This is a genomic window from Acidobacteriota bacterium (assembly GCA_016715115.1).
Classification (GTDB): Bacteria; Acidobacteriota; Blastocatellia; order Pyrinomonadales; family Pyrinomonadaceae; genus JAFDVJ01.
Window position 1 is genome coordinate 1,441,791 of the sequence record JADKBM010000016.1, and the last position, 57,671, is coordinate 1,499,461.

At 55.2% G+C, this 57,671-nt stretch carries 47 protein-coding genes and 1 tRNA gene (2 of these 48 cut by a window edge); 20 read left to right on the plus strand and 28 right to left on the minus strand.

The genetic code is table 11. From position 1 onward, the window contains the following. The 6 genes from IPN69_24155 to IPN69_24180 all read left to right on the plus strand — a co-directional run. A protein-coding gene (locus tag IPN69_24155) for a hypothetical protein (GenBank protein MBK8813803.1) crosses the window boundary here: on the plus strand, nt 1-425 show its end. It extends 4,183 nt beyond the left edge of the window; only the last 425 of its 4,608 coding nucleotides appear in the window; the start codon falls outside the window, past its left edge; the stop codon is at nt 423-425. A 225-nt stretch (nt 426-650) separates the two neighbouring features. Then, the gene (locus tag IPN69_24160; protein ID MBK8813804.1) at nt 651-5,819 is read left to right on the plus strand and encodes a hypothetical protein; all 5,169 of its coding nucleotides are present in this window, start codon (nt 651-653) and stop codon (nt 5,817-5,819) included. A gap of 151 nt (nt 5,820-5,970) precedes the next feature. After that, entirely contained in the window at nt 5,971-7,095 is a 1,125-nt protein-coding gene (locus tag IPN69_24165) for a tetratricopeptide repeat protein (GenBank protein ID MBK8813805.1), read from the plus strand. A 62-nt stretch (nt 7,096-7,157) separates the two neighbouring features. Then, nucleotides 7,158-7,427 (plus strand): hypothetical protein, encoded by a 270-nt coding sequence (locus IPN69_24170; GenBank protein ID MBK8813806.1) that lies wholly within the window; start codon nt 7,158-7,160, stop codon nt 7,425-7,427. Then, nucleotides 7,424-7,945 carry a 5-(carboxyamino)imidazole ribonucleotide mutase gene (gene purE / locus IPN69_24175; protein ID MBK8813807.1) on the plus strand — a complete coding sequence of 174 codons (522 nt, stop codon included), beginning with the start codon at nt 7,424-7,426 and terminating at the stop codon, nt 7,943-7,945. The genes IPN69_24170 and purE overlap by 4 nt, the downstream gene beginning before the upstream one ends. Before the next feature lie 32 nt (nt 7,946-7,977). Then, nucleotides 7,978-8,676: a DNA alkylation repair protein gene (locus tag IPN69_24180; GenBank protein ID MBK8813808.1), complete on the plus strand. Its 699-nt coding sequence runs from the start codon at nt 7,978-7,980 to the stop codon at nt 8,674-8,676. A 102-nt stretch (nt 8,677-8,778) separates the two neighbouring features. Here the strand turns inward: IPN69_24180 and IPN69_24185 are convergent, their stop codons facing one another. Next, nucleotides 8,779-10,602, minus strand: a complete 1,824-nt coding sequence (locus IPN69_24185; GenBank protein MBK8813809.1) for an SLC13 family permease — start codon at nt 10,600-10,602, stop codon at nt 8,779-8,781. 393 nt (nt 10,603-10,995) lie between these two features. Between IPN69_24185 and IPN69_24190 the strand changes: the two genes are divergently transcribed. Next, on the plus strand, nt 10,996-11,688 hold the full coding sequence (locus IPN69_24190; GenBank protein MBK8813810.1) for a TIGR04283 family arsenosugar biosynthesis glycosyltransferase: 693 nt from the start codon (nt 10,996-10,998) through the stop codon (nt 11,686-11,688). Nucleotides 11,689-11,704: 16 nt separating this feature from the next. After that, complete coding sequence (gene crcB, locus IPN69_24195; GenBank protein ID MBK8813811.1) at nt 11,705-12,079, plus strand: fluoride efflux transporter CrcB; 375 nt, start codon at nt 11,705-11,707, stop codon at nt 12,077-12,079. Between the two features lie 7 nt (nt 12,080-12,086). On the opposite strand, the gene IPN69_24200 is transcribed toward crcB, so the two are convergent. The 3 genes from IPN69_24200 to IPN69_24210 all read right to left on the minus strand — a co-directional run bounded on the left by IPN69_24200 (nt 12,087) and on the right by IPN69_24210 (nt 18,081). Next, nucleotides 12,087-15,221: a hypothetical protein gene (locus tag IPN69_24200; protein ID MBK8813812.1), complete on the minus strand. Its 3,135-nt coding sequence runs from the start codon at nt 15,219-15,221 to the stop codon at nt 12,087-12,089. A 131-nt stretch (nt 15,222-15,352) separates the two neighbouring features. Continuing rightward, entirely contained in the window at nt 15,353-16,675 is a 1,323-nt protein-coding gene (locus IPN69_24205; protein ID MBK8813813.1) for a 5-(carboxyamino)imidazole ribonucleotide synthase, read from the minus strand. Then, complete coding sequence (locus tag IPN69_24210; GenBank protein ID MBK8813814.1) at nt 16,642-18,081, minus strand: FAD-dependent oxidoreductase; 1,440 nt, start codon at nt 18,079-18,081, stop codon at nt 16,642-16,644. Before IPN69_24210 ends, IPN69_24205 begins: the two co-directional genes overlap by 34 nt. Nucleotides 18,082-18,318: 237 nt before the next feature. On the opposite strand from IPN69_24210, the gene IPN69_24215 reads away from it, so the two are divergent. Continuing rightward, complete coding sequence (locus IPN69_24215) at nt 18,319-18,993, plus strand: YceI family protein (protein ID MBK8813815.1); 675 nt, start codon at nt 18,319-18,321, stop codon at nt 18,991-18,993. Nucleotides 18,994-19,761: 768 nt separating this feature from the next. Here IPN69_24215 and IPN69_24220 read toward each other — a convergent pair. Genes IPN69_24220 through IPN69_24235 form a run of 4 tightly spaced genes read right to left on the minus strand, consistent with a single transcriptional unit; the run spans nt 19,762 to nt 27,708 of the window. Then, on the minus strand, nt 19,762-21,732 hold the full coding sequence (locus IPN69_24220) for a DUF3857 domain-containing protein (GenBank protein MBK8813816.1): 1,971 nt from the start codon (nt 21,730-21,732) through the stop codon (nt 19,762-19,764). A gap of 22 nt (nt 21,733-21,754) precedes the next feature. After that, on the minus strand, nt 21,755-23,749 hold the full coding sequence (locus IPN69_24225; protein ID MBK8813817.1) for a DUF3857 and transglutaminase domain-containing protein: 1,995 nt from the start codon (nt 23,747-23,749) through the stop codon (nt 21,755-21,757). A 4-nt stretch (nt 23,750-23,753) separates the two neighbouring features. Then, a complete protein-coding gene (locus tag IPN69_24230) occupies nt 23,754-25,691 on the minus strand; it encodes a DUF3857 and transglutaminase domain-containing protein (protein ID MBK8813818.1) in 1,938 nt (645 codons plus the stop codon). Between the two features lie 10 nt (nt 25,692-25,701). Continuing rightward, nucleotides 25,702-27,708, minus strand: a complete 2,007-nt coding sequence (locus tag IPN69_24235; GenBank protein MBK8813819.1) for a DUF3857 and transglutaminase domain-containing protein — start codon at nt 27,706-27,708, stop codon at nt 25,702-25,704. Between the two features lie 206 nt (nt 27,709-27,914). Here IPN69_24235 and IPN69_24240 point away from each other — a divergent pair, with 206 nt between their 5' ends. Continuing rightward, nucleotides 27,915-28,991 (plus strand): class I fructose-bisphosphate aldolase, encoded by a 1,077-nt coding sequence (locus tag IPN69_24240; protein ID MBK8813820.1) that lies wholly within the window; start codon nt 27,915-27,917, stop codon nt 28,989-28,991. Between the two features lie 339 nt (nt 28,992-29,330). Here the strand turns inward: IPN69_24240 and IPN69_24245 are convergent, their stop codons facing one another. The 4 genes from IPN69_24245 to IPN69_24260 all read right to left on the minus strand — a co-directional run bounded on the left by IPN69_24245 (nt 29,331) and on the right by IPN69_24260 (nt 32,266). Continuing rightward, on the minus strand, nt 29,331-30,233 hold the full coding sequence (locus IPN69_24245) for an MBL fold metallo-hydrolase (GenBank protein ID MBK8813821.1): 903 nt from the start codon (nt 30,231-30,233) through the stop codon (nt 29,331-29,333). Between the two features lie 100 nt (nt 30,234-30,333). Next, on the minus strand, nt 30,334-31,005 hold the full coding sequence (locus IPN69_24250; protein MBK8813822.1) for an MBL fold metallo-hydrolase: 672 nt from the start codon (nt 31,003-31,005) through the stop codon (nt 30,334-30,336). Further along, complete coding sequence (locus IPN69_24255) at nt 31,002-31,289, minus strand: hypothetical protein (GenBank protein MBK8813823.1); 288 nt, start codon at nt 31,287-31,289, stop codon at nt 31,002-31,004. Before IPN69_24255 ends, IPN69_24250 begins: the two co-directional genes overlap by 4 nt. A gap of 524 nt (nt 31,290-31,813) precedes the next feature. Beyond that, a complete protein-coding gene (locus tag IPN69_24260; protein ID MBK8813824.1) occupies nt 31,814-32,266 on the minus strand; it encodes a GNAT family N-acetyltransferase in 453 nt (150 codons plus the stop codon). A 224-nt stretch (nt 32,267-32,490) separates the two neighbouring features. On the opposite strand from IPN69_24260, the gene IPN69_24265 reads away from it, so the two are divergent. Next, nucleotides 32,491-32,679: a hypothetical protein gene (locus tag IPN69_24265; GenBank protein ID MBK8813825.1), complete on the plus strand. Its 189-nt coding sequence runs from the start codon at nt 32,491-32,493 to the stop codon at nt 32,677-32,679. A 156-nt stretch (nt 32,680-32,835) separates the two neighbouring features. On the opposite strand, the gene IPN69_24270 is transcribed toward IPN69_24265, so the two are convergent. The 7 genes from IPN69_24270 to IPN69_24300 all read right to left on the minus strand — a co-directional run bounded on the left by IPN69_24270 (nt 32,836) and on the right by IPN69_24300 (nt 38,841). Further along, nucleotides 32,836-33,711, minus strand: coding sequence for a serine hydrolase (locus IPN69_24270; protein ID MBK8813826.1), 876 nt, complete (start codon nt 33,709-33,711; stop codon nt 32,836-32,838). Then, entirely contained in the window at nt 33,704-35,029 is a 1,326-nt protein-coding gene (locus IPN69_24275) for an APC family permease (protein MBK8813827.1), read from the minus strand. The genes IPN69_24270 and IPN69_24275 overlap by 8 nt, the downstream gene beginning before the upstream one ends. A 272-nt stretch (nt 35,030-35,301) precedes the next feature. Next, a complete protein-coding gene (locus tag IPN69_24280) occupies nt 35,302-35,796 on the minus strand; it encodes a nuclear transport factor 2 family protein (GenBank protein ID MBK8813828.1) in 495 nt (164 codons plus the stop codon). Nucleotides 35,797-36,240: 444 nt separating this feature from the next. After that, nucleotides 36,241-37,734, minus strand: coding sequence for a glutamate--tRNA ligase (locus IPN69_24285; protein MBK8813829.1), 1,494 nt, complete (start codon nt 37,732-37,734; stop codon nt 36,241-36,243). A gap of 6 nt (nt 37,735-37,740) precedes the next feature. Further along, on the minus strand, nt 37,741-38,076 hold the full coding sequence (locus IPN69_24290) for an MmcQ/YjbR family DNA-binding protein (protein ID MBK8813830.1): 336 nt from the start codon (nt 38,074-38,076) through the stop codon (nt 37,741-37,743). Next, nucleotides 38,073-38,699 (minus strand): hypothetical protein, encoded by a 627-nt coding sequence (locus IPN69_24295; GenBank protein MBK8813831.1) that lies wholly within the window; start codon nt 38,697-38,699, stop codon nt 38,073-38,075. The genes IPN69_24290 and IPN69_24295 overlap by 4 nt, the downstream gene beginning before the upstream one ends. 51 nt (nt 38,700-38,750) lie before the next feature. Next, nucleotides 38,751-38,841 (minus strand) — tRNA-Ser (locus IPN69_24300). 230 nt (nt 38,842-39,071) lie between these two features. On the opposite strand from IPN69_24300, the gene IPN69_24305 reads away from it, so the two are divergent. The 3 genes from IPN69_24305 to IPN69_24315 all read left to right on the plus strand — a co-directional run bounded on the left by IPN69_24305 (nt 39,072) and on the right by IPN69_24315 (nt 45,078). Further along, nucleotides 39,072-40,805 (plus strand): TonB-dependent receptor, encoded by a 1,734-nt coding sequence (locus IPN69_24305; GenBank protein ID MBK8813832.1) that lies wholly within the window; start codon nt 39,072-39,074, stop codon nt 40,803-40,805. A gap of 237 nt (nt 40,806-41,042) precedes the next feature. Beyond that, complete coding sequence (locus tag IPN69_24310; GenBank protein MBK8813833.1) at nt 41,043-44,006, plus strand: PAS domain S-box protein; 2,964 nt, start codon at nt 41,043-41,045, stop codon at nt 44,004-44,006. 244 nt (nt 44,007-44,250) lie between these two features. Then, the gene (locus tag IPN69_24315; protein ID MBK8813834.1) at nt 44,251-45,078 is read left to right on the plus strand and encodes an aminotransferase class IV; all 828 of its coding nucleotides are present in this window, start codon (nt 44,251-44,253) and stop codon (nt 45,076-45,078) included. A gap of 29 nt (nt 45,079-45,107) precedes the next feature. Here IPN69_24315 and IPN69_24320 read toward each other — a convergent pair whose 3' ends face one another. The 6 genes from IPN69_24320 to IPN69_24345 form a co-directional block, all read right to left on the minus strand. Then, entirely contained in the window at nt 45,108-45,938 is an 831-nt protein-coding gene (locus IPN69_24320) for an MBL fold metallo-hydrolase (GenBank protein ID MBK8813835.1), read from the minus strand. Between the two features lie 95 nt (nt 45,939-46,033). After that, nucleotides 46,034-46,813 (minus strand): SDR family oxidoreductase, encoded by a 780-nt coding sequence (locus IPN69_24325; protein MBK8813836.1) that lies wholly within the window; start codon nt 46,811-46,813, stop codon nt 46,034-46,036. A 141-nt stretch (nt 46,814-46,954) separates the two neighbouring features. Beyond that, nucleotides 46,955-47,485 carry a hypothetical protein gene (locus IPN69_24330; protein ID MBK8813837.1) on the minus strand — a complete coding sequence of 177 codons (531 nt, stop codon included), beginning with the start codon at nt 47,483-47,485 and terminating at the stop codon, nt 46,955-46,957. After that, on the minus strand, nt 47,475-47,996 hold the full coding sequence (locus IPN69_24335; GenBank protein ID MBK8813838.1) for a GNAT family N-acetyltransferase: 522 nt from the start codon (nt 47,994-47,996) through the stop codon (nt 47,475-47,477). Before IPN69_24335 ends, IPN69_24330 begins: the two co-directional genes overlap by 11 nt. After that, nucleotides 47,983-48,540, minus strand: a complete 558-nt coding sequence (locus tag IPN69_24340) for a GNAT family N-acetyltransferase (protein MBK8813839.1) — start codon at nt 48,538-48,540, stop codon at nt 47,983-47,985. The genes IPN69_24335 and IPN69_24340 overlap by 14 nt, the downstream gene beginning before the upstream one ends. Before the next feature lie 14 nt (nt 48,541-48,554). Continuing rightward, entirely contained in the window at nt 48,555-49,604 is a 1,050-nt protein-coding gene (locus IPN69_24345) for a TonB family protein (GenBank protein ID MBK8813840.1), read from the minus strand. A gap of 175 nt (nt 49,605-49,779) precedes the next feature. On the opposite strand from IPN69_24345, the gene IPN69_24350 reads away from it, so the two are divergent. The 6 genes from IPN69_24350 to IPN69_24375 all read left to right on the plus strand — a co-directional run bounded on the left by IPN69_24350 (nt 49,780) and on the right by IPN69_24375 (nt 55,720). After that, nucleotides 49,780-50,430, plus strand: a complete 651-nt coding sequence (locus IPN69_24350) for a hypothetical protein (GenBank protein MBK8813841.1) — start codon at nt 49,780-49,782, stop codon at nt 50,428-50,430. A 9-nt stretch (nt 50,431-50,439) separates the two neighbouring features. After that, a complete protein-coding gene (locus IPN69_24355; GenBank protein MBK8813842.1) occupies nt 50,440-51,375 on the plus strand; it encodes a PD40 domain-containing protein in 936 nt (311 codons plus the stop codon). Between the two features lie 26 nt (nt 51,376-51,401). After that, on the plus strand, nt 51,402-52,976 hold the full coding sequence (locus IPN69_24360) for a hypothetical protein (GenBank protein ID MBK8813843.1): 1,575 nt from the start codon (nt 51,402-51,404) through the stop codon (nt 52,974-52,976). After that, a complete protein-coding gene (locus IPN69_24365; GenBank protein ID MBK8813844.1) occupies nt 52,973-53,953 on the plus strand; it encodes a hypothetical protein in 981 nt (326 codons plus the stop codon). Before IPN69_24360 ends, IPN69_24365 begins: the two co-directional genes overlap by 4 nt. Nucleotides 53,954-54,092: 139 nt before the next feature. Continuing rightward, a complete protein-coding gene (locus IPN69_24370) occupies nt 54,093-54,647 on the plus strand; it encodes a sigma-70 family RNA polymerase sigma factor (protein ID MBK8813845.1) in 555 nt (184 codons plus the stop codon). Then, a complete protein-coding gene (locus tag IPN69_24375) occupies nt 54,644-55,720 on the plus strand; it encodes a FecR domain-containing protein (GenBank protein ID MBK8813846.1) in 1,077 nt (358 codons plus the stop codon). The genes IPN69_24370 and IPN69_24375 overlap by 4 nt, the downstream gene beginning before the upstream one ends. 40 nt (nt 55,721-55,760) lie before the next feature. Here IPN69_24375 and IPN69_24380 read toward each other — a convergent pair whose 3' ends face one another. The 3 genes in view from IPN69_24380 to IPN69_24390 are tightly spaced (at most 13 nt apart) and all read right to left on the minus strand, a layout consistent with a single transcriptional unit that may run on beyond the window. Next, entirely contained in the window at nt 55,761-57,002 is a 1,242-nt protein-coding gene (locus tag IPN69_24380; protein MBK8813847.1) for a DUF1015 domain-containing protein, read from the minus strand. A 4-nt stretch (nt 57,003-57,006) separates the two neighbouring features. Continuing rightward, nucleotides 57,007-57,510 carry a nuclear transport factor 2 family protein gene (locus IPN69_24385; GenBank protein MBK8813848.1) on the minus strand — a complete coding sequence of 168 codons (504 nt, stop codon included), beginning with the start codon at nt 57,508-57,510 and terminating at the stop codon, nt 57,007-57,009. A 13-nt stretch (nt 57,511-57,523) separates the two neighbouring features. Further along, a protein-coding gene (locus IPN69_24390; GenBank protein ID MBK8813849.1) for a hypothetical protein crosses the window boundary here: on the minus strand, nt 57,524-57,671 show its 3' portion. Its footprint extends 311 nt past the window's final position; the window shows 148 of its 459 coding nt (coding positions 312-459); its start codon lies off the right edge, out of view — the gene reads right to left on this strand; it ends in the stop codon at nt 57,524-57,526.

Genomic DNA, 57,671 nt, shown 5'->3' on the forward strand with positions numbered 1-57,671 from the left:
CGGTCCCGGCCGACTACGACGGCGACGGCCGGATCGACATCGCCATCTACCGTCCGTCGAACGGCCAGTGGTGGCTCAATCGGACGACCGAAGGGCTTGTCGTCCACACGTTCGGCAATGACGCCGACTACAACGTCCCCGGTGATTTTACCGGCGACGGCAAGGCGGACGTCGCCATCTTCAGGCCGTCCGACAACAACTGGTACGTCCTCAGAAGCGAGGACTACACTTACTATTCCTTCCCGTTCGGCGCGGCCGGCGATATCCCGGCGGCCGGCGACTTTGACGGCGACGCCGTCTTCGACGCCGCCGTCTTCCGGCCGTCCGACGGCAAATGGTACCTGAAACGCTCGACGGCAGGAATCACCGTCATCCCGTTCGGAGCGCCGGGCGACATCCCGGTCCCGGGCGCGTTCATCAGGTGATGTGCACCGCCTTCAGGCGGCTTGCGGGACGAGGCTTCGGCCACGTCCCGCCTTTTTTGTTTGGAGTTCCGCCTGAAGGCGGCCGAACGATGGGAACTTTTCCCCAACGATTTGGGAAAAAGTTCCAGCGTTGATCGCCTTTCCGATCCCGAACCGCAATGTCAGGTGATCGATGGTTTGGTTCAACAGTTGCAACGAACCTCGATAGCGGAGGTGTACATCGCCATGTTGAATCAAACAATCTGGTCCCGATCGCGCTTGATCGGGCTCGCGATCCTGATAACGATCGCCACGACAATCTTGCTTATCTACGCCGCGGGTTCGAATGCCGCGGTTTTTTCGTTCGCGGGACAAACGAACGGGTTCTCGGAGCTTGCACAAGCCAATACCGCGAAACCATTCAGCTTGCCGGCCCCTGATCCATCGCCGACCTGTGTTCCAATCCCGAACGGGCCGATCTCCTGGTGGGCCGCGGAAAACAACGCCGGCGACAACCTGAATCGAAACAATGCCGTACTGCAAGGGAACACGGGGTTTACCGCCGGAAAGGTCGGCAGGGCCTTCAACCTCGATGGTGACGGTGATTTTGTCCAAGTCGCGGCACCCGTTGGGCTACCGGTCGGCAATTCGCCGCGAACCGTCGAGGTATGGTTCAAGATACCGTCGCCGCAGATCTACAATTCGATGCCGATATTCCAATACGGAACGGCGTCAGACAAGAATATGTTCGGGCTTATTACCGGAAGCAGCCGTCACGTGCACTTTTACGGGCACAACTATGATCTTGACGGAACAACCCCGCTTGAGCCCGATACCTGGTATCACGCAGCCGTCACCTACGACGGCACAAATCTCGCACTCTATTTGAACGGCCAGTTCGAAGGCGGGGGTGCGTATCCGCTTGTCAATACAGTCCTTAATGCGAACGGCATCACGATCGGAGCACGGCCGGGATCGGATACGATGACAGGTCAGATCGACGAGCCGACGATCTACGGTCGGGCCTTGACGCAGGCTGAGATTCAGGCGATCTACAACGCCGGAAACAATGGGAAGTGCAGCGTCTGCTCGCCACCACCGGACGGAACGGTCAGCTGGTGGCGCGGCGAGAACAATTCCACGGACGTTTACGGCCTCAACGACGGAATACTGCAGAACGGCGCGTCTTTTGACGTTGGCAAAGTCGGTCGCGGTTTCAGATTCAGCGTTCCGGGACAGCACGTCGAGATTCCCGACAGTCCGAGCCTGCGTCCCACGGGCGGACTGACACTGGACGGTTGGTTCAGGTTCGACACCGCAAATCCGCAGGCGGCGCTGATTTCGAAACCTTACCTGACGGGTTTGTCGAACGCGTACGTCGTTTGGATGCAAGGGGGCGCGCTCAACGCCGGAATTGTCGGCGGGGTCCTGAGCTATCCGTTCAGCCCGACAGTCGGGCAGTGGTATCACATCGCCTACACCTACGATGAATCGACGACGCTCCATCGGCTGTACATTGACGGCAACATCGTCGCGTCGACCGTCTTCAACTCGGACCTCACATACGACAGCGCTTCACTGCTGATCGGAATGGATAAGGACGGCAACGCTCCGGTTCTCGAGTTGGTCGGAATGGCCGACGAGGTCGGAGTTTCCGAACGCGCGATGACTCCGGTGGAGATCCAATCGACCTTCAACGCCGGTTCGTCAGGAAAGTGCGTCGAGACCTGCGCCCCGCCGCCGAACGGAATGGTAGGGTGGTGGCCAAGCGATGGAAATTCGTTCGATATCGTGAACGGAAACCACGGAAGTTTGGTCAATGGTGTGACGTATGGAGCCGGAAAGGTTGACCGGGCGTTCGGCTTCAATCCGGCAAGTCAACAATACGTTTCCATTCCACAGGCTGATCAGCTTCTTTCAAATTCGGCAGGAGCAATCACCGTATGGGTTAACCCGGCATCGCAAGGCTCATTCAAGATAGTCGCCGCCTTCGGAAGCGGCAATCCGGGCGAAGCCGTTGGATTGGCTCTGAACGGCAATGTTCGCATTTACCACCATACGGACACCTTCGACTGGCAGACCGGGGTTCCCGTCAGCGCCAACGCGTGGACATTCCTCGCCTACACTTGGGACGGGACTACCGAAAGACTGTACAAAGACGGATCACTGGCAGAGAGCCGGCCGAGGAATTTCAACTACGTTCCCGGCAATTCCCGAATCGGCTACGGGTTCATCAACGACGCGAGTTTGTTTTTCGGAGGTTTAGTCGACGAGCTTTCGATCTTCAACCAGACGCTGAACGCCGCTCAGATCTCGGCGATTTACGATGCCGGCGGTTCAGGCGTCTGCCGAACCTGCACACAGCCGCCTACCGGCCTGATCAGTTGGTGGCCCGGCGATGGAAATCCGAACGACATTCGCCAAGGATACAACGGAACAGTTCACGGCAATCCAATGCCGTACGCAAGCGGATTGATCGGAAATGCGTTCGCGTTTGATGGAACGGACGATTTCGTTTCTATTCCGGCGATTCCCGAAATGAATTTCGGAACCGGCGGCTTCACTGTGGAGTTTTGGATGAAGAGCAACAACTCGAGCAGGCGGATGAATGCGGTTGCCTTTGTGCCGAATTACCCGATAAGCAATTTGATTTTCGACTTCAACGATCCTGATCCGCCCTCTCCCGGACTTTGGGTCTATTGGAACAGCAACGGTACCAAGGCGATTTTTGCCGGAACCTCCGGACAGTATACCAACGGTCAATGGCACCACATTGCGCTAACAAGGATCGGAACGACGTTGACGCTTTACATCGACGGCGTTGCCGTCGGGTATGAAACGTCTTCCGAGACTTTCAACCTGAGCTCGACGACGAGCTATATCGGCAGTGGCCCCGGCTCGGCGATGTGGGACGGCTTGGTGGATGAGCTCGGAATTTTCGGCCGCGGACTCGAACAAGCCGAGATCCGGGCAATCTACAACGCGGGCAACACCGGCAAGTGTCGGCCCGGTCTCGGCAAGGCCTACATACCCAACGGTGGCGACGGCACGGTCTCGGTGATCGATATCGGGACCGGCACGGTCGATGCGACGATCACGGCACCGCAGCAGTTCGGTTTCGTTACCATCAAGAACGACGGGTCCAAAGCCTACGTCAGCGGTGCCGCGCTGAGCAAGGTCACGGTCATCGATACGGCGACGAATGAGGTGCTTACGGATTTCACTCTGCCCGGTGCGACCCACGGGCTCGCGGTTGATGTGACCGGCACCAAGCTCTATGTCGCTCAGGAGTTCGGCAATTCCCTCTGGGTGCTCAACGCCGACACCGGGGCGCTGTTGGCGACTGTCCCGATCGGCGCGAACCCTTACGGCGTCGCGGCAAGTCCGGACGGATCCCGCGTTTATACCGCCAACTACAGCAACGGCAGCGTTTCGATGATCAGGACATCCGACCTCAGCGTCGAGACTTTCCCGACCGGAAACGTTCCTTACGGCATCGCGGTGACGCCTGATTCCTCGAAGGTCTATGTCGCAAACTCCGGAAGCAACACGGTTTCGGTAATCGACACGGCAACCAACAACATTACCGCGAACATCAGTTTCCCGTGTCCGACCGGCGTCGGGGTCAACAAGTCGGGAACGCAGGCATATGTCGGCAGTTGTTCGGCCAACAACGTCCTTCGTATCAACACATCGGACAATTCGACCGATCTGATCCCTGTCGGCGCGACGACCGAGGGAATTTCTGTCAGTCCGGACGGAAGCCGGATACTGGCGGCCGCCAGGACCGGCAATGCCGTGCTCAGCATCAACGCGTCGACCAACAACGTGACCTCGATCCCGGTGGGTAGCGCCCCGTACTCGCTCGGGCTGTTCATTGCGCAGGGTTACACGGCAACGCCGCCGGTGGCGCCCGATTCCTGTGCCCCGAAACCGGCCGGAATCACGCATTGGTGGCGCGGCCAGGGCAATGCGCTCGATATGCAGAAGGGCATTCACGCGACGCCCGTCAATCACACGACATACGCTCCCGGCATCGTCGGGAAGGCGTTCAGCTTCGACGGCGTTGACGACTATGCGTCGGTCCCCGCGTTCGATATGGGCACGAACTGGACGGTGGAAGGCTGGATCAATCCGGCCGCCTGCTCGGACAACCAACACTGCACGATGTTCGCGCGGAGCAACGGAAACTTCGACGGGCTCCTCATAACGTACCTCGGCGCAGGCCATCCGCGGAACAACGAATTCGCCTTTGACGTCGGCAACGGGAGCATATGGCAGGTGGCGCTCAACTCATCCTCGAAGTACAGCATCGGCAGCTGGTATCACGTCGCCGCGACCAAAAACGGCGACACATATCGGCTCTATGTCAATGGAGTTCAGCGGGCAGAGCAAACGCTCGCCGGTGCCTCGACCCAGTATCAGAGCCGCGACAACAGGCTCGGCCGCTGGAACTATGGGACCGACGCGTACCTGAACGGCAAGATCGACGAGGTCGCGGTTTACAACCGAGCGCTTTCGGCTACCGAGATCAAGGTGATCAGCGACGTTGGCGGATACGGCAAATGCGCCGCCGGAATGTCCAACACCGACCTTGACGGCGATATGTCGACCGATCTGACGATCTTCCGGCCGGCGGGTGCGACCGGCACCGAATGGTGGACGCTGAGGTCCTCGACCGGCGGCAACTGGGCGGCGCAGTTCGGCGACCCGACCGACAGGATCGTCGCCGAGGACTTCACCGGCGACGGCAAAACGGACGTCGCCATCTTCAGGCCGTCCAACAGCAACTGGTACATCCTCCGCAGCGAGGACTACTCGTACTATTCGTTCCCGTTCGGCACGACGGGCGACATCGCCGTCCCGGCCGACTATGACGGCGACGGCATCGCCGACCCGGCCGTCTACAGGCCTTCGACCGGTGTCTGGTACATCGCGCGGTCGACCGGCGGCCTCGGCCAGGAGCGCTTCGGCTTCCCGACCGACAAGCCCGTCCCGGCCGACTACGACGGCGACGGCCGGATCGACATCGCCATCTACCGTCCGTCGAACGGCCAGTGGTGGCTCAACCGCACGAACGAAGGGCTTGTCGTCCACACGTTCGGCAATGACGCCGACTACAACGTCCCCGGCGACTTTACCGGCGACGGCAAGGCGGACGTCGCCATCTTCAGGCCGTCCGACAACAACTGGTACGTCCTCAGAAGCGAGGACTACACTTACTATTCCTTCCCGTTCGGCGCGGCCGGCGATATCCCGGCGGCCGGCGACTTTGACGGCGACGCCGTCTTCGACGCCGCCGTCTTCCGGCCGTCCGACGGCAAATGGTACCTGAAACGCTCGACGGCGGGCATCACCGTCATCCCGTTCGGAGCGCCGGGCGACATCCCGGTCCCGGGCGCGTTCATCAGGTGATGTGCACCGCCTTCAGGCGGCTTGCGGGACGAGGCTTCGGCCACGTCCCGCCTTTTTTGTTTGGAGTTCCGGCCCGCGCCCGGGCTACGCCGCGGTCGAAGTATTGTTCGGCACGCGGCTTGCTACGAGGTATAGACGGGAGGACAAGACTATGAAGAAGATGTTCCTTGGCAAAGTTTTTCTCCTGACAGCACTCGTTGCGGCGTCGTTCGCTCAGGACGATGCATTCCGGCAAGGCCTGGATCAGTTCAACGCTGGCCGATACGAGCAGGCGATCGTTGCGTTTCAAAAAGCGGTCGAAGCATCCCCGTCGAATTATGCCGCGCTTTACAACATCGGGCTATGTCATTACAAACTTGAGCGTTATGACAAAGCGGTGGAGTTTTTTCGCGGTGCGGTACGAATAAAACCCGATTACACCGTTGCTTATGTTCAGCTCGGAAACGCCCTCGATTATCTTGATCGTTACAGTGAAGCGATTGCGGCGTATCAAAAGGCGATCGAGATCGATCCGGCAAATTCGGACGCCTATTTCGAACTGGGCGTTGCGCATTACCGCAAGAATCTCTTTTCGGAGTCGATAAAGGCTTTCCAGCGGTGCGTTGCGATTGACCCGACAAATGCGGAGGCATACTATCGTCTCGGAATCGATTATCGGGAACTCGATGACGAAGCGAACGCCGTCAGTGCCTTCCGGAAATCGGTGGATCTTGGAGTCAGGAATGGTTTGGCGCAGTATGAGCTGGCGAAGATCTATCGCGACCGTGATCAGGTTGACGATGCCGTGCAAATGTTCAAGGAAGCGGTCAGGTTGAAGCCCGATCTCGCGGACGCCCACAAGCGGCTCGGCGACCTTTATGTCGATCTGGAGAGGTTCGACGACGCGATCGGGGCATTCCGCGAAGCGATCCGCATCGAGCCTGACTTTGTAGCTGCGCACCTCGGACTCGGCAACGCATACTACAATCAGGAGCTTTACGCCGAATCGATACCGCATTACAAAAAGACCGTCGAATTGAACCCGGACTATGTCGTCGGAAACGTTTATCTTGCGGATGCGTATCTGAATTCGAAACAGTACGAACTTGCAGTTCCGTACTATCAAAAGGCGATCGCACTCGATTCGAATCGCACCGACGCATACTACAGCCTTGGGATTTGTTACGTTAATCTGAAGAATCCCGAGTCGGCCCGCGTTCAGTATGAGAAGTTGAAAACGCTGGACGATGATTTGGCGACGAAGTTGCTCGACGCGATCCAGAAGATGAAGGAATAACGAGAGTAACATCGAATGCTTCGGCGCTCGTCCGAGATCGCGCCTCGGGGGTGGTTTACGAAATGACAAGAACACACGAATGCCCGATATGCAGGAAACCGGCAGACCATTGGGACCGGTATCCAAAACAGGTTTGCACCGATTGCGCCTCGCGCACGAGCGACCAGTTCGGCCGGGGCGTCCTATTCTCGAACGATGATTTGGCGGGCGGACTGGTCGCGACTTACAATGACGATGGCGCGCCGTACGCGAGTCCGTATTGTTGGATCGACGGAGTTGCCTGCATCGCCGACGAACATCGCTTCGGCGGGATCGTGATCGAGGTTGAATGAACAAATCCAAAAACAAGATTTCGAAATCCAAGATCGAGAAACCCTTGGTTGCAGTGATCATGGGCAGTTCGTCCGACTGGGAAACGATGAAAAACGCGTCCGAGACCCTCGGCGAGTTTGGGGTCGCGCACGAATGCAAGGTCGTCTCTGCCCATCGGACCCCGGATCTGCTGTTTGAATTCGCAAAATCCGCGGAGTCGCGCGGCGTCGAGGTGATAATCGCCGGTGCCGGCGGCGCCGCCCATCTTCCGGGAATGTGCGCTTCACAGACAGTTCTGCCGGTGCTCGGCGTACCGGTTCAAAGCAAGGCGCTTTCCGGGATGGATTCACTGCTTTCGATAGTTCAGATGCCGGCCGGAGTTCCGGTCGGAACGCTCGCGATCGGGACGGCCGGAGCCAAGAACGCCGCGTTGTTGGCGATCTCGATCCTCGCCAATTCCCGGCCTGACTTGCGACGAAAGCTCCACGAATTTCGGAATGCGCAAACGAAAGCGGTTCTGGAAAGCGATCTGCCCTAGTGTTGCGGAACGAGATATCCGCCCAACGGAAATTGAAATCCTTAGAAATCATCAAGGCTATCGAATCACTTGGCGATCCCAAGAACGTCGCCGGGATGGCGCGGTATGCGATCGTGACCGAAAAAGCGTTCGGCGTCCCTGCTCCGCAGCTTAAAGAACTCGCGAAACAGATCAAGAAACAGACGGCGGACCGTCACGCGTTGGCACTCGAGCTTTGGCAAACACGAATTCACGAAGCGCGCGCGATCGCCTACCTGATCGACGATCCGAAGCAGGTAACCGATCGCCAAATGGAAGAGTGGGTGGCTGACTTTGATAATTGGGCGATCTGCGACGGCACTTGCGGCCATCTCTTCTGCCGGTCGCCGCTTGCCTATGCCAAAGCCTACGAATGGTCGGCCCGCGAATTAGAGTTCGTGAAACGCGCCGGCATCGTTTTGATGGCCTGGCTCGCGGTCCACGACAAGAAGGCCGACGATGCCCGGATCGCCGAATTCCTTCCGGTATTGGAATCAAAAGCCGGCGACGAGCGGAACTTCATCAAAAAAGCGGTCAACTGGTCGCTCCGCCAGATCGGCAAGCGGAGTCCTGGACTTAACCGGCTCGCCGTCGAATCCGCTGAGCGAATCAAGGCTCAGAACACAAGATCGGCGCGCTGGATCGCTTCAGACGCGCTCCGGGAACTGAAGAACGAGAAAACTCTTGATCGGTTGTTGAAGAAAGGCGGTTGACAAACGGAATCGACTTTGTTTTGCTGCTTCGTCGCGCTCCGCGCTCATTGCAAGCGGGGACGCTTGCGCTCCAGTGCGCTCCAGTCGCGAACGAACACCGAATCAGCGAATCTCGAAGTTCCAGACAATCGGCAAGAGAATCATCACGGCGATGAAGAGAATGATCGTCATCGGGATCCCGATCTTCATAAAGTCCCGGAAATTATAGCCGCCGGGACTCATCACCATAATGTTGACGGGATGCCCCAACGGCGTGATGAAGGCCATCGAACTTGCCAATGCGACGCCCATCACAAGAGAGCGCGGATCGATCCCGACCTGCGTCGCGATCTGGATCGCGACCGGGCCGATGATCGCCACGACGGCGGCGCCATTCATCGCCTGAACCAGGATCGTCGTCACCAAAAAGATACCGGCGAGCAACGCGAGCGGTCCGTATGGCCCGAGTGTCGAGACAATTCCCGTCGCGACGATCCCGGCGGCATTGGTTTTCGTCAGCGCGATTCCCATCGGCAGAAGTCCGGCGACGAGGAAAACGGTCGTCCAACCGATTGACGCGTAAGCCTGTTCCGTTGTGACGATCCCAACGATCATCATTGCAACCGCGCCGGCGAGCATTATCGGGCCCGTGAGTTCGGGATAGAACGCCGCGAACGCGAGCGTCGCGACGATGATCGCGATCGCCGCGCGGCCTTTGTTCGGGACCGTGATCTCCTGATTCTCCTTCGACAACAAGACGATAAGATCTTGGTTATCGCGCACGACCGACAGTTTCTCGCGTGGCCCCTGAAGCAGCAAGGCGTCACCGAACTGCAACGGAATCTCCGAAAGATCGATAAAGAACTCCTGATCGCCGCGCCAGATCGCCAGCACGTTCATTCCGTACTTCTCGCGAAAGTGCGCACTTCGAAGCGTTTGGTCGATCAACCGCGAACGAGGCGCGACGATCGCTTCGATGACAACTGCGGCCCGTGATTCGAGATCTTCTTCGTGCCATTCCGTCGCCGGGAGAAACTCCATATACGGCTCAACGTCGCGTTGCCGGAAATCGACTTCGTCGCCCTCAAGAATGAGGACGTCGCGATCCTTGATCTCGGTCTGCGGCGAGATCGTGAGCAATCGTTTGCCGTTGCGTTCGATGGCGACGATGCTGACGCTGAAATCCTCTCGCAACGTGCACTCGGCAAGCGTCTTGCCGATCAGAAACGATTTTTTCGGCACGCGCGCCCGAAACAGCCGGCGGTCGAGATGATAGGTTTCAATGAGGTCATTCTGCTCCTGCGTGCTCGGGGCCTGCGTTCGCTCGAGCAGCGATGTGCCGCCAGGCAGAGCGTTACGGCCAAAAAAGGCGACGTAGGAGATTCCGATGACCGCGAGCGGCAGACCGACCGGAGCAAAATCCAAAAGCCCGTATCCCTGCAGGTTGTTATCGTGAAGCATCGAGCTGAGAATGATGTTGGCGGTCGTCAGGAGCGTGGCCATCCCGCCGAGCGTTGTCCCGAACGCGAGCGGCATCATCAGTTTTGCGGTGCTGACCCGGGACTTTTGCGCCGCCCCGGAAACCGCGGGAAGCAGCACCGCGGCGGCGGCGATGTTGTTCATAAACAGTGACAAGAAGGCCCCGGCCATCATCGTCGTAACGATCAGCCGAAGTTCGCTTTTCCCGCCGACCTTCAAAAGGATGTTTCCGACCTGTTCGCTGACGCCGCTGCGCCGCAGAGCCTCGGCGATGATGAAGATGGCTATGATCGTGATTACAGCCGTGCGGCTGAAGCCTGAAAACGCTTCCTGAGGCGTCAAAATGCCGGTCAGCCCGAACGCGACAACGGTTAGAAGCGCGGTCAGATCTCCCGGAATCTTGTCCGTAAAAAACAAGATCAACGCGACGATCAAGATGACAAAGGTAACTGTGAGTTGGAAGTCCATTGCGAACAAAACATAGAGTATAGTCTCATAAGCAATCGCGCGCAATAAATGGGGAAAGTGCCGAACCATCAAACATCAGCTTTCTTCTATCAACCATTCCGAGTTTGGGGGACCGTTTCCGGAATAGCTGAAAGTGGATAATTGAAAGTTGTGGAACCCGTAACGATTAACTCGCATCTATCAACTGTTCCGGAAAGGGGAACTTTTTCCGGAATAGTTGAAAGTGGATAATTGAAAGCTGAAAGTTGCGGAACCAATCAACTCACAGCTATCAACTATTCCGGAAATGGAGACTGTTTGGCGAATAGCTGAAAGTTGCGGAACCAATCAACTTTTAACTCTCAGCTATCAACTATTCCGAACGGAAAAACCTGAAAGTTCGCAAATTTGAGTATGCACGTGTCAGTAATCATTCCGACATTTAACGAGGAACTCACGATCCGCAAGACTCTAGACGCGGTTACGCGGCTCGTGAATGTCGATGAGATCATCATCGTCGACGGCGGAAGTTCCGATGAAACGGTCGCGATCATCGAACAGGCAACGCCGTCAAAACCGTTGAAACTGATCAACCTCGGGATCGCGAATCGCGGCTTGCAAATGCACGAAGGCACCAAACACGCGGCGCACGAGATCTACTGGTTCCTACACGCAGACACGCGTCCGGTTCAAGGCTCCGCGCGGATGATAAAGCAGCGTCTCCGCTACGATGAGATCGTCGGCGGAAGTTTCGCGATCATCTTCGACGGCGGCAGCCGCTGGGCAAAGTTCTTGACGTGGCTTTATCCGCATCTGCGATCGATCGGACTCGTTTACGGCGACTCGGCGATGTTCGTGAGGCGTTCGACTTACGAAGAGGTTGGCGGATTTCGCGACTATCCGCTTTTCGAGGATGTCGATCTTTACAAGCGCCTGCGCAAAAAGGGAACGTTCGATTTCATCCCCCTTCCGGCGACGACCTCGTCGCGCCGTTTTCAGAACGACTCGTTCATTTGGACGTTTTCGAAGTGGTCGCTTTTTCAGGGACTCTACTGGATCGGCGTGCCGACTCGCGTTTTGGCGAAACGTTATAAAGCGATACGATAGCCGGAATATGGAAACTCTGACAAGAATCCTTTCAATCGCCGCCGGCGGAGCCCTCGGTTCGGTGGCGCGCTATCTGATCAACGTCTCGCCGCTTCATCGGCTTTTCGACAAGTTCCCGTTTCCGACTTTTTTCATCAACGTCACGGGCTCGTTCGCGATCGGATTTCTGCTTATTCTTTTCACAGACAAACTCCAGGTCAGCGACAACTTCCGCTTCGCGGTTATGGTCGGATTTCTCGGCGCGTTCACGACGTTCTCGACATTCGAACTCGAGATCTGGGGGCTGGTCAAGGAAAACCAGTTCTTGACCGCATTCCTTTACCTGTTCCTCAGCGTCGCCCTCGGATTCGCCGGAGTCATTGCCGGCGCCAGTCTGGCACGAAAATTCTGATTCGAGATCACTTCATTTCGACCGGCCTGCCGCTGACGACGATCGGGAGTCCGGCCTTTTGAAGAGCCTTGTTGATCTCGCTCGTGTCGTCGGTCAGAAACTTGTTGATCTCGGCGATCTTGCCCGGCGTTTCGTTCTTCAGGGCCTCAAAGTTCTCGCGCATCGCGGGCGTCGGTCCGGCATTTCCGCCGGCGATCGTAAAGTACATATTGTTGAGCCGATCCGCGAAACGCGCGCCGCCGCGAGGCCCTTCGTCCTGATCGGTGGCCAGGCCGCGCAAAACTTCAGTGAGCCGCTTTTTGTACGCTTCGAGCGCCTTGGCAGCCTCGGCCGGCACCTCGCCGAGCCGGTCTTTTCCGACCGTTTCGATCTGCGTTACCTGTTGGCGAATGCTGTCGAGAGCACGCAAACCGTCGTTGACGGGCGACGCCAGATCACGAAGTTTCATCGCGAGTTCGAGCTGTTGCGCCAACTCGGCGGGCGTGACCTGCACCGTCGGATCGACGCGTACCTCAACCTGTTTCTCCATCTTTTTGTCACCGACCGTCATCCGCAATGTGTAAGTTCCGGGCAAAACCTGCGGTCCGCGCGGCACGAAACCGAATTCAAGCTGTTCCGGCGTCGGTGGACGCCGCTGGCGGGCGCCTTCGTAATTGAGGCCCCAAGTCGCGCGATTCAAGCCTTTTTCACGCGGAAAGCCCTTGATCTCGACGACCAGATTTCCCGACCCGTCGAGAACTTCCATCTTGACCGGCGTCTTCGGATCCGGCTTTTCCTTCAAATAATACGTGATGTAGGCTCCTTGGGGCGGATTCTGGCCCCGGAAGATCTTGTCGCCAACTCCGTACCGCGTCATTCGGGTCGCATATCGATACGCAAGGCGAATGTCGAAGAGCGTCGCCGGCGAATCGAGCACTTGCTGGTTGAGCTGCTGGATCGGGGTCGCATCGTCGAAGACATAGAGGCTACGGCCGTGGGTCGCGAGGATGAGATCATTGTCGCGCGGATGGACGAGCACATCGTGAACGGCGACGCGCGGCAGATTCTTCATATTCAGTTCGATCCAGTTCGTCCCGCCGTCGTAACTCGCGTAGAGCCCGAGTTCCGTCCCGGCGTAAAGCAGATTCGGATTGCGCCGGTCTTCGGTGACGACGTGAACATAAGCGTTTGACGGCAGATTTCCCGAAATACTGGTGAAGGACTTTCCGCCGTCGGTCGTCTTGAAGATATAGGGCTTATAGTCGTCGAGCTTATGACGGTCGAAGGCGACATAGCCCGTTGAAGCGTTCGTCCGCGACGGTTCGACGTGCGAAACCGGCGAATCAGCCGGCAGATTCTGGAAGTTCTTCGCGAGATTCGTCCAGTTTTTGCCACCGTCGGAGGTGACCTGCACGTTTCCGTCGTCCGACCCGGCCCAGATCAGATTCGCCTGGATCGGTGATTCGGCGAGACTGATGATCGTGCAGTAATACTCCGCCGAAGTGTTTTCGGGAAACAACGGGCCGCCCGCGTCTTTGAGCCGGTCCGGATTGTTGGTCGTCAGATCGGGACTGATCTGCGTCCAGCTCTTGCCGAAATCCGTCGACCTGAAGACCGCATTGCCGGCAATGTAGACAGTGTTCTTGTCGTGCGGCGAAAGGATCAGCGGCGCGTTCCAATTGAATCGGAACTTGTTGTTTTCGGCCGCTCCGCCCGGGCCTATGTATGGCACAACCGATTGCTGCTCGCGGTTCTTCATATCCGTTCGGACCACGCTCCCGCCTTGGGATTCGGTCAGAAACAGATCCGGATTGTCGGGATGCGCGATCGCGAAGAATCCGTCGCCGAAACTGATCATCCGCCAGTCGTCGTTCATTATTCCGACCGGTTCGCGGTTGCGGCTCGGTCCGACCCAGGTTCCGTTGTCCTGCAAGCCGCCGGACAAGTTATAGAACGGCAACGCGTTGTCGGCAAAGACCTGGTAGAACTGGCCGGTCGCAAAATTGTTGACGTATTCCCACGAAACACCGTCGTACGTCACCGCAACGCCGCCGTCCTGCCCCTGCCACATCCGTTTCGGATTTGCCGGATCGATCCACAACGCGTGGAAGTCGATGTGCGTTGTCGGCGAAATTCGCTGAAAATTGCGGCCACCGTCGAGCGACTGATACATATTCGTCGCGACGGCGTAGACCTTGTCCGCGTTGGTCGGATCGACCTTCACCGTGGTGTAGTAGAACCCGCGGCCGACAAGCTGCTGTTGACGATTGATCAATCGAAACGTCTCGCCTTTGTCGTCCGACCGATAGACCGTGCCTTCTTTTGCTTCGAGGATCGCGTAGACGACGTCGCCATTGCTCGGCGCGACGGCAAGTCCGATACGGCCGATCGCTTTGGGCAACCCGTTGCTAAGTTTGTTCCAGGTGCGGCCGCCGTCGAGTGATCGAAAAACGCCGCCTTTGTCGCCGCCGCTCGTGAACGTCCACGGTTTGCGCTCGAAGCGCCACATTCCGGCGTAGAGAACGTTGGGATTGTTCGGGTCGATGTCGAGGTCCGACGCGCCATGCTCGGTGTCGATGTATAGTGTCTTGGTCCAGGACTTGCCACCGTCGGTCGTCATAAAAACGCCGCGCTCGTCATTCTTTCCGAACGCGTGACCGATCGCTGCGACGTAAACGATGTCTGGATTCTTCGGGTTCACGATAATCCGCGAGATCGTGTTCGTATCGCGCAAGCCCATATGTTTCCAGGTTTTTCCGCCATCGGTCGATTTGTAAACGCCGTCGCCGAAGGAAACCGAGTTGCGGACGTTCGACTCGCCGGTTCCGACCCATATGACATCCGGGTTCCCGGGCTCGAGCGCCATATCGCCGACCGAAATCGTAGTTTGCCGGTCGAAGATCGGCTTCCAGGTGATTCCGCCGTCGATGGTCTTAAAGATCCCGCCCGAACCGGTTCCGACGTAAACAATGTTCGGATTTCCGGGAACACCCTCCACATCGGCGACGCGCCCGCCCATATTCGCCGGACCGATGCTTCGCCAAGATAGATTGGCGGTCGCGGACGACACCGACGGCTTATCGGTTTGCGCCGACGCGAATTGGACGAAAAATGCGAGTAGGAAAAGGAGCGCGAGTCCTTTCACGAAACTGATTCTTTTCATTATGTTTGTCTCCCGAATAGACGATAGATCCGAACAGGTATTTCTGACAATGATACGTCAAAATCCCGGTAATGTTTAAGGATGGTATTTGGCGATCGATCCGCGTCCGTTTTGCTCTTCAGCCGGAAAATTCAGCGACTTGATTCCGAATTGATCCCCAATGCTGAACGAGCCCTGATGACCGTCGCGACGGCTTCTTCAGACGTCTCTCCGAGCGCCGTCAAATGTCCCATCTTGCGTCCGACGCGCGGTTCGCTTTTGCCGTAAAGGTGGAGTTTGACGTTCGGAGACCCGAGCGCCGCGGCCCAATTCGGTTCCCCGTTTTGCCAGACGTCGCCGAGAAGGTTTGCCATTGCCGCCGGACGATAGAAGTCGGTCGCGCCGAGCGGCAAACCGCAAACGGCGCGAAGTTGCTGTTCGAATTGTGAAGTGACGCACGCGTCGAACGTCAAATGGCCCGAGTTGTGCGGACGCGGCGCGAGTTCGTTGATGAGCAATCGGCCGTCTGCGGTCAAAAAGAACTCAACGCAAAGCGTGCCGACGTAAGAAAGCACTTCGGCGACGCTCGCCGCGATTTCGACCGCTTCAAAAAAAACAGCTTCGGACACCAAGGCCGGTGCGAACGAAACATCCAGGATATGATTGCGATGCGCGTTTTCGATTACGCCGTAGTGCTTGAAATCGCCGTCGCCGGCACGCGCGCAGACGACGGAAACTTCCTTTTCGAATTCGATGAATGCTTCAAGAACCGCTTCGGCGCCGGCGAGGTCCGCGAACGCGGATTCGGCCTCGCCGACCGTTTTGATCAATCGCTGGCCCTTGCCGTCGTATCCGAACCCGGCCGTTTTCAAAACGCAAGGTGTGCCGATATCCGCGACGCCGCGCGTCAGATCGTCAAAAGTCCTGATGTGACGGTATGGCGCGACCGGAAATCCGTTGCCGGCGAGAAAGTTCTTTTCGCGAAGCCGGTTTTGGGTAATGTGAAGAACCTCGCCGCGCGGGTGAACCTCGACGAACTCGGCCGCGGTTTCAACCGTTTTTGACGGCACGTTCTCAAACTCGAACGTCACGACATCGACGCCCCGGGCAAATCTTCGAACCGCCTCGAGATCGTCGTAATCAGCCTCAACCTCAAAGTCGGCAACCTGGCCGGTCGGCGTGTCGTTGGCGGGCGAGAACGTGTGGACGCGATACCCGAGTTTGCGCGCTTCAATGGCGAACATACGCCCCAATTGGCCGCTGCCGAAGACTCCGATCGTCGAATTTGGAAGGATGGTCTTCACGGACAAATCATAACCAAACCTATGCGTTGATGGCGAATTGTTAATCGTTAATTGTTTGGAGTTTCGCGCGGGCCGCCTGAAAGCGGAACTCCAAACTCGGAACTCCAAGCCCGGGACTCCGAACACGGGACTGAAAGCTAACGCCAGATCTTCAGATAGCGCGCGAGCCATTTGCGGACGAACGGCGACTGCAGGGTCTCGATCGTCTCTTCTGTTCCCAATGCCTGCGTGATCTTCGAAAGCGTCGGGTAAATATGGATCGCCTTGTTCAGATCCCCGAGCGAAAGACCGTGCCGCATCGCGAGGACGAATTCGTGGATCAGCTCGCCGGCGCGAAGTCCGACGATATGGGCGCCGACGATTCTTTTGCCCTTCAAAATGACTTTCGCGAATCCTTCGATCGCGCCTTCGGCGTGGGCGCGGTCATTATCGTCGAACGAAACGCGGATCACCTTCACGTCGCCGTGCGCGGCGCGGGCTTCGGATTCCGTAAGTCCGACGCGCGCCACTTCGGGTTCGGTGAACGTTGCCCAAGGGATGACTCGGAAGTCGGTCTTTTTCGTGAACGGGAAAAACAGGAACGCGTTCTGCAGGACGATCTGCGCTTCATAGTCGGCAGTGTGCGTGAATTGAAAATGACCGGTGACGTCGCCGGCGGCAAAAATATGTTTCGCGGAAGTTCGAAGATACTCGTCTGTTTCGATCCGCTGTTGGGAATGCTTTACGCCCGCTTTTTCGAGGTCGAGTCCGTCAACATTTGCCCGGCGGCCGAGCGCCGCGAGGATCTCGTCGCAAACGATCTCGGTCCCGTCGTCCAGAATTATCGTTTTCGCCCCTTCCGACTCGACGCGAACGGCTTTGCGCGCGGTCAGGATCTCGACGCCTTCGCGGCGAAGATGCGCCTCCATAAACCGTGAGACTTCCTCGTCTTCCTTGATCAGGATCCGGTCAGCCATCTCGATCAGCGTCACGCGTGAGCCGAAACGGGCGAACGCCTGCCCGAGTTCGACGCCGATCGCGCCGGCGCCGAGGACGACGAGGCGATCGGGCAGCGTCCCGAGATGAAACACTTCGTCGTTTGTGATGAAGCCGGCCTCATCCAAACCCTCGAGCGGCGGAACGAACGATCGAGAGCCAGTAGAAATGCAGAATCGTTTTGCTTTCAGAACGCGCGATTCCCCACTTTTCAGTTGGATCTCGATCTCGTGCGGGTTCAAAAAACGCGGCGTCCCGAAGATAACCTCGACGCCCATCGCCTCGAACCGTTCGGGAGAATCGTGCGGTTCGATGGCCTTGATCACGTTCCGGACGCGCTCCGTCACAGACGCGAATGAACCGTTCGCAAATCCGAGATCACCGATCCGAAATCCAAATTCGGCCGCGCGTTTCGTATCCGACGCAAACTTTGCCGAACGGATCAAACTCTTCGACGGCACGCAGCCGGTGTAGAGGCAGTCGCCGCCGAGGAGATTTTTTTCGATGAGTGCGACGCGTGCCCCCAACAGTCCCGCGCCACCTGCGGCAACGAGGCCGGCAGAACCGCCGCCAATCACGATAAGATCATATTTTTCGGACATTCACTTTGAACTTTGAACTTGGAACTTTGAACTTGGGTTTTTGAACTTGGAACTTTGATTCTGCATTTTCAACGGTCAGCGACCGAAGATCCAAGATCAAAAATCCAAGATCAGTGAGCCGACATCATCGCGCCGAAGACCAGCGGAGCTTCCATTTTTGTATTTGTATGTTCGGCAGTTACAATTTATTCCAAAATCGGTAAAATGAAAAGAAATTTAGTTTAATAGGAGAGCAAGATGAAAAATAAGTTGTTTTTTTCCGCGGCGATCGCGACGATCTTCGCGGTCAGCCTGGTTATCGGTTTTCAGTCGAGCGCGAAGAATCTGAGTTTTGAAGAGAACTTCTTTGCCGGCGGTGAAAAGAAGGAAATGGGCGACACCGGCGCGTATAGCTTTGACAAGGCGCATAGCTCGATCGGTTTTCGCGTCCGGCATATGGGGCTCGTAGACGTTCCGGGATATTTTCGGGATTTCGACGGAACGATCAATTACGACGCCAAGGACGTCACGAAATCGACCGTTGAATTTACGGCTAAGATGACCAGCGTCGACACCGGCGTCGCCGGCCGCGACAAACACCTGCGCTCGGCCGACTTTTTCGAGGTTGAAAAGTATGCCGATATGACGTTCAAAAGCACGAGCGTGACGAAAAAAGGAAAAGTTCTGACGCTCAACGGCGAACTGACGATGAAAGGCGTCAAGAAAGCGGTCTCTTTCCCCTTCAATATCACCGGTTTCGTAAAAGACCAACGTGGAACGATGAAGATGGGCGTGACGGCCGAGACGGTCATCAACCGACGCGATTTCGGCGTCAACTATGGTGGAAATATGCCGAACGGCGTCGCGATGTTGTCGGACAACATCACCGTCGTTCTCCAGATCGAAGGCAATCTGCCGCCGGCAAAGAAGTAGTCGGGGAATTGGGATTTGGGATTTGGGAGCTTTGAAAAACCGACATGAAGGCAGCAAATCGCGTTTCCTCCACGGATGAACACAGATTGGCTGGATGGAGCGGATTTGTTTCAATCGATAGAGAAACGCTGGTTTCGAACTATCCTCTTGCATCCGATCTATCTGTGTCCATCTGTGTCAGAAACGGCGTCGGAACCGCCGTTAAGTAGGTTTTTCAAAGCTCCCGATTTGGGATTTGGGAGATTTGAAAAACGCGCGGATTTTTGCCCCATCGAACCCGGACGTCGACGCTGATCTATTTGCCGTCCTTGCGGCTTGCCGCCCGGATGTGCGGAAAGGCTCGGCCTTTCCGTTGAACCCTACAGCAATCCTGCGGCTGTGCCGCAAAGAGGCAATTGGCGGCACAGCCGCGTTGACAGTTTAGCCCGTCCCATCCGGGCGGCAAAGCCGCCTTAAGTGGCGTGAAAACAGGGAATGGGGATTTGCGATTGTCGATCCTATGCCGGATGTGCGGAATCTGCGCGTATCTCACGCCGAGTCCGTGAAGTTCGCAAGGAAACGATTAGGCGTTATTGGTATTTGACCTCTGCAAGACGCTCTTTTTCGCAGATATTGTCTGATCGGAAGCATCTACTTGATCTTATCCCTGTTCGTCTGTGGGTAGACAAGGCGACGGTTTTTCAACTCTCCCGATTCCAAATCACAAATCCGCAATCCCAAGTCCCAAATCCCATTGGGAATTGGGATTTGGAACGCCCCGGTTTTGGTCTACTTCTTGATCAGGACCACCGGTGATTGTTCCGCCTCGCGCATCTTGGCGAAAAAGTCCCTAACGGTCGCATATTTGTCGACCGGAACCGTTGCGCGGTTCATCGTGAGAATCCGCGTAAACGTCAGTCTGTTTCCTTTGACCTCGAAGGTCGTCGAGTACTTGCCGAAAGGCGTTTCCATATTCAGATTTTCAGGCGTTTCATCGACGCTGTAGTCGGTCGGAAGGATGAACACGATCGTCTCACGGACGGACGCCGACCGGAGGATCACCGGCTGATTCCGCGTCGTTTCGGTAAAGGAAATCGAATTCCGACGATCGACGATCGTCGGTTTGAAGACCAACAACTTCTGCATCTGCTGCCCGTAGCGCGGCGCCGAAAACTCGACGTCGAGGTCGAAACCGAGTTCCTCCTTTCTGTCCGTCGGCGTGAACTTCACTAGCTTCGCCCCGGTCGCTCCGCGCGTCAGCCAACCTTCCAGCATCTTGCTGTAATCGACCGCCGAAAGCAATCGCAGCATCGCGCGTTCAAAGCTCGAAGACTGTCCCGTCGAACGCTCCTTGATCGAACCCGTGATCGCGCCGTCGGCCGTCAGGTTGACCTCGATGCGGCGGTCGAGCAGATTCGATTCCGACGGCGTGACCGGCATTCTTGCGAGCCCGCCGCTCTCGCCGGCAATGATCAGCCCGAAACTGCCCTGAAGCGAATCCGGGAGATCGCCGAGCAGCGTGAACGGGTCGGTCGCATCGAAGATCAGGAGACGACCGAGTTTCTCGTGTTTGATGACCGTCGCGGCGTCCGTTCCGTCACTGATCTTGACGGCGATGATGCAGTGGTTGAACTGCGCCGGCGACGCCCATTCCTCGCGCACGAATGTCGGATCGCCCGAGAAGATCGCGATCGGGTAAGCTTCGATCTTCAGCGATCTGAGCATCGCCCGCATCAGGTTCGCCTTGTCTTTGCAATCGCCGTAACCGCGGCTCAGCACGAGGTTCGACGGCCGCGGGCGATAGCCGTTTCCGCTGCCGACACCGATGTCGATCGAAATGTACTGCAGATTCTGAACGAAACCGGCGATCGCGCGGATCTTCTCAAGTTCCGTTTTCGCACTGGCCGTCAGTTCCTGCGCCTTCGCCGTAACTGCATCGTCGACCACGACTTGCGGATCGTACAAAGTCGAGGTCCAGCGTGCGACATCGGTCCAGTTGGCGAACGATTTGCCCGAAGTGCCACTCACGTCAGGCGCATAATTGATCGCCACCCAGGGCACGATATTGACCACCGACGGACTCATCGGCTCGCGTTTGATGTACGGCAGGTTGCGAAGTTCCCACGTGTATGTCGAACCTGAGACCTGCGGCGTGATCTGAGAATGATTGAACGTCACGCCGTTAGCCTTCCAGCCCGATGGCAAGGTTAGCGAGTAACGCGAAACGAGCGTCGGCAGTCCATCGTGCGAGAACCACTTTTCCTGGAAATAAAGCGGCTTGTCTTCTGACACGACGGTGTAGCCGAAAACCGTGCCGGCGTCGGAATCCTCGACGGCGTCGATGACCTTCAAGCGGTACTCGTTGTAAATATCGTCGGGATCGGAAATAACGTCGAGGACCGTCTTTTTATCGTAATTCTTGATCGAACCGTCGGGACGTATCAACCAGCCTTCGATCTCGCGCACGCGACCGGAACTGACGAGATAGAGCGCGGTTGCCAGCGCGTGCCGTCGCCCCTCCCGCGTGAGAACGCGGACGGCGTAGTTCTCAGTCGTGACGAGCATTCCGTCGCCGGTCAACGAGACCTGCTGTTCGTTGAACAAAACGACCGCCGAAACCTCCTTGTCGTAGGATCCAACCGGCAATGACGCAGCTTGACGCATCCAGGTTGGCGGGCTGTCGCCGCCGAGCGCGCTGACGGTTGCGGCAGCGATGACGATCGCGACCAAAAGAATGTGATGAACGGGTTGAGTCTTCATAATTCCCCCAATTACTGCCTTGCTATTGAACCGCCGAAGCTTCCTCGCGAAGCACGACGCTGAACGAATCCGCGTTGTGAACGGCGTCGAAGAGATACTTGATTCCGCCGTAGTTAAAATCCCAAAACAACAAGCCACCGGGTTTTCCGAACGTGAACTTCCGCTGGTAGACGAGTCTTCGGGCCCCTGGCGACGACAATTTCGATTCCAGAAATGCGGCGCTTTTGTCATCGGCGACACGTTTTGGAGTCTCGAGGCTTTCGGCGGCGAAACCCGCCGGAATCGTCAACCTTACCTCGTCATCCTCTGACCACGCGTAGTTGAACTGAATGTCGTAGCTTCGTTTCGCTGAAGTGAACATCGGACGCGAGTTTCGTTTGAACACATTCGGCCGGACGAACAGCCTTTTGCCGGTCCGTTCGGCGTAAGCCGGCATTTTCAGCATAAACTTCAAGATCAAAGGCCTATCCGGTTCGCGAAGATTCTCGAAGATCATATTCGTCGTTTGCGCCGTGTCGCCGATCTGACGTTTTACGAACTCCTCAAAGTACTTTTCACGCTCTTGAACCGAATCTTCGTCGTAGAACTCACGATAGTACGCCGCAAGATGACCCGTGTATTCGATCTGAATGCTGCCCGAAATGTCGCCGTTGGCCTCAAGAGTGAGATCGGCAAAGCGTTTTTCATTCGAGTCGTTCGCCGGCGAAACGGGGATGGTCTCCCAAAACGGCTCGCGTTCATCCGAAATCAAAACCGACTCTCCCTCGACCGAACTCGAGATCATACCGAACTGCAGGTGCCGACCGGAGAGATCGAAGAACTTCCATCCGGATTCCGTTTTGACGGCGACGATCTCGGTCCGGATGAAGTAATCGTTCGTCAAATTGCGGTCAAAGCGCGCGTCGAACTTTGTCGCGACGTTCGCAAACCGCGCGTCGAAACCGATTGAAACGAGCATCGAACCGAAAAGCAACGATATGTCGTGCCAGGTTCCGACCTTGCGTTTCAGCGCGTCTTCGACTTTCTTGTTCTCCTTGAAGTTCTCGCGATCGTCGGGTGTGAATCCGGCCGCATCGTCGTTGATGTCGCGGATGTTGCGCCTCAGGAAATCAATGACCCGGCGAATCTTTTCATTGGAATCGTTCGCGTTCCCGATAGCCTGAGCGGCGGCGGCGCGGATCTCCGAATTGGGCGAGAGAATCGCCTTGTGACTCTCAAACGAACGACGGCCACGATCCCGCCAATACTGGGCGGGCGTCTGCTTGATGTCGTCGTTGTCATAAAACATCAGAACCCACGGCAGGACGTTGTATTCCGACGGCATCCGCGGTTCTTCCAGGACCGCGGGAACATTCGTAAGCGTCGTACTGTAAAACCCGTCCGACTCCTTGACGAATCTCCCGTTCGTGTTCGACGAATGAAGCCGCATTCCGAGCGGAATGTTGGCCGGTTTTATGTAGTACTTCACATATTGAACGGGAATCTCGCGGGCAAGAACGATGCGGCTGTAGTTGAACGTGTCTTCGCGCGTCTCTTTCCACTTATATTCGACGATCGCGCCAACCGCGATTCCCGGAACGGCGAATGATTTCGCTTTTCGCTTGAACCCGTTTGTCTTGACGATGTCGCGGTCAAAAATGTCGGCCGGATTTACTTCGATAACCGATCCGTCGGGCTTGATCGTTCGTGCGCTGATGTCGCGGATCGCGACCCGGGCGCTGTTCCCGAGGTAATCGCCATAAGGAATATCGACCTTGGCATTGAGTTCGCGTCCGCGTTCGGTAAAGATCTTGATCCGCAAATGATGGTTGATCACGGTCTGCCATTTCCAACGGGAGAAGTTGTCGACTAGGTAGACCTGCCAAAACAGAACCTCGGCGTCCGCGGCGGGATCAACCTGCGGCCCGGACATTTGAATCTCGCTCTGCGGAACCGGTTCCCAGACCGCCTTCTGGGCGTTGGCAACGCTCGCAAAGAAGACCAATGAGATGAACGCGACGATGAGTTGTGTGTTCATATGGTCACTGCCTTTGTTTCAACGCGATCACGTGCGTATCGGCCTTGTGAAAAAGGTCGAAGAGGGTTTTCAACGGTTGGTACGCTCCGACCGGAAACGTCAACCGTCCTTTGGTGCCGAAATAGAACTTCCGATCAGCCTTGATCGTCCTGAGTTCCGCGTCGTAAGTGTATGAGTTCGTGAGCTTTCCAAGGTCGTTCTTTTCGTTGATGATGTTCGGCTCGCCGATGCTGTCCGGCTCAAAATTCTTCGGCAGTTCAATCTCGACGGAGTCATTTTCGGACCACGAGAAGTCGAACGAGATTCCATAAGTGCGCGTCGAGCTGGAAAAAACGGGCGGCGATCCAAACTCGAAAAAATTGGGCTGCAAAAACAGACGTTTGCCGGTTTTCTGGGCGTAATTCGGAACCCTTAGGTTGAAGGAATATGTGTACGGCCGCGACGGGTCATCAAAATTCTCGAAGGCGAACATCGAGATCTCCGCCGATCCGAGGCTCTTCTTCCAGCCTTCGATCAGAATCTTTTCGCGTTCCTCGGGCGATTTGCGGAACAGATCGCGTCGCCGCGAAGTCGCCTGATGGCCCGAATGCTCGACGCGCACGAATCCTTCGAGCGATCCGTCCTCCAGCAGTTTCAGCTTCGCGGTGCGCTTCGAGAGATTCGTTTCCGGTGCCGAGGGAGTCATTTTGAACCAGTGACTTCCAACTTGGCCGGAAACCAACGCATAGTTGCCCTCTTCATACCAGTCGATGATCCCAAAAGGCATAAACGGCGTGCCCGGATTTGCCGGTACGTTGTAGGTTCCTTTCGAAACGAGTATTCCCGCCCAGTGTACGGCCCTCGGATCGGAAGCCGTCCGTGGGTCCGCGAACGATTCGCTCCGGTCGGTAGCGAAGATCATACTCGCCTTAAAACCGACAGCCTTTGCCAAGGCCGCAAACAGCAGATCGACATCCCTCGAATGCCCCATCCCGCGTTCGAGTGTATCCGAGGCTCGTTTGTTCTCGATCTTCTCGCGCTGTTCGGGAGTCATCTTCGAATCGTACGAAACGTTCCGAATCTTCTTCTGCGCGAAGTCGAACAACGCTCGCAATTGCTTCTCGGGTTCGTCAATACCGGCGGTCAGTTCGCGGGCCTTTGCCATTATCTCTTTGTCGATTTTGGTAGTTTCCGCGAAGTAGATTTCGAAGTTGAATCCGAGTACGTCCCACGAAAAGTCCGAACCGTTGTAATTGAGGAGCGCCCACCGCCGAACCTCATCAACGGGCGGCATATGAGGCTCTTCGCGCAGGGCCGGGACCTTTTCCGCCGAAGCGCTCATATATCCATCGTGTTCCTGAACAAAACGCCCTTCCGGCATATTCCGCCACGAGACTCGGAGTGAGCGGTCCTTGTATGGTCGAACAAAATAGGTAATTCGCTGAATCGGAATGTCCCGTTGAAAAACAAGGCGTTCGTTATCGGCGGAATCGCCCTTCAGCGTTTCTTTGTATTGATACTCGACGATGACGCCGGGTTCGATCCCGGGAACGGCGAATGACTTCGCGCGGATCACGTACTTGCCGGCACGAATGATGTCGCGTTCGAAAATATCCCCCGGAGAGAGACTGATCACGGAGCCGTCAGGTTTGATGACGCGCGCGGCGACCTCTTCGACAGTCGTGTCCTTCATAAACGGAATGTCGAATTTGGCGAACTTCTCGCGGCCTCGCTCGGTGAAGATCTTGACCCGGACATAGTGGCTGTAGAACAGCTTCTTCTTCTTTTCGTCGTCGAGCCGGACTTCCCAAAAGATCGCCTCGGCGTCCGCGTCGGGTTCGACGACCGGAGCTTTCGCATCGAGTTCCGCCTGTGAGACGGGTCGCCATTCGATCTGGGCGAACGCCGAGCAGGCAACCGCGAGAAACACGATTGTGAGGGCGCCGCAGCGAAAAATGCGCATAGAGACTCTCCTATTTCTGACGGAGCGTGATCGTATGGCTGTCAGATTTGTTGAATGCGTCGAACAGATTCTTCAGCGGGGCATAAACGCCGGCCGGGAACAGGACCCGACCGCCGCCGCCGAAATGAAACTTGCGCGTGAATTTCATAAAGGTCTGTTCCGTATTGACGCCGATCGAGATCTTCAACGATCCGATATTGCTCGGGTCCGCGACATCGGCCGGACGCTCCGCATTGTCGAGCATATATCCCGCCGGAAGATTGATCTCGATGTCATCGGATTCCGACCACGGTTGAGTGAAATAGATGTCGTACTTGCGGGTCGCGCTCGAGAACATCGGTTCGTCTCCGTGGGTAAAGAATCCGGGCTGCAAAAATAGCCGTTTTCCGGTCTTTTGGGCGTAGTTCGGCACCTTCACGCGGTAGCGCATCACCAATGGTTTTGAGTTGTCGATGACATTCTCGATCGCGACGCTCGTCACCTCGGCCGAACTCAGATTCTCTTTGACCTCTTTGATCAGGTCCTCCTCCCGTTTTGACGGCGAATCCTCGTAAATATCGTACCGTCTGCGCAATGCGGACTGCCCGGTATACTCAATGGTCACATCGCCTTCGAGCGTGCCGTCTTCACTGAGGTTGAACTTGCCGGAGCGTTTTGCGTTCGACTTCTCATAACCCGTCAGCGGCGTCTTTTCCCAATTGTATTTCTTCTCGCCGACGAGTAGCGCCCAGACATCTTCCTCGTACCAGACGAGCATTCCGTACGGCAGAAACGGGGTTCCCGGATTGAAGTACTTCCACTCATTGTTGACTGGAATCGCGATCGCGGCCGGATGAATGAACGATTCGACCGTCATTTCGGGATTGAAGAACATCCGATTTCGGTTGCCCGAATACGCAATCCGCGTTTCGTATCCGAGCGACGACGCCATCGCGCCGAAGAGCATATCGATATAACCCGAATCGGCCTTTCGATACTTCAGAACGTCATCGAGTTCTTTGATCTTCGGGAGTTTTTTCCGATCCTCATCGGTCAGAGTCGTGTCAAAAGACGTGTTCGAGATGGTTTGAGCGTAGTCGTAGAGCTTCTTCAGCTTTTCGTCGTCGGTCTTGGCCGTGCCGACGACTTCGTTCGCGATCTTCGCGATCTCTTTGTTCGGCTTGTTCATAAACTTGGTGACGACCGAACGTTCCGCCGAAACCGTACCCCAGTAAAGGCTTGGAACGCCCGGAACCTTGATTGAATACGACACTGAGAATGCCGAGACATTCGTCACATTCAGCCGAACCGCCTGAAGTATCATCCACGGCCGGACCATTCCCTCCGGCGGCATTCTGGGTTCCTCCTTGAATGCCGGGATATTCTTCCGCTGGGCGAGGTAGTAGCCCTTTTCATCCTTCACGAAATCGGTGTCGTCAAAGTTGAACGACTGCGTGTCGGGTTCGCGCTTGTTGTACGGCTTGTAGTAATAAGAAAGCGTTTGAACGGGAATGTCCTTTTGAAACTCGAGACGCATTCCGATGGCGCCGGAATCTTCGATGACCTCACGATACTTGTACTCGACGATGACACCCGGCTCGATGTTCGGGACGGCGAATGATTTCGCCTTCAGCTTTCCCTTGTCGGTCTTGACGATGTCGCGCTCGAAGATGTCCTTTTCGGTGATCTCCGAGATCGTGCCGTCCGGCTTGATGACGCGCGCAGCAAGTTCCTTGATCTTGATTCCCTTCGTAAATGGAATATCGAACTTGCTGAACTTTTCGCGTCCGCGTTCGGTGAAGATCTTGACGCGAACGTAATGCCTCTGCGATAGATCTTCGGACGACGAATCGTCGATCCGAACTTCCCAGAAGATCGCTTCGGCATCGGCGTCGGCATCGACCTTCGGAGTCTTCTGATCAAGTTCGGCCGGCGTTATCTCGCGCCAGTTCTTTTCCTGGGCAACGGCGAAGACTTGAAAGAAAGCGACAATAATGAGCGAAAGAAAGATGTTCTTTGGATTGAGTGGCGAAGACATTGCGTTTACCTCACGTTTGAACCGCGTTAACGGGATCGGTCAATTCGGGATACTGCCGGCAGGGGCGTGCAGTAAGTTTTGTTTAGTGCGATATACAAGGGAATCTTACACCCGCCCCAACTTCTTAGGCAACACTTTTATTTATGATATAATTAGGCGCATTTCTAACGTTTTACTTATTAATTCTTAATTTCAGGAGATATCAGATGGCTCTCGATTACAGTAAGATTCAGGAACTTCTGGGTAATGATTCCGAGGCGCTTTTGGGCTACTCGAGTCCGAAGATCCCAAAGGACAATTTGTATTTGCCGGGCGGTGATTTCATCGACCGCGTCTGGCTGGATTCGGACCGCAATCCGCAGGTTTTGCGCTCGTTGAATTCACTATTCAGCCACGGCCGCTTGGCGGGAACGGGTTATCTTTCGATCCTGCCGGTCGACCAAGGCATCGAGCACAGCGCCGGCGCGAGTTTTGCTCCGAACCCGAAGCTCTTCGATCCGAAGAACATCGTCGAACTTGCGGTCGAAGGCGGCTGCAACGCGGTTGCTTCGACATACGGCGTGCTCGGCGCGGTGGCCCGAAGGTACGCACACAAGATTCCGTTCATCGTCAAGATCAATCACAACGAGCTGTTGACGTACCCGAACAAGTTCGACCAAATCATGTTCGGAACGATCGAGAATGCGCGCAATATGGGTGCGGTCGCAGTCGGCGCGACCGTTTATTTCGGCTCGGAAGAATCGGGCCGGCAGATCGTCGAGGTCGCAGAAGCCTTCGCCTATGCGCACGAACTCGGAATGGCGACCATTCTTTGGTGTTATTTGCGTAATCCGAAATTCAAAACCGCCGACGGCGATATGCATACCGCGGCCGATCTTACGGGTCAGGCGAATCATCTGGGCGTGACGATCCAGGCGGACATCATCAAGCAGAAATTGCCCGAACGCAATGGCGGTTACAACATCCTGAATATGGAAAGCAGCTACGGAAAGACGAATCCGAAAATCTATTCGGACCTGACCAGCGACCATCCGATCGACCTTGTCCGATATCAGGTCGCGAACTGCTTTATGGGACGCGCGGGATTGATCAACTCCGGCGGCGAATCGAAGGGTTCGAGCGATCTCACGGACGCCGTCCGCACGGCGGTCATCAACAAGCGCGGCGGCGGTATGGGGCTGATCTCGGGCCGCAAGGCATTCCAGCGTCCGACCGCCGACGGGGTCGAATTACTGAACGCGATCCAGGACGTCTATCTGTCAAAAGAAGTGACCGTCGCGTAGTTCGATGCAGAACCCCGCACGGAGAAAGGGGGTACGGCCGCGGAGCGGTCGGTGCGCTTCGATATCATACGCTCGGACCCCATCGCGCCAAACCGGACCGTCTCGCGGCACGGCTTTTGAGACCTGACCGCCCCGCGGCCGTACCCCCTTTCTCCGTGCGGGGTTCTGCATTGTTCATACCGCTCCGCGGCCGTACCCCATTAATCCATGCGGGGTTCTGCATTGTTCATAAGATGGTCCGGTTCGGCGCGATGGGGTCCGAGCGTATGATATCGAAGCGCGCCGACCGCTCCGCGGCCGTACCCCCTTACTCCGTGCGGGGTTCTGCATTGTTCATAGCTACTTCTTCGAATAGCTGTTAAAGACGATCTCGATCCAGCGGTCGGTCTTGATGAATCCGGAACCGGCTTCCTTGAATTTGTCCGGCAAACCTGCCTTCTTGATCTCTTCAAGCGTCTTTTTCTTCTTCATCGCGTCGGTGACGACCTTCGAACTCTCGATCAGCATCTGATGAAACGCTTTCAGATCGTCGAGCGTCGCGAGCGGACCGTGACCCGGAATCAGTTTCGCGTCCGCCGGGATCGTTTTGATCAGTGAACCGATGTTGTTGATCAATCCCTGAACATTTCCGCCGTTATCGAGATCGACGAACGGGAACCGGCCGACAAAAAAGTTATCGCCGAGATGTACGACATTGGACTTCGTGAAGAAGACGACCGTGTCTCCGTCGGTGTGTCCGTTCGGATAATAGACCGCCTTCACCTCTTCGCCGCCAAAGTGGATCGACATCGATTCGGTATAGGTGATCATCGGTAGCGCGGACTCTGGATACGGAACCGTTTTCTGTCCGAATACCGTGTTTATCTGCGAGAGCCGAACGCGGACGTTCCTGTGCGCGACGATGATCGACTCTTTGCCGAAAAACTGGTTGCCCTCGGTATGGTCGCCGTGCCAGTGCGTATTGAAGATAAAGCGGGGTTTTTCGGATCCGAGTTCCTTAAGCGCGTCGCGCAGTTTTTCGCTGACGACCTTGTAGTCATCATCGATCATCAAAATCCCTTCGGGCGCGACCATTGCGCCGATGTTTCCGCCGCGCCCCTGAAGCATAAAGATGTTTCCCACGACCTTCGTCGTTTTCACCGTCACTTCCTGCTGACTTTTGAAATGACTGTTGTCGCCGTGGGCGAATCCGTTAACGGCCAAAACGCTTGCGGCCAAAAAGATCGTCAAAAGTTTCTTCATTCTCACCTTCCTATCGACTGTTTTTCGAAATGATAGCAAATTTTGTCTATCCGCTCGCAAGTGCCGCGCGAGGTTTGATCTGAAACCGTGTTTGAACCCGCTAGAAGTATCTTCCCGTCAAAAACGGATTCGACTCCCGTTCGCGACCGATGGTGGTTTCGTTGCCGTGGCCCGAATAGACAACGAAATCGTCGCCGAGCGGGAGAATCTTGTTGTTTATCGAATCGATCAGTTGCTCATAGGATCCGCCCGGAAGGTCCGTCCGGCCGATCGACCCCTCGAAAAGACAGTCTCCGACGAAGACCCCCCGCGCGGATTCCTCGGCAAACACGACGTGTCCGCGGGTATGGCCGGGACAGTGGATCACCTTCAGATTCAACTCGCCAACCGGATAGGTCTCGCCGTCCGACCAGTTTCGAGTGATCTGCGGCGGATCGTCATAGTCCATCCCGAGCGCTTTCAGTTGATGGGGCGAGAGTCCCATTCGAAGCGGTTGCTGGGGCAGCGAGTAATAGAGCGGCTCATCGTCCTCGTGCAGCAGAATCTCCGCTTCGGGAAACTCCCGCGCGAGCGCGCCGGTTCCGCCGACGTGGTCAAGATGCCCGTGCGTCAGCGTGATCGCCTGCAGCGTCAAATCGTTTTCGCGCAGATATCTGACGAGTTCCGGCGAGTCTGCACCGGGATCGACGCAAACGGCGCGACCGGACTTCTCGCAAACAATGACGCGCGTATTCTGTTGGAACGGTGAAAGTACGAATGTTTCGACGATCATAAACTACCAAGTTTATCGAGATATGGGCCGACGTCAAAGTCCTCCGCGCGGCGGGCTTCGATCACGAACTGAATTGCCTGCCGATAGGTTTCCGCCGTCGGCATTCCCGTAAAGCAAGGAGTTTCGACTTCCGTCAAACTGAGATAGCTGATCAAGACACTCAAAAGCATCCACAACAGAGTGATTTCGGGCGTGCCGATCGGATTGTGGAGGATGATGGATTCCCCGTCGGCAGCTATCCCGTCGCAGATCCTCGCAAATTCGGCTTCGGTAATTCTAGTCATCGACTCAATTAAATCACAGGTCTGAATGAAAATCGGACACGGCGTACGGCACCTGTCAAAGTTCAATACACGTTCGGCAACAGGCCAATGTTCCGCGAAAAGTAATGTAAGTCGTTGTATCTATATGGCTTAGTTAGTTCATATCAACAACAAACAACTTTGGCACGACCGTTGCAATTACTTGGGCACATCGGATGATGTACTTTAGCGGAAGGACAACTTGAACGGACACGGGCAGGGCGTCCGAACATCAGATGAAGTTCCCGAGGTACGAATTCGGAATCCGGATCGGTTTGATAGCAGCGTGTTGACCGAATCCACTCCGAAAACGTACTTCAGGAGAAGAAAGGGCCGGCTTAGTTTAATCTTTGGTTGGGGGAGTAAAGATTTAAGCCGACCCTTTCCATTTTTGGATTTTTGATTTTGGATTTTGGATCGGTTGTCCACAAAAAGCCGTAGCATCTGCGTTGAGTTCCATCCTTTTTCAGACTCCCAGACTCAGTTGGCCAATCCAAAATCTAAAATCAAAGATCCAAAATCTGCTCATACATCAGATAATGCGATCTTTCCATTCCGAGCCGCTCGTAAACTCTTTGCGCACCGATGTTCTCGTGTTCGACATAGAGCCGGAAGCCGCAAACGTCGCCCCGTTCAGCGGCGTACTGCTTGACGTGGGCGTACATCATCGCGTAAATCCCGCGACCACGGTACTCCGGGATGACATAGACGCTCTGAATCCACCAGAACCACCGGTCGCGCCAATCGCTCCACTCAAACGTCACCATCAATCCGCCGACGATCCGGCCGCCGTCTTCAGCCACAACATAAAAACCCTTCGTTGAATTGTGGAAGACCGATTCGACACCGCTGGCGAGTATCTGCGGATCGAGGAATTTGCCTTCAGTCTCGAGCGCCATTGCCTGATTGAACTCAATCATCGCAGCCGCTTCGTGTTTTTGCGCCAATCGAATCTCCATAGTTTCCACCCCGATTTTTTTTGTCCAAAACTACTCTAAAACCTTTTGTTCACCGACACAAAATAATCTTGCCTTTTCGGCCGGAAAAGAGTTATATTTAGTTGCAATCAAGAAATTTAGCGATTTGAAAAGTTTTTTGGATCCATTGCGGAGCGGGGAAGGTTTTTGAAAACACCCTGTTCCGGTTTGATCCTTTTAAGAGAAACGGGAGGTCACGTAACTTTATGTATGCCCTTTTAGCTCTGGTATCAGCCCTGATCGCGGCCGGATCGTTCTACTATTTTCAAGCTAAGGATGGCGGAATGCTTTTCCTTTTGCTGGGAGTGGTATTTTTGATCCTGACGGCCGTTTTCGGTGTGATATTTTTGTCAGGCCGGGTCAATAAGACCGACGACATCCATATCACCGAATAAGAACGACTGGCACAGTTTACATTTTCGATTCGGAGAACTCTGAGAATCAGAAGTCGATGATCTCAAGGGCGGTTGAGTTGTGTTCAACCGCGCTTTGTTCTTTTTGGGCCCGGCTTGACCGAACAGCAAGCGTTGAAACGCCGCCGATATCCCGCATCAAAGCCCATCCTGGAGAATCTGCGACAATCTCCAGATCATCAAACTTCCCTCATTGTCCGTTGAATAATGCACGACCGGCATATCGTCAACCGTGATCGCCATAACGATCCGACCACGGCGTGTATAAGCGATCCCGACGTCGGCTCTGAGGCGATCGAGCGTTCCGGATTTTGATGCGATCGGTACCGTGTCAAGCGCATTGCGGCCGATGCCGTCCTTGTATTGTTGCCGACGAAGCACGTCAAGCATACTCTTTGATGCCTCGGCGTTGATGATCTTGCCCGTCTCGAGAAGTTCAAGGATTCCGGCCATTTCTCTCGGCGTCGACATCCCGAGTCCAAAATTCTTGATCACCGGATCGGCCGCGACCTTGCTGTCCTTCTCAGTCCCGAAAATGCGGCGGATCGACTTCGTGCTCGGAAATCCAAGCGATTCCATCCGCGCGTTCACAGCATCGCTCGTTACTTTTTCGATCACGAGGTTTGTCGCCGTGTTGTCTGAGACGACGATCATCAGGTTTACGGCCGTCCGCAAATCGATCTTCGTGTTGTCCGAGAACTCGCCCAGAACGCCCGAACCGCCGACCTTTTTCTCCTTTGCGAGGATGATCTCATCGGCCCAGTTGACCTTTCCTTCCGACACCTGAAAATAGGTTTCGATCATTATCGGGAGTTTGATCGTGCTCGCCGTCCGCACGCGTTCGTCGCCACGGAGCGAATAGACCTTTCCGTTATCGAGATTCTTGGCGTATATCCAGACCTTTCCGCGAAAATCCCGAAGCGCTTCCTGGATCCGGTCGTCGACGCTCGGGCTTTTTTGGCCAAAAACCGCGATCGGACAAAGCAAAGCAAATACCATCAATAACTTAAACATCGCTTACCTCAACTCGTTTTCTTCTCAGGAAATAGAACACGGCACCCAAAAGCAGTCCAACGACGACGATCGCGATGTGCCGCGGATCGGATTCGGGATCGGTCAGCGTCGCCCAGATCACGGTCGCGGCAAAACTCATCGGCGCGATGGTGATCAGAATCAGAACGGTCCAGCCGCCGCGGATCTTGAACGGCCGCGGAAGATCAGGTTCTTTGACACGCAGCACGAGCAAGGCGACAAACTCAAGCAACAACTCGGCGGAGTAGAACAGAATGTCGATGACGACGAGTTTGCCGAACGGCAATGCCGCAAAGAGCGCCGAGATGCCGCAGCAAACCACGAGCGCATTCGTCGGAATGCCGGTTTTTTCGTTCGTCCGGGCGAAGAATTTCGGAAACCAGCCGTCATTCGCCATCGCAAACGGCAATCGCGATGCATAGAGTATTTGCGAATTGAACAGACTCCAAGCCGAAACGAGCGCGGCAACGGCGAGAAGCGTCCCGAGAAAAGGCCCGCCAAGCAATTCGGCGAGCGCCGGAAATCCGGCAGTTTCGTTCCAGACGGCGGCATCTGTCGAAACCCCGACCAGTGCAAACACGGGCAAGAGATAAACCGCGACCGACAACGCAACGGCAACAAACAGCGCCCGCGGATAATTTCGGGGAGCGTCGTTGACCTCGGCGGCGTACGTCGAGACATTGTCGTAGCCGGAATAGTTCCACATCACCGTTGCAAGGCCGACGGCGATCAACCCGAGCGAGATCTCGCCGGAAAAGCCCGAAGCGACGGCATCGATCGATCTCTGCAGACCGCCGTTCTCGGCCGCAAAGCCGAAATAAGTCAAAAGCCCGAACGGAACGAGTATCACGAAAAGGTTCAAAGTCGAATTGATCCCAACCGCACGCGCGCCGCGCCAGTTCAGTGCAAGCGCCAGAAAGATCATTATCGCAGCGATCGCCCAGCGAGCGAAAAACGACTCCCAACTCAGATTTCCTTCATCATCCGGCCGGAGATATGGAACGAAGAACGCGAGGTAGTTGACAAACAGCACCGGATAGATCGCCATATCGACCGAGGTGTACATACACGTCCACCAGCCTTCCTGAAATCCCCAGAAATCACCCAGCGCGCGCTTTACCCAAACGTAGTAACCGCCTTCCTCGGGCATCGCGCTTGCGAGTTCGGAGACCATCAACGAGATCGGCAGGCTCCACAAGAGCGGCGTCAGAATGATCAACGCGATCGCCCAGCCTGCGCCGAGTTTGCCGATCAGTGACTCGATACCGAACGCGCCGCCGCACACGGTAAAGAAGATCACGCTCGTCAGCGCGACAAAATTGATCTTCCTTTCGGGATTGAATTCAATGTGCCGCGCGTGGCGTGCGGCCTCGTCAAAAGTCGTCGTCGTTTCTATGGCGATAACCTCGATGAAAACAGGGGATTTTGGTCAATTGATTATAATTCTACAAATCGCAATGTAAAGCGCTGATGTTCGGCAAGAATACCGTGCGACCGATGCGGCGAGCTCCCCGCGAACCGGAAACTCAAATTTGCGATATCTGCCCTGGTCGCGCGTTCACGAATCTGGAATCATGAAGTGTGATCCAAGATAATCCGCCAGCCTTCCTTTAACTTCCGAAACGTCAGCGTGAACATTCCGGTTGGCTTGTCGTTCTCGCGCACCAGCGTGAATCGTCCGAGAACGACAGCTGACTTCTTCGACAAAACCGTGACCTGAAGTTCGGTAAAACTCAGGACGCCCATTTTCGCTCGGGTATTGTAGCTGCGCTTGTAACGTTCGAGCGTCGGCGTCCAGCCTTTCGTCACCGAGTCGCCCGACACGAACGTCATCTCGGGTGAGTTCCAATAGCCCTTCATAAAGCCGTCGATGTCGCCGTTGTTCCAGGCCGCCGACTGCTCGCTGATGACCTTCAGGATCGCGGCCTTCGTCCGTTCGTCGCTCGACTGTGAAAAAGCCCCAATCGCAGAAACGAGAATAATCGCAAAAACAACAAACGTGCTCTTCATAAAGTCCACCGCATTCAAGGTTCCGGGAGTCCAGATTCGAAAATCCGCAACTTTCATCTTTCAGTTATCCACTTTCAGCCATTCCGACGCATTTCCTTTTTCGGATTAGTTGAAAACTGATAGCGGAAAGTTGATATTGCGAATCCCAATTACATCGCAACTTTCATCTTTCAGTTATCCACTTTCAGCTATTCCGAAGCATTTCCTTTTTCGGATTAGTTGAAAACTGATAGCGGAAAGTTGATATTGCGAATCCCAATTACATCGCAACTTTCATCTTTCAGTTATCCATTTTCAGCTAGTCCGAAGCATTTCCTTTTTCGGACTAGTTGAGAGCTGATAGCGGAAAGTTGATATTGCGAATCCCAATTACATCGCAACTTTCATCTTTCAGTTATCCATTTTCAGCTAGTCCGAAGCATTTCCTTTTTCGGACTAGTTGAGAGCTGATAGCGGAAAGTTGATATTGCGAATCCAAAATCCAAAATCCAAAATCTAAAATCAAATGCTCCACGCGATCTGACTTCGTAGACGCATTATCGAGCGTTCTTTCCCGAGAACCTCAAACACCGCGATCATCGACGGACCGACGCCGACGCCCGAAAGCAGCGCCCGCGAGCCGTTCATAATAACTCCGAGCTTCGTACCTTTTTCTTCTGCGAAGGCGGCGACGAGGGCGTAGATGGGATCGTGCGTGAAATCGTCGAGCGACTCGAATCGGTCCGCCAATTCCGGCAGCCACGATCGGAGATCCGGGAACTTCTTCAGGTTCTTCTCGATCGCCGCCGGATCGAAGTCAAAATCCTCGCTGAAGTAGGCGCGGCCCTGAGACGAAAAATCCTTGAGGTTGAAAAAACGCTCGCGAATCAGATTGACCGTGTGTTCGAACCATTCACGATCGTCGTCTTCATACTCGTCGCGCCAAAGTTTGGCTGACCTGAGTTCGTCCTTCACAAACGGCAGCAGATCTTCAATGGGCATTGTTCGGATGTATTCGGCGTTCATCCAGATCGCTTTATCGTCCGTCCAGCGGCGCGGATTATTCAGATCGAAGTTGAACGTCGCGTTCGATTGGTGAATTCGATCGAGCGAGAATTTCGCGACCAGTTCTTCGAGCGTATAGATTTCCTGTTCTTCACCGGCCGACCAGCCCAGAAGCGCGAGAAAATTTCGAAACGCGGCCGCCAGGAATCCGGCGTCGCGATACGTCGTCATCGAAACGATCTCGCCGTGAATCCGTTTCGAGAGTTTCTTTCCGCCTGGCGCCAAGATCAGAGGCAGATGCGCGAAGTTCGGCGGTTTTACACCAAGCGCTTCGTAGATCAGGATCTGTTTGTGCGTGTTGGTCAAATGGTCTTGTCCGCGGATAACGTCCGTGATGCCCATCTCGATGTCGTCGCAAACGACCGCGAGATTGTAGAGCGGATGCCCGTCGGAGCGGAGCAAGACCAAGTCTTCGATCTCGTCGTGACCGCGTTCGAGCGAACCGTAAACGGCGTCTTGAAACGATGTTTTGCCCGCGGGCGGAACCTTCAGACGGATCGCGAACGGTTCGCCGGCCGCGGCGCGCGCGTCGGATTCGTCTCTCGCAAGTTCCCGATACACATTGTCCCGCATTGATTTCACGCCCTGATTGGCGCGAGCGCGTTCCGCGATCGTTTCCTTGATATTCTTGTCGCCGGCATCGACCTTCGGCGTAAAGTCGCGATACGCCTTCCCTTCCTCAAGGAGCTTCAGGGCGGTGGCGCGATGTTTCGGGGCATTGTTCGACTGGTAAACGATCTCCTCGTCCGGTGCGAAACCAAGCCAAGCAAGGCCCTCGAGAATCGAACGCGTCGATTCTTTGGTCGAACGCGCAATGTCCGTGTCCTCGATCCGCAACAGGAACTTCCCGCCGACGTGGCGCGCGTAGAGATAATTGAACAGTGCGGTTCGCGCCGAGCCGATATGCAAATAGCCCGTCGGCGACGGGGCGAATCTAACTCTTGTAGTCATAAGAACTCAATCCTGATATTTTTCTGCGAGTTTCGCGGGTGCCTTTCCGCGGTATGCGACGCGCAGTGCGTCTTTGAAAACTTCCGGACGCACGCGCCCGATCTCAAAATAGGTTGCGCCTTTTGCGCCCCACGCGTTCGGAACGGGATAGATCGTATCGTCGTCGACGAACAATGATTGCTCGACGGGTGTCAGCGAAATCATCGCAAGGCGCTTTTCGACATCGATCGTCGCAAATATCTTCTTTCGAATTCGAAACGATGTTAGGTGAAAATGCGGCAACTCGACGGATTCCTCAAACCCAAGCGCAAGTTCACGGACCTTTTCGACAGTCAGGCTCATTTCGCATATTCAGGAATTCGGTTGATTCCAAATTCCAGGATTTCGGATTCCAGATTCCAGATTCCAAGGATTCCAGATTTCGGATTCCAGATTCCAAGGATTCCAAGGATTCCAAGATTCCAGATTTCGGATTCCAGATTTCGGATTCCGGATTCCGGATTCCAGATTCCAGGAATCCTCTGGAATCTATTGGAATCCTCTGGAATCTCTTGGAATCCTCTGGAATCTCTTGGAATCCTCTGGAATCTCTTGGAATCCCGTGGGATCTCTTGGAATCCTCTGGAATCTCTTGGAATCCTTTGGAATCCTCTGGAATCTCTTGGAATCCTCTGGAATCTCTTGGAATCCTCTGGAATCTCTTGGAATCCTCTGGAATCTCTTGGAATCCTCTGGAATCTCTTGGAATCCTCTGGAATCTCTTGGAATCCTCTGGAATCTCTTGGAATCCTCTGGAATCTCTTGGAATCCTCTGGAATCTCTTGGAATCCTCTGGAATCTCTTGGAATCCCGTGGGATCTCTTGGAATCCTCTGGAATCTCTTGGAATCCTTTGGAATCCTCTGGAATCTCTTGGAATCTTCTATAATCCCTGATCCAAAAACACGAAAAGCTATCAAATCCCAAATTTGATAGCCGATCAATCCCAAATCTAAAATCACCAATCCAAAATCGGTATGGCGGAGACAACAGGATTCGAACCTGTGAAGGGCTTTTGACCCTTAACGATTTAGCAAACCGCCGCTTTCAGCCGCTCAGCCATGTCTCCGCACGAGCGTTCAAAGTAAGTTTTAATTCTATCTGCTAAGCAAACTTTGTCAAGCCTTGTCGCATCACACCTACGAATTCAACGTGCGTATTGCTTGACACATTTGTGTTAACCGCAGAAAATACGTAGGTGTCCCAAAATGGTCGCTGGCTGACGAAGCTAAGTCAAAAGAACCGCGACTCTGAAAACCTGGCTCTCCCAAGCGATTGTTTGGCGGAGGAAGTTTTTTGATGAATTTAACTGTTGCCCCTAAATCAAGTCTGAAAATGGCGTTTTTCGCCGTCGCCGTAATTGCGGCGTTTTTCGTCTTGGTGTCTGATAGCCGGGCAAACACTTCCGGCACTAAGCGCGGCGGTTTGGGAATCATCAAAGGATTTGTCAAAGACCAGACGGGAAATCCGATTGCCGAAGCATACGTGATGATCTCGAGCGCGGAGACCTCGCGCCTCGTCAAACAGGTTCGATCGGCAACGAACGGCAGTTTTCTTGCAAAAGTACTTCCGGGAACATACAAACTTCTTGCCGTTGCGCAGGGTTTCAATCCGATTTCGCTCTCGGAAGTCGAAGTGAACCGCTCGGGAGAGTTCGTTTATAAGTTCAGTCTTGAACGCGCCGGGAGCGGCAACACGCTTCCCGAAAAGAGGGGCGACCGAAATTCCTCGAGATGGAGCATTCGTGCCTCAGCGATCAGAAATTCGGTTTACCAGAACACCGAAGGCGAGACTCCGATCGACGGCGACGATGTTGTCGATGCCGAACCTGCCGACGTTCAATCAAGATCGGAGCGAAAGTCGCAAACCGTAATCGAGACTTTTGCTGCAACGCGCGACGGCGCTGCTTTCGGAGGCGCAAATTTCGCCACTCTTCTGCCGTTAACCGAAAACTCCGAACTCGTTATCGCCGGTCAAACAACAACCGGCGCGACGTCGCCGCAACGGCTCGAGGCGCGCTATACCTTCCGACCAAACGATTCACATCAGATCCGCATCAACACCAGCGTCGCGAAACTCGGCTCCGTCGAACTTGGCGACCAGCAGAAGCAGATCGGGCAATTCTCGGTTCAAGCAACCGATGAATGGCGCGTGAAAAACGGCTTCGTTCTTGTGCTCGGATTTGATTATTCGAAGTTCATCGGCGCCGGCGACGATTTTTCCGTCAGCCCGCGACTCGGCCTCCAATACGATATCAACTCGCGCACCCGTTTTCGATCTGCGTACACGACGCAGAATGAGGATCGAACGTGGTCGCGCGCGATCGAACTTGAAGATTCGACCGTGATGTTTCGGGAACCTGTCGCGGTCAGCGATTTTGTCGTTGAAAACAATCGTCCGCGGATGAATCGTAGCAGCCGGTTCGAGTTCGGCGTCGAACGGATCCTGGATTCGAATTCGACGATCGAGGCAAATGTCTTTTTCGATCTGACGAACAGCCGCGGCGTCGGCTTGATGAACATCCCGTTTGAGTTCACGGGCGGCGAGGTCAACGATTTCGTGGCGAATCAGCAAGGTCGGGCGCAGGGAGCGAGGGTCGTGTACTCACGCCGGCTGAACGGACTTTTCAGCACTTCGGCCGGTTATTCGTTCGGAAACGGCCAGAAACTGTCCGAGAAGGCGATTACGACCCCGGCGAGTGCTTTTGAAGACGCGCTTTTCCAAACGTTCTTTGGCCAATTCGACGCCGCGCTCAAGACCGGAACACAGGTCAAAACGGTGTTTCGGCTTTCATCGCAGGCAACCGTCTTCGCGATCGATCCGTTTCAAGGCCGGATGATGATCTACGATCCGGGTTTGAGTGTTTTGGTGACGCAATCGCTGCCGACTCTTGGGCTTCCGATACGCGCCCAGGCGGTGATCGACGCGCGAAATTTGTTCGACTTTCAGACGGGCATAAACGGTGAGGAGGGCAGCCTCAAACTTTCGTCTCAGAAACGCGCCTTGAGCGGCGGAATTATGGTCAGGTTCTAGGAAGCAAGATAGATCGGAAGAAAATCACTGATCCAAAGCCGTGCGTTTTCGGACTTTGGATTTTTTGTTTCCAAAATCTTGGATGACAAAGCAAAAAACTGAATCAGAAGTTCGTGCAAGGGCCTTAGGAGAGTATTAAATCCGTCAAATCGTTGGCGTTTATCGATGACGGCCCCAAAGCCCCAACTGGAACGGCTTTTGCGTTAACTATTGCTCGGCATTTATTGCCTCTCAACGATGACGGGGAAAGTACTGACAAGCTGGAGTCTCGTGTGGTTGCTGGCCACGGTCTTATTGATCGCGGGCGGCGCTTTGAACCTTTCTCAGCGGGCCATCCAAAAGCTTCCTCCCGTTGACGGAGTCGACTGGCAAATGCGTTCCGACGGCGGAATCTATGCTGAAGTAGTGCGTCCTGGTTACGCCGCATCGCGAGCCGGGATCTCGGTCGGAGACCGACTCATCGGAATCGGTCTCGACGGAGACAAACCGCAGGAGATAACGGCGCCGGTTGATGTACAGATGTTCATCGAAGTGGCCGGGGTCGGAGGGAGCCTGACCTACTTCTACCAGCGGCCATCCTACTCTTTTGCGAATAATTATTATTACGCCGACCTGAAAAACATCGACAGCATTCCGCGTTGGACCGCGTCGACGATCTTTGTCGGACTCGTCGGACTGATTTGGCTCGGTGTCGGCATCTTCGTCCTATTCAAACAAGGCAGTCGCTCGCCTTTCGTCCTGCATTTCGCAACCGTCTGTCTCGCGGCGTTCGTCTTTCACGTTTACAAACAGATAGGTTTCGGCGAGGACTTTGATCTCGCGGTCAAACTGCTCGATAACATCGCATTTGCGTTCTTTGTCCCGTTATTCCTGCATTTCTGTCTCCGCTATCCGGTAAGGAGTGACGTCTTTCTTGAGAACTCCAGGATGCGCACGGTCGGACTCTATGTTCCGGCGGCGGTGATCTCGGTCGCGATGGTGATCCTCTCGGTTTTCCCCCAGGTTTTCCCCCAATCTTCATTCGCCGCCGCATTCGCTTACTTTGACGCCCATTTTGAGATAATCAGCCGACTGGACAGCGCGAATCTTTACCACTTCGTCATCGGAACGGCACTCGGAGCCGTGATCCTGATCAGGCGCTTCGTGCGCAACCGTCAAACCGTTGTCCGTCAGCGTTTGAAATGGGCGATGTGGGGAACGATTGCGGCGATCATTCCGATCATCATTTTTCAAATCGCGAAACGGATCGTGAATCTTCCGGAAGACGGCTACACGACGGCGATGACAACCTTGCCGTTGGCGCTGATTCCGCTCAGTTTCGGGCATTCGGTCGTTCGCTATCGCCTGATGGATGTTGACGTCGTCGTCCGGCGCGCGCTGGTTTACGCGATCACAACCGTGGCGATTGCGATGATGATCGGAACGGTCGCGCTCGGACTGGTCTTTCTTGCCGTCGGCGACAATCTTTCGACGACCGAGATCTCACTTCGGGCCCTGATCGCGATCATCGCGATGGCCGGGATCGTGTTGCTCAGCGAACCCCTGAAGAACTTTCTGCAGGAGCGTGCCGACCGCTTTTTCTATGGCGAACGATACGATTTGCGGCGCGGATTGCTTGATTTCGGGCGCACGCTTTCAGCGACGACCTCGCTCGATCCTTTGCTCAACGCGTTGACCGAAAGGCTTCGCCAGGTTCTCGACGTCGAAAAAGTCGCGGTCTTCGTCGAAGACGACGATGCGACCGGTCAGTACCGTCTCGCAAAATCGATCGGGATCGGCGAATACAAGATTCCGGGCGATTTTCGGCAGATGATCCGCCAGAAGAGCGCCCAACGAGGCATTGTACGCGCCGATGAACTCGATTTGATGGAGATCGAAACGACGAGCGGCAATGGCCATAACGGAGGACTCATCCGTCAGGAACTTCATTACTTCGTCCCGTGCGTCGCGCGCGGCAAAATGGTCGCCGTCATCGGGCTCGGACGCGGCTCCGACGGATCGCTGCTCTCGTCGGAAGACATCGATATCCTTCAGACCGTATCCGGTTACGTCGCGGTCGCGGTCGAAAACTCGCTGCTCTACCAGGAACAGGAGAAACGCACCGAAGAACTCGAATTGCTCAAAGAATTCAATGAGTCGATCGTCGAATCGGTCAATGTCGGGCTTCTTGCGGTCGACGAATCGGGCCGCATCACCCGCTGTAATTCGACCTTCGAGGAGATGCTGGGACTGAAACGCGAAGAGGCTCTAGGACGACCGGTCGAAGAGATATTTGACGAAGGTTTCGTCTCGAATCTCGAGAACATTCTCGGCAAGTCGCGCTGGCACCTGACCGAGATCCGGCACGCATACAAGATGCACACGACTTCGGCGAAAGGAAAATCACTGATTCTCAACGTTGCCGTCGCGCCGCTACGTTCGGTCTCGCACAGCCAATCCGGCGGCATCGTCGTCTTTGAAAACGTCACGTCGCGTGTCAAGCTCGAAGAAACGCTTCAGCAGAGCGAGAAGCTTTCGTCCATCGGGCTTCTCGCCGCGGGAGTCGCGCACGAGGTCAACACCCCGCTCACCGGTGTTTCAAGTTATACGCAAATGCTGCTCGGGATGATCCCCGAAACCGACCCGAAACACGCGCTGCTCAAGAAGGTCCAAAAGCAGACCGAACGCGCGTCGAACATTGCCGGCAACCTGCTTAACTTCTCGCGTTCGGGCGGTTCGGCCGATTTTATCGAGATCGGCATCAACAAACTCCTTGATGACACGCTTCAGCTTCTGGAACCGCAGATGCGCAAATCGCAGATCGAGGTCGTCCGAAACTACGCTGATTCACTTCCGGAGATCTTCGGCAACGCCGGCAAATTGCAGCAGGTGTTCACGAACCTCATCCTCAATGCACGCGATGCGATGCTCGACGGCGGCAAGATCACGCTTGAGACGAAGCTCGAAAACGAAGGCGAGGTCGTGATCGTCGTTGCGGACACCGGTGACGGAATTGCGCCCGAAAATATCAAGAAGATCTACGATCCGTTCTTCACGACCAAAGGCGTCGGCAGCGGCACCGGGCTCGGGCTCGCAGTCTCATACGGTATCGTCCAGGAACATTCCGGCACCATCGAGGCCCACAGCGAAGTCGACACGGGCACGACATTTCGCCTGACGTTTCCGGTCGTAGAAAGAGAATTGCAGCGCGCCGTTAGTTAATCGATTGCCTTCCTTCAAACCGGTCACGCGAAACAAAGTTGATTGTCCGCGAAATTCGCGAAAAAACGCGACAACGACGAACAGCCGCTTTTCGCATTTGCACCGATTCGCTTCGTTCTTTTTTGCGTATTTCGCGTATTTCGCGGGCAATCTTTCGGCGAATAACGACAATTGGGGATCGGCGTCTACAGCGGCCTTGCGTTTTGGGTAGACTTTCGCCGACAGATCCCCATCGAAAACACGAATGCCCGAACCAGAAGATTTTGTCGCCCTGAACGAATCCATCATTCCAGCCGCTGATGCTAATCTGGCATCGCTTTCAAACGCCGCGCTTTACGGCAAAGGCGTTTTCACAACGATCGCGATCAACGCCGGAAAGCCCGTCTTTTGGGAGAAACACTGGCATAGATTGACCGATAACGCCGCGCGACTCGGCATCGGATCGCCGAACAGATCGAGCGTTCTCTCTGCGCTTACGAGGCTTATCGAAACGAGCAAGCTTGGCCGCGGTCGTGCGCGTGTGACGGTTTTCGATGAATCTCGCAGTCCGCTCTGGTCGACCTCTCACAAAGTCGGATCTTCCGTGCTGATCACGACTGCCGGGCCGCGTGAGCTTCCCAGGACGCTGCGATTGAATCTGTCGAGGTATTGCGTTAACTCGCGCTCGCCGCTTGCCGGTATCAAATCGTGCAACTATTTGGAACAAACGCTGGTGCTCGATGAAGCCCGAAAACGCGGATTCGACGAAGCGATCCGACTCAATGAGCATGGCGACATCGTTTCCGCGGCAATGGCCAACGTATTCTGGGTGAAGAACGGCGCGGTTTTCACACCGGATCTCGAAACGGGCTGTCTTGCCGGCACGACGCGCGGGTTTGTTATCGAGAACTTTGGGGTCGACGAAGTCCGGGCCGGGCTTCCAGCCTTGGAAACCGCCGACGAAGTTTTCGTGACCTCGGCCGGGATCGGAATCAGGCGCGCCGTTTTCAACGATCTTGAAAACGCATCTGATGCGATAACGGATAAAGTCATCGACGCGTTCCGAAAGATCGTGGCCGGCAGCTCGTTCTGAGGTTCTTGTAAAGCGTTCTTTTCGATGTCCTAAAATCTGATCCAGTCGGTCGGTCGGCTGGCGAATGACAGCGTAATCGTCGTATTCGATCTGAACAGCGTCGGGCGCATCTGAAGGGCACTTTCGGCCATCAGCTTCGCGAGATGCGGTTCATTGGCGCGTTGCGAGAGATGCGCGAGGACGATCTCTTCGGCGCCGCCGTCGTAGTCGTTCGTCAGCCAGTCCGACAGATCCTCGTTCGACAAATGCCCGTTGCGGCCGGCGATGCGCTGTTTCAAATCCCAAGAGTAAACCGGGCAGGTCTTGAGCATATCTCGACTATGGTTCGATTCGATGACGATCGCGTTGCAGCCGCGGAGTTTCTCTTTGATGAGCGTCGTGATGGAGCCGAAATCCATCAATGTCGCGACCCTGACGCCGTCCTTTTTGGCGACGAAGCCGAAGTTGTCCGCGGCGTCGTGCGGCACGCTGAAAGGCTCGAAATCAATATCGCCAATGCGAAACTCACGGCTCGATTCGATGCGTTCGGTTCGATTCCGAAGCGCATCGCGACGCTTTCCGCCTTCGCTGTCGCCGTTCTGAATTCCCTTTCGGGTCGAGAAATAAGCCTCTTCCGTCTCGCCGGAGATGAAGACCGGACAGTCGACCGATTTCATAAGTACGCGCAATCCGCCGGCGTGATCGCTGTGCTCGTGGGTTACCAGAATCCCATCAAGGTCGGCCGGATCTTCGCCGACCGCGACAAACCGTTCGAGGATCTGTTTCGCGCTCATCCCGGCATCGACGAGCACGCGTGTGTTTTCAGTACTGATGAGCACCGCGTTTCCCGTCGATCCGCTTCCGAGGACTGTGATCTTCATACATTCAATTGGAACTTTGACCTTCGATCTTTGGTTTTTGAACTTCAACATTCGAGACCCGGTCTTAAGCCAAAGATCCAAGCTCCGCGGAACTTTTATCCTTGATACTTTTTCCGCAAACTTCTCGCGATCACACGCGTGATCATGGAATTCGGAAAGACCGTACCGAAAACCGAGCCGATATAATTCGCGAATCCCGAAACGACGAGCGGTTTGCCTTTCTGAACGGCCTTAAGCGCCGCTTCGACTACCTCCTCCGACTTCTGCATTCCCTTGACCATCATCGGATCCTCGATCCTCGCGTTGTTGAAAAAGTCCGTCTGTGTCGCGCCCGGGCATAGCGCCAGAATCCTGACGCCGAACGGTCGATTTTCTTCGGCGATCGCCTCCGTGAACGATGAAACAAACGCCTTCGTCGCCGCATAAGTCGCGAAAAACGGAATCGGCTGAAAACTCGCGGCCGATGAAACATTGATTATTACCCCGTGTTTTCGCGATCGCATCGCCGGAAGGTAGCGGTGCGTCAGCGCAACAAGCGCCGAGATATTGAGGTCGATTATATTCAGCTCCCGTTCGAGATCAAGATTAATGAAATCCCCCATCGAGCCGAATCCAGCGTTATTGATCAGCCAGTCGATCTCGTATCCGAGCCGCTCGGTCTCGGCAAAAAGCTTCTTGTCGGCGTCAACCGAAGTCAAATCGAGCGCAACGTAGTGAACGGTAACGCCGTGCACGAGCATCAACTCGTCACTTAAGCGATGGAGTTTGTCCTCCGAACGGGCAACAAGCACCAAATTGTGCTTCTCGTGCGCGAGCCGTCGGGCGAATGCCTCGCCGATTCCTCCGGACGCACCGGTAATGAGTGTGAATTTCATAAAGCACTACTTTCTACCATGATCTTTGATCTTGATTTTGGATCTTGGATATCTTGAATCTTGAATCTTTGATCTAATTTTTGATCGTTGAGTCAACGCTTTGCTTTCTTGGCAAAGATCAAAGTCCAAAGATCAAAGATATCAAAGATCAAAGTTCCGATCAGATTCCGTGACAGAATAAAGCGAATAGTAAATCGAACCGACGATCGCCGCGACAATCACCAATGTTCCCAAAAGTCGGATGATGCCCGCAACCGCGGGAGTCGAATTTATCAGTCCGAGCGTCGTCAACAAATAGTTCCAGTCGTGAAAACTGCCCTCGCTGCCCGTCATCCCGCTCGTCAAAACAAGCTGCATCTTAACCGCATCGGCCGCGTATATATGGACGTTGATGATACTCTGGCCAACCCAAAGCAGAACGATCGACGCTGAATACGGTTTCTCGTTCCAGACGAAGTAGCCGACAAAAACTGCCGGCACGATCACCTGAAAAAGCGAACCGCCGGCGATCATCATAAACTCGCCAAACGGCCGGAACAGCAAATGACCGGTTTCGTGGATCGGCAGATCGACGATGTCGAGAAAGCTTCCCTGCATCGGAGTGAAGGCGATCCATAAAAAATAAACGCCCAAAAGGACCGCAAAAACAAGCTTCGGATAACTAACGTTCATTCTCGCCTCTCAGAAAACTCGAACTATCGATCGCATAATAGACCAGATTCATTCCGTAATGGTCGCGCATCCCTTCATACGCCATTCCGCATTTTTCCATTATTCGCCACGAGCCCGTGTTCTCTTTGTTCGCAACGGCGACGATCCGCTCGAGACCAAGCGTCGAGAAACCGTATCTTAACCAGGCACTCGCGCATTCGAGTCCGATTCCGCGCCGCCAGAATGATTCGACCATCCCGTAGCCGACCTCGATCTCGCCGGAGTCCTCAAGCGGCTGAAGTCCGCTCCAACCGATGTTCTCGCCGGTCTCTTTCCAGATCATCGCGCACATCCCGAGGCCCTTTTCATAATTCCCGATCGTGAACCTGACCCGTTTTTCAATAAATTCCGGTGTTTGCAGTTCGAGTCCGCCGATAAATCTCGCGACTTCGGGAATTCTCCTTTGAACGGTCAAAAACGGCAGATCGTCCATTGTGTATTTTCTCAAGACCAATCGTTCAGTTTCTATCATTGTTGAAAAACTCCTCGCGCGTGATCGAGTAATGAACCAGTTCGGAATCGTAGAAATGCCCGATGTAGTCAAACTCCATCCCGATCTTTTCCATCACGCGTCGCGATCCCAGATTTTGCTCCCGCGCCACGGCGACGATCTTTTCGAGGCCGAGGACTTCGAAGCCGTATTCCAAAAGCCTCAACGCCGCTTCAACCGCATATCCCCGTCGCCAAAACCGCTTCGCGACTGCGTAGCCGACCTCGATCTCGTCCGATTCGGCAAGCTTCCAGAGTCCGCACCAACCGGCAACTTCGCCGGTTTCCTTGATTATCATCGCGCAAAATCCGATCCCCTCCGACTCCCAACGCGACGAGACGAGATCGATCCAATTCGCGGCCTCGAGCCGTTTTTGAGGCTCGCGAATATAACGCATCACGTCCGCATCCGACCGCATCGCATAGATCGCGTCGAGATCGTCATCGACCATTTTACGGAGCGTCAGCCTTTCGGTTTCGAGCATATCGGAGCGGACGAAGATTTGATCGCACTTCGGTGTTCCCATCCATCGCAGTTCGCCTATGGTTGAAAATTGAACACCAGAAAACCCTTCACCTTGACCGGTGTTCCGTTAAGGAGCGTCGGACTGAATTTCGCGGCTTTTGCGGCGTTTACCGCTGATGCCCGAAGCAGTGGGTGGCCGGCGACCGCTTCGGCAGAAATCACGTTTCCCTGCTCATCGATCAAAACCTCGACATTAACGGCGCCGGACGCTTTGACCGCGCGCGCGGCGGCCGGATACGCCGGTGCGGGCAATATCGTCGCCTTGCCGTTGATGACGCCGCCGCTGATGACGCCCGGAGTGCTCTTGTCGGCCCCCGACGTACTGCCGGTTTGGACCGAAGCGTTCGTCGGAGGTTGATCTGACTTTGGCCCGTCCTGAATCAACGTCTTGCTCGGAACCAGCCATATCTCGGTCGACTCGAGGTACTTTCCGCCTTTGACGCGGACATAAGAGGAACTGAAGCGGGTTCGGTCAACACCCTCTTCTGCCAGAGCGTCTCCAAATTCCTTTGCGGCAACTCGGTATTTGGCGGTACTGGATTCCTTGATCACGGCCTTTACCGTCATTGAAGGATTCGCGGTAAGAAGTTTCACGAGTATTCCGAAATCATAATTCTCACATTCGACCATTCCGATTTCCCCTGTTGAGCCGAACTTCAACGGCGCCGTTAGGCCGGAAAGATCGTAGCTCCAATCCGCTCGTGCGATCTCCGGATTTTCAGCTCCGGCCGGCACCAGCCAGATCTCGGTCTTCGTCTCCGGCCGGGACTCGCCGCGAATCATCTGTGACCTTTCGAGATCAATTCGTCGGCTCAAAAGATATCGTTTGATCATCGCCTCCCGAAAAAACGAGTCCAAGGGCTTTGTCCGATCGCCGTAAGTCACGATCGCAGCGCCGACGGTCGGATCGTTCTGAAGTTCGAGCAGAAAACCGTCGAGCTGCGCTTGGATCATTTCGCAATTGGTCGCCTGACCGAATTCGGTAAAGAGCCGCGCCTTGGTTTGTCCAAATGCGGACACAGCGAAAAGCAGAATCAGCGTCAGCGTCAGAAATCTCGGGCTCATTTTCATAAATTCAATCTCCGGGTCACAGGTTTCAGTTGTTTCGATGATAAGGAAATTAGCCCGAAAACGAAAGCTGTTTCGACACCGGGAGGCAACACAAATAGGCGCTGACGAAAGATTTTGGAAGAGAACCGGCTGAACTTTCGTCATAGTGTCTGAAATTCGGAGAAATCGTATGACGAAAGAAACTAAAAGCAGACGGGAGTTCATTGGAACAGCGGCGTTTGGACTGGCATTTCTGCCACTGTTGGCTGGCTGCCGTTACGATGTCATCGCCCAAAAATCGGACAATGTGTTGAAAAAGATAAAACTTAACGCAATTCAAACCGATGGGGAATGGAACGGGGCGAAGGATGCGCCCGACGACGTCCGCGAACGGACGAGTCTGGCAGTTTCCGACGCCGGCGAGCGAATGGTCATTTCCGGCACAGTCTTTCAGGCCGATGGAAGAACTCCGGCGCCGGATGTTCTGATCTATCTTTATCACACCGATTCGAGTGGTCTTTACGGCCGCAACGGCGAACATCGTCACGGTCGCTACCGCGGCTGGCTTTTGACCGGCGCGAACGGAACTTTCCAATTCGAAACCATCAAACCGGCGCCGTATCCCGAACGCCGTTTCGCGGCGCACATCCATATGACGATCACGACGACCGAATTGAAAGAAGACTGGATCGATTCTATCCTTTTCGAGGGCGACCAATTGATCTCCGAGCGCGAGCGTCAGGAGGCAGGCAAGAAGGGCGGCTTCAATCCGATTATCGCTCTCGAAAAAGACACCGCCGGCGTTTGGCGCGGAAAGCGCGATATTCAACTCTGGAAATAGGAAATGATTATGAAACATCTTTGGGCGATCCTTCTATTGCTGGTCGGCTCTCTCTCGTGTATTGCGCAGGAACAGAAGGCGAGACCAGTCTACTACTTCAATCCGGACTGGTCGCCGGGTGACAAGCGGATCGTTTTCGAATCGACAAAAGACGGGAAATTCGCGATCTACACGATCAAGAGCGACGGATCGGATCTCAAGAAGCTGACGAGCGGCGAGGCGAACGACGAGCAGCCGCGTTGGTCGCCCGACGGCAAGCAGATCGTCTTTATTTCCGACCGTGACGACCATCTTCAGTTGTATTTGATGAATGCCGACGGATCGAATCAACGCCGTTTGACGAATTCGCCCGACATCGACTATCTGCCGGATTTCTCGCCGGACGGAAAACGAGTCGTTTTTATGTCGCGGAAAGAACGTGCGAGCGCGATTCACGACATCTTCGCAATTCGTATCGACGGCACCGAACGAACGCGGCTGACCGATGCCGCCACAAACGAGATGAGTCCGCTCTGGTCACCTGACGGCAAACGGATCCTGTTCGAGCGAAACATCGTTCCGAAGCCGACCTACCGCGAGATGTCCCGGGACGAGGTTCTCGGGATGCGCCGTTCGCAGGAGCTTTTCATTATGAATAGCGACGGTTCGGGGATCGCCAGGCTGACCGAGAACGACGTCGCGGAATCGGGAGCGAGATGGGCACGGAACGGAAAGCGGATCTATTTCGTCTCGGAGCGCGACGGCGCGACGAACGTTTACTCGATGAAGCCGGACGGCTCCGATGTTCGAAAAGTCGCCGACGGCAAGATCGTTTCAAACCCTAACGTCTCGCACGACGGGAAGCGCTTCGTCTATTCCAAAGAGGTCGACAAACAATGGGGGCTTTACGTTTTTGAGATTCAAACGCAGAAAGAAAGTCTGATCTATGGCGGGCCTTCCAAGTGAAGTCCGCAATGCAGCGGAGGGTACTTATGAACGGAACTTTTGTATTTACGTTCTTGATGCTGGTGGCATTCGCCTCCGTCGAATGTCGCGCGCAGGGCTATGATTCAGAGGCAACAGGAATCGTCGCCCCGGCCGGCGAATTGCGGACTGCACGAGCCGCGCACACCGCGACGACATTGGCGAACGGCAAGGTTCTTGTCATCGGCGGTTTCGGTGTTGACACCAAGAGCATCGACAGCGTTGAACTCTTCGATCCGGCGTCGAAAACGTTTTCCGACGGAGGGCGGATGCGGTCGGCGCGTTCAAGTCACACGGCGACGCTGCTTCGCGACGGCCGGGTGCTGATCGCCGGCGGATACGACGGTGATTACCTCGATTCGGCGGAGATCTACGATCCGGCCACGGGGAGTTTCAAGGGCATCGGCAAGATGACGATGCCGCGGAGCGATCACGCCGCGGTACTGCTTTCCGATGGAAGAGTGTTGCTCGCCGGCGGCGTCGGAACCGGCTGGACTTTTCTCGCCGATGCGGAGCTGTTTGATCCGGCAACCGGCACGTTTTCAAAGACCGGCAGTATGAATCTGGTGCGCGAGTCGCACACCGCGACATTGCTGAATGACGGACGGGTTCTGATCACTGGAGGCCATCGCGGCCGTCGGTCGGCGATCGTGATTTACACCGAGGCTGAGATCTACGATCCTCGTACCGGGAAGTTCTCGGCCACCGGAAACCTCGGCATCCGCCGCCACAAACACGATGCGGCCCTCCTTGCCGACGGACGTGTTCTGATCGTCGGCGGATCGGACGAACGAGATTCTCGGGGCGCATACTCTTCGGTTGAAATCTTCGATCCGAAAACCTCGAGATTTTCTCCGGTCGGTGATATGAAACGAAACCGTTACAAGCTGCAAGGAACGTCGATAGGTCTTGCGGACGGCCGCGTCCTGATTGCCGGCGGATCGAGCCAGATGGAGATCTTTGATCCAAAATCGAATTCGTTCTCGTTGGTTCCGGGAGAATTGGGAGCAACGCGTCTGTTTGCGACCGTCGCGAGGCTCTCAGGCGGCCGCGTTCTGATCGCCGGCGGATACGACGAGCGGACCCGCGTCTCGCGCGATGCCAGAGTTTACGAGCCGATGCCGCCATTGCGCGCAGCCAACCCATCGGCATCATTCTGCCGTTTCGTTTCGCGCGCCGAAGCCACGAGAATCCTGGGCGGCGTTCCGGAGGATGTCCGGATGAGTGAGAGTACGAGGGCCGATGGAGACCGGACCGAATGCGAATTCAAGCTCAACCCACGGGTGGTTTTTTACTTTTTGATAATCAAGAGTCCGACCGATGATATGGCCAAACGGCTTCACGATGAGATCTGGAATTCAAACAAGGACCACGCCGGAGTCGAATTGGGCACCGGTGTCGGCGACCGATCATATTCGCACGTCAATCGGCCGAATTTCTTGTTTTTTGCGGCACGCTCGGGAAAATTCAACGTTCGCTTGAAGGTCAACAGGCCGATTCACGGAACGTCGCTCGAAGAAATGGAGCGGACCGCAAAACGCATCATCGGCGAGATCAATGAACAAAAGGAGTCTACAGAATGATCAGATCCATCGCGGCAATTCTGCTCTTTGCTGTCTCGGCGTCGGCTTGTGCCGAAGGAAGAGCGCAGACAAATCGGTACAAATGGCAGATCGTCACCGAAAAAGCCGATTATCCGAAGGGTTACAACTATCCGGTTTTCGTCATCGGAGGGAAGATGCTGGCGCTGAACAACGGCGGCTGGATCTCCGAAGACGCGAAAACGTGGAAGAAGACCGAACTGCCCGACATCGGCTTGAATTCGGCGTATCAGAAGTTCGTGCAGTTCAATGGCGCGGTTTATGCGCTCGGGACGATGACCGGGAATTATCTGAATTTCGAACTGACGTCGAGAATCTCGCGAACGCGCGACGGCGAATCCTGGGAAACCGTCGCCGAGACGTCGAACTTGCCGAAGCGGGTCTTTTACGGCGCGGCGGTTTTTAACGGCAAGATCTGGATGATCGGCGGCTGGGATGGCAAGAAATACCATAACGACGTCTGGAACTCGGCCGACGGCGCCAAATGGACGCAGGTTACCGCGGATTCAGGCTGGTCGCCGCGCACTCCGGCGGTGACCGTCGTCTTCAAAGACAGACTATGGATGATGGGCGGCGGCGTGATCGATGGCGAAAAGGACTCGAATCCAAATTCGTACAAGGAAGTCTGGACGTCCGGAGACGGTCGGGCTTGGACCCGGATCGAGACTAATTCAGATCGTAAATGGCGCGGCAATCCGGTCGTTTTTGACGGCAAACTTTGGCTTGCGGGCGCGAATCGCGGCGGCGGATTCGAAAGCGCCGTATGGGTTTCCAGTGACGGAAGAACGTGGGACGAACTCCCCGCGCCCTGGTCACCACGCGGAGCCGTAGCCGTCTGGGTCTTTGACGAGAAACTCTTTCTGACCGGTGGAAAATCGTCGTACGTCGAGAATGGAGAGACGAAATTCGTTTACAGCAACGATGTTTGGAAGATGGAGAAGCGCGGGCTTGATTTTTGAGCTTGGTTCCGGACCGTTGAATCGTCGATGCGTCGATGGAATTCAGGACTCTCCGATGGAATCTGGAATCTCTTGGAATGCTTGAAAGGGTGAATGCTAAACTAGCGGGAATTGAACTTAGATGGAGAACGCCGCGCGGATGATCGAATCGAGAGACGAGAGTGACTTGCTTGCCGAATTCAAGAACGGCAACCGCGAGGCTTTTGGGGCTCTTTACGTTCGTCATCGCCGTCGTGTCTTTTCGATCGCGGTGAATTATTTCGGCGGCGATTCCGAGCGTGCTGGAGATGTCGTGCAACAGGTCTTTTTGAAGTTATTCCGAAATTCGGCCGGCTTTCGCGGTGAAGCCGAGTTCACGACCTGGCTCTATCGCGTGACGGTCAATGCCTGCATCGATGAGCAGCGCAAGTTCGGTCGGTTCTTCGGACTCGAGGATTTTTTCGGACTTGCCGACTGGAGAATCCGTCACGACGAGCGTTTCCAGCAGTTGCAGATCTCGCAACAGGTCCAAAAAGCGATTGCGACATTGAAACCGGAATACCGGTCACCGCTCGTTTTGAAGTACACCGAAGGTTTGAGCTATCAGGAAATTGCGGAAGTTTTGGAGATTTCGATCGGAACGGTTTCGTCGCGGCTCAATCGCGGACACGCGATGCTTGCGAAAAAGCTCGCGCACTTGAGGGGCGAGGTATGAGCGTTGCGTCGGAGAGCGGTATGAATAACGTGCATTACAAGGATCAACTGTCGGGGTTCGTCAATCACGAGCTAACGGACGATCAACGCCAAAACGTCGGCGAGCATCTCCTCGTATGCCCCGATTGCAGGAGCGCGCTCGACGAGATCAGGTTCGGCGCGCAACTCGCGAGAGCGCTCGAGCAACACGATCCGCCGCCTGAAGTTTGGGAGCGTCTTGAAGCGAGGCTCGATAAACGGCGCGCTTTTGCGTTGTTCGGCATTTTTTCGCCGGCGTTCGCAGGGCTGATGTTCGTCGCCGTCGTGGGAATTGCGATCGCCATCTATTTTGGCGTCAGCGGCGAAGGCACAGGTGGCTGGAGGATCGAAACGCTTGCCGGTTCAACTTCGGTCGGAGAGCGTCTCGGTGTCGGCCAAACGCTCGAAACCGATGCGAGTTCACGTGCAAGATTACAAGTTGCGGATATCGGCAATGTCGAAATAGCGTCGAATTCGCGCGTAAAACTCATCGATTCGAAATCCGATCAGTATCGCCTTTCGCTCGAACGCGGCCGGCTATCCGCCAGAATTCTCGCGCCGCCGAGGCTTTTCATCGTCGACACGCCGTCGGCGGTCGCGGTCGATCTCGGCTGCGCTTACACGCTCGACGTCGATGAAAACGGCGATTCGAATCTGCACGTCACTTCGGGTTACGTCGCGCTCGAACGTGACGGCCGCGACGTCATCGTTCCGGCCGGGGCGATGGCCATCACCAAAAAAGGGATCGGGCTTGGGACGCCGTTCGCCGATGACGCTTCGGACGAGTTTCGGCGAGTTCTATATCGAATCGATTTCGAAAACGGCGGGCGCGAAGCCTTGATAGAGTTGATCGGAAAAGCCAGAAAGGACGATTCGATCTCGCTTTGGCATTTGCTGAGAAGCGTGCCCAGGGAAGATCGCGAAACCGTGTTCGACGCAATGTCGAAATTTGTGAAGCTGCCGCCCGACACGACGCGTGCGGGGATACTCGATCTTGACAAGAAAATGCTCGACGCACTTTGGTATCAGGTGAAGATCGTTTGGTTCGAAGGCTAGGCAGGGCCGCCTGAAGGCGGAACTCCGAACGAACTCCACACTAGAAGCAGTGAATCAACAGCCCGTCGCGTAGTTTCGGCTCGAACCACGTCGATTTCGGCGGCATTATCTGATTCTCGTCCGACACCTGCAGCAAATCTCCGACGGTCGTCGGAAACATCGAGAACGCGACCTTCCAGGCTCCGGAGTCGACCAGCCGTTCGAGTTCTTCGGTTCCGCGAATGCCGCCGATGAAGTCGATGCGCTTGTCCGTTCTCACGTCTTCGATGCCGAGGATCGGACGCAAAACGAAATTCTCCAAACGGCTCACGTCCAGCGACTCGATCACCGGCGGGGCCGCGAAATACTGGATATTGAACAACATCCGATGCCAACGCCCTTCGAGATAAACGCAGATCTCGCCCGGGTTTTGCGGCTCCGGACTGTCGGCTTCGGTGATCACGAAACCTGATTCGGCGGTCTTCGCCAAAAACTCCTCGGATGAAAGTCCGTTCAAGTCCTTTACGACCCGGTTGTAAGGAAGGATTCGAAGTTGTTCCGCAGGAAAGAGCGCGGCGATGACGAAGTTGTACTCCTCGTCGCCGGTGTGCTGCGGATTCGCATCGCGCATTGCTGCCCGCGCGCGTGAACTGCTCGCCGCGCGGTGATGGCCGTCGGCGATATAGATCGACGGAACATCTTCGAACGCACGGACGATCGGTTCGGTCGTGGAGATCTTCCAAACGGTATTGCGAATCGAATTTTTGTTGATGTCGTCGGCCCAAAAATCGAACAAGGGCGCGGACTTCGTGACTTCGCCGATCAGTGAGTTGAGCTCGTCGGTCCCGCGATAGCAAAGAAAGATCAGACCGGTTTGCGCTTCGAGCTCGATCATATGGCGCGTCCGGTCATTCTCTTTGTCGGGCCGCGTTTTCTCGTGCTTCTTGATCCGGCCGTCGTCGTATTCGTCGATCGCGCAACAGGCGACGACGCTCGTCTGAACCTGTTCGCCCATCCGCAATTGATAGACGTAAAGACACGGTTCGCCTTCGGGTTTGAGGATTCCTTCGCTCTGAAGACGCGCGAGATTCTCTTTCGCCTTGGCGTAAACTGCATCGGAATACGGATCCGCGCCGTCCGGCAGATCGATCTCCGAACGCGACACGCGAAGAAAACTCATCGGATTAGAGGCCGCTATCGCGCGCGCTTCCATCGCGTTGAGAACGTCGTACGGAACGCTTGAGACTTCTTTTGCGTCATTTGCATCCGGGCGCAGGGCACGGAACGGTTTGATCTTTGCCATTGCTTTATTTGTTCGAATTTGAGTTCGAGTTTGCCCGCGACGCGTTCGCAACGTCCGAAACGAGTTTCTCACGCGCTTCGTTGGCCTTTTTCAGGATCGCTTCGATCTGTTTGTCGCGCGCCAGTTTCCAAGTGCCTTCCTCGCGAACGAAAGGATAGACGAGATCGAATTGACCGGTTGCGTCGTCGCGAACCTCGACGGTCGCGGTTTCACCCTCGATCTTCTCGTTTCGGGTTACCGGGAGATTTGGGATCTTGACCTTTGTCTCTTCGCGCAGGACATCATCGACGCTGCGGTTCTGGATCTTCGCGTTGGTTTCGATGAACGCGATCGACCCGCGCGAAAGGAGCCGCTTCATTCCTTCGATATCGCCCTTTTGCTGCGCCGCGACGTATGCCTTAAGGGTCTCCGCCGGACTCGTCGCAGGTCTTTCGGACGAACAGCCGGAGGCTGCCGCGAGAAAAACGGTCAAAAGGACAATTCGATGAAATCCAAAATCCAAAATCACAATTCCAAAATCCCTAGGGTTGTTTTCCCTCGTTGATGATCCGGTCGAGTTCTTCCTGGCTTTTTTGTGAATCGATCTCGATCTGATTGGCAAAACCCTTTTTGTCGATTTTCCAGACTCCCTCCTCGCGGATGAAATGGACCGTATTCCAGAGGCCCATC

Excerpts from the sequence above, each read along its gene's own strand:
- purE (MBK8813807.1), top strand. The coding sequence starts at position 7,424 with ATGAACAAATCCAAAAACAAGATTTCGAAATCCAAGATCGAGAAACCC.
- IPN69_24210 (MBK8813814.1), bottom strand. The coding sequence starts at position 18,081 with ATGTCCGAAAAATATGATCTTATCGTGATTGGCGGCGGTTCTGCCGGC.
- IPN69_24370 (MBK8813845.1), top strand. The coding sequence starts at position 54,093 with ATGATCGAATCGAGAGACGAGAGTGACTTGCTTGCCGAATTCAAGAAC.
- IPN69_24290 (MBK8813830.1), bottom strand. The coding sequence starts at position 38,076 with ATGAGCCTGACTGTCGAAAAGGTCCGTGAACTTGCGCTTGGGTTTGAG.
- IPN69_24310 (MBK8813833.1), top strand. The coding sequence starts at position 41,043 with ATGACGGGGAAAGTACTGACAAGCTGGAGTCTCGTGTGGTTGCTGGCC.
- IPN69_24245 (MBK8813821.1), bottom strand. The coding sequence starts at position 30,233 with ATGAAGAAACTTTTGACGATCTTTTTGGCCGCAAGCGTTTTGGCCGTT.
- IPN69_24325 (MBK8813836.1), bottom strand. The coding sequence starts at position 46,813 with ATGAAATTCACACTCATTACCGGTGCGTCCGGAGGAATCGGCGAGGCA.
- IPN69_24365 (MBK8813844.1), top strand. The coding sequence starts at position 52,973 with ATGATCAGATCCATCGCGGCAATTCTGCTCTTTGCTGTCTCGGCGTCG.
- IPN69_24170 (MBK8813806.1), top strand. The coding sequence starts at position 7,158 with ATGACAAGAACACACGAATGCCCGATATGCAGGAAACCGGCAGACCAT.
- IPN69_24330 (MBK8813837.1), bottom strand. The coding sequence starts at position 47,485 with ATGAACGTTAGTTATCCGAAGCTTGTTTTTGCGGTCCTTTTGGGCGTT.
- IPN69_24220 (MBK8813816.1), bottom strand. The coding sequence starts at position 21,732 with ATGAAGACTCAACCCGTTCATCACATTCTTTTGGTCGCGATCGTCATC.
- IPN69_24215 (MBK8813815.1), top strand. The coding sequence starts at position 18,319 with ATGAAAAATAAGTTGTTTTTTTCCGCGGCGATCGCGACGATCTTCGCG.
- IPN69_24230 (MBK8813818.1), bottom strand. The coding sequence starts at position 25,691 with ATGCGCATTTTTCGCTGCGGCGCCCTCACAATCGTGTTTCTCGCGGTT.
- IPN69_24200 (MBK8813812.1), bottom strand. The coding sequence starts at position 15,221 with ATGAAAAGAATCAGTTTCGTGAAAGGACTCGCGCTCCTTTTCCTACTC.
- IPN69_24265 (MBK8813825.1), top strand. The coding sequence starts at position 32,491 with ATGTATGCCCTTTTAGCTCTGGTATCAGCCCTGATCGCGGCCGGATCG.
- IPN69_24285 (MBK8813829.1), bottom strand. The coding sequence starts at position 37,734 with ATGACTACAAGAGTTAGATTCGCCCCGTCGCCGACGGGCTATTTGCAT.
- IPN69_24335 (MBK8813838.1), bottom strand. The coding sequence starts at position 47,996 with ATGATAGAAACTGAACGATTGGTCTTGAGAAAATACACAATGGACGAT.
- IPN69_24380 (MBK8813847.1), bottom strand. The coding sequence starts at position 57,002 with ATGGCAAAGATCAAACCGTTCCGTGCCCTGCGCCCGGATGCAAATGAC.
- IPN69_24225 (MBK8813817.1), bottom strand. The coding sequence starts at position 23,749 with ATGAACACACAACTCATCGTCGCGTTCATCTCATTGGTCTTCTTTGCG.
- IPN69_24160 (MBK8813804.1), top strand. The coding sequence starts at position 651 with ATGTTGAATCAAACAATCTGGTCCCGATCGCGCTTGATCGGGCTCGCG.
- IPN69_24190 (MBK8813810.1), top strand. The coding sequence starts at position 10,996 with ATGCACGTGTCAGTAATCATTCCGACATTTAACGAGGAACTCACGATC.
- IPN69_24240 (MBK8813820.1), top strand. The coding sequence starts at position 27,915 with ATGGCTCTCGATTACAGTAAGATTCAGGAACTTCTGGGTAATGATTCC.
- IPN69_24320 (MBK8813835.1), bottom strand. The coding sequence starts at position 45,938 with ATGAAGATCACAGTCCTCGGAAGCGGATCGACGGGAAACGCGGTGCTC.
- IPN69_24340 (MBK8813839.1), bottom strand. The coding sequence starts at position 48,540 with ATGGGAACACCGAAGTGCGATCAAATCTTCGTCCGCTCCGATATGCTC.
- IPN69_24305 (MBK8813832.1), top strand. The coding sequence starts at position 39,072 with ATGAATTTAACTGTTGCCCCTAAATCAAGTCTGAAAATGGCGTTTTTC.
- IPN69_24355 (MBK8813842.1), top strand. The coding sequence starts at position 50,440 with ATGAAACATCTTTGGGCGATCCTTCTATTGCTGGTCGGCTCTCTCTCG.
- IPN69_24250 (MBK8813822.1), bottom strand. The coding sequence starts at position 31,005 with ATGATCGTCGAAACATTCGTACTTTCACCGTTCCAACAGAATACGCGC.
- IPN69_24350 (MBK8813841.1), top strand. The coding sequence starts at position 49,780 with ATGACGAAAGAAACTAAAAGCAGACGGGAGTTCATTGGAACAGCGGCG.
- IPN69_24205 (MBK8813813.1), bottom strand. The coding sequence starts at position 16,675 with ATGGCTCGCGCGCTATCTGAAGATCTGGCGTTAGCTTTCAGTCCCGTG.
- IPN69_24280 (MBK8813828.1), bottom strand. The coding sequence starts at position 35,796 with ATGAAAGTTGCGGATTTTCGAATCTGGACTCCCGGAACCTTGAATGCG.
- IPN69_24360 (MBK8813843.1), top strand. The coding sequence starts at position 51,402 with ATGAACGGAACTTTTGTATTTACGTTCTTGATGCTGGTGGCATTCGCC.
- IPN69_24165 (MBK8813805.1), top strand. The coding sequence starts at position 5,971 with ATGAAGAAGATGTTCCTTGGCAAAGTTTTTCTCCTGACAGCACTCGTT.
- IPN69_24185 (MBK8813809.1), bottom strand. The coding sequence starts at position 10,602 with ATGGACTTCCAACTCACAGTTACCTTTGTCATCTTGATCGTCGCGTTG.
- IPN69_24315 (MBK8813834.1), top strand. The coding sequence starts at position 44,251 with ATGCCCGAACCAGAAGATTTTGTCGCCCTGAACGAATCCATCATTCCA.
- IPN69_24270 (MBK8813826.1), bottom strand. The coding sequence starts at position 33,711 with ATGTTTAAGTTATTGATGGTATTTGCTTTGCTTTGTCCGATCGCGGTT.
- IPN69_24345 (MBK8813840.1), bottom strand. The coding sequence starts at position 49,604 with ATGAGCCCGAGATTTCTGACGCTGACGCTGATTCTGCTTTTCGCTGTG.
- IPN69_24375 (MBK8813846.1), top strand. The coding sequence starts at position 54,644 with ATGAGCGTTGCGTCGGAGAGCGGTATGAATAACGTGCATTACAAGGAT.
- IPN69_24260 (MBK8813824.1), bottom strand. The coding sequence starts at position 32,266 with ATGGAGATTCGATTGGCGCAAAAACACGAAGCGGCTGCGATGATTGAG.
- IPN69_24235 (MBK8813819.1), bottom strand. The coding sequence starts at position 27,708 with ATGTCTTCGCCACTCAATCCAAAGAACATCTTTCTTTCGCTCATTATT.
- IPN69_24255 (MBK8813823.1), bottom strand. The coding sequence starts at position 31,289 with ATGACTAGAATTACCGAAGCCGAATTTGCGAGGATCTGCGACGGGATA.